The organism is Thermovenabulum sp. (assembly GCF_049723235.1).
Classification (GTDB): Bacteria; Bacillota; Thermosediminibacteria; order Thermosediminibacterales; family Thermosediminibacteraceae; genus Thermovenabulum.
In genome coordinates this window covers 1-57,671 of sequence record NZ_JBNARB010000012.1, presented here as the reverse complement: position 1 = coordinate 57,671, position 57,671 = coordinate 1, and the positions used below count along the sequence as shown (strand labels likewise).

At 38.8% G+C, this 57,671-nt stretch carries 57 protein-coding genes, 1 pseudogene, 1 riboswitch and 1 other annotated feature (1 of these 60 running past the window's edge); of the genes and pseudogenes, 53 read left to right on the top strand and 5 right to left on the bottom strand.

What is annotated here, in order from left to right; all coding sequences use genetic code 11:
* On the bottom strand, positions 1–311 hold the start of the coding sequence (locus ACPLOV_RS07460) for a response regulator transcription factor (RefSeq protein ID WP_424910934.1). 862 nt of this gene lie to the left of the window's left edge; the window shows 311 of its 1,173 coding nt (coding positions 1–311); the start codon lies at positions 309–311; its stop codon lies beyond the left edge, outside the window.
* Between the two features lie 391 nt (positions 312–702).
* Between ACPLOV_RS07460 and ACPLOV_RS07455 the strand changes: the two genes are divergently transcribed.
* The 21 genes and pseudogenes from ACPLOV_RS07455 to ACPLOV_RS07355 all read left to right on the top strand — a co-directional run bounded on the left by ACPLOV_RS07455 (position 703) and on the right by ACPLOV_RS07355 (position 26,890).
* Complete coding sequence (locus ACPLOV_RS07455; protein ID WP_424910933.1) at positions 703–4,125, top strand: stalk domain-containing protein; 3,423 nt, start codon at positions 703–705, stop codon at positions 4,123–4,125.
* A 20-nt stretch (positions 4,126–4,145) separates the two neighbouring features.
* Entirely contained in the window at positions 4,146–6,671 is a 2,526-nt protein-coding gene (locus ACPLOV_RS07450; RefSeq protein WP_424908171.1) for a DUF6055 domain-containing protein, read from the top strand.
* A gap of 33 nt (positions 6,672–6,704) precedes the next feature.
* A complete protein-coding gene (locus ACPLOV_RS07445) occupies positions 6,705–7,211 on the top strand; it encodes a hypothetical protein (protein WP_424908172.1) in 507 nt (168 codons plus the stop codon).
* A gap of 168 nt (positions 7,212–7,379) precedes the next feature.
* A pseudogene (locus ACPLOV_RS07440) lies at positions 7,380–7,634 on the top strand (ISLre2 family transposase); the annotation flags it as partial.
* A 289-nt stretch (positions 7,635–7,923) separates the two neighbouring features.
* Positions 7,924–9,429 (top strand): response regulator, encoded by a 1,506-nt coding sequence (locus ACPLOV_RS07435; RefSeq protein WP_424908173.1) that lies wholly within the window; start codon positions 7,924–7,926, stop codon positions 9,427–9,429.
* A gap of 12 nt (positions 9,430–9,441) precedes the next feature.
* The gene (locus ACPLOV_RS07430) at positions 9,442–10,611 is read left to right on the top strand and encodes a HEAT repeat domain-containing protein (protein ID WP_424908174.1); all 1,170 of its coding nucleotides are present in this window, start codon (positions 9,442–9,444) and stop codon (positions 10,609–10,611) included.
* The gene (locus ACPLOV_RS07425) at positions 10,593–12,008 is read left to right on the top strand and encodes a glycosyltransferase family 2 protein (protein WP_424908175.1); all 1,416 of its coding nucleotides are present in this window, start codon (positions 10,593–10,595) and stop codon (positions 12,006–12,008) included. Before ACPLOV_RS07430 ends, ACPLOV_RS07425 begins: the two co-directional genes overlap by 19 nt.
* Positions 12,009–12,029: 21 nt before the next feature.
* Positions 12,030–14,303, top strand: coding sequence for a hypothetical protein (locus ACPLOV_RS07420; RefSeq protein ID WP_424910932.1), 2,274 nt, complete (start codon positions 12,030–12,032; stop codon positions 14,301–14,303).
* 15 nt (positions 14,304–14,318) lie between these two features.
* The gene (locus ACPLOV_RS07415) at positions 14,319–15,896 is read left to right on the top strand and encodes a chloride channel protein (RefSeq protein ID WP_424908176.1); all 1,578 of its coding nucleotides are present in this window, start codon (positions 14,319–14,321) and stop codon (positions 15,894–15,896) included.
* A gap of 95 nt (positions 15,897–15,991) precedes the next feature.
* Positions 15,992–16,236: a binding site (T-box leader), on the top strand.
* 46 nt (positions 16,237–16,282) lie between these two features.
* The gene (gene pheA / locus ACPLOV_RS07410) at positions 16,283–17,155 is read left to right on the top strand and encodes a prephenate dehydratase (protein WP_424910931.1); all 873 of its coding nucleotides are present in this window, start codon (positions 16,283–16,285) and stop codon (positions 17,153–17,155) included.
* Positions 17,152–18,165, top strand: a complete 1,014-nt coding sequence (aroF, locus tag ACPLOV_RS07405) for a 3-deoxy-7-phosphoheptulonate synthase (RefSeq protein ID WP_424910930.1) — start codon at positions 17,152–17,154, stop codon at positions 18,163–18,165. Before pheA ends, aroF begins: the two co-directional genes overlap by 4 nt.
* 1 nt (position 18,166) lies before the next feature.
* Positions 18,167–19,054: a prephenate dehydrogenase gene (locus ACPLOV_RS07400; RefSeq protein ID WP_424910929.1), complete on the top strand. Its 888-nt coding sequence runs from the start codon at positions 18,167–18,169 to the stop codon at positions 19,052–19,054.
* Positions 19,038–20,348, top strand: a complete 1,311-nt coding sequence (aroA, locus tag ACPLOV_RS07395) for a 3-phosphoshikimate 1-carboxyvinyltransferase (RefSeq protein ID WP_424910928.1) — start codon at positions 19,038–19,040, stop codon at positions 20,346–20,348. The genes ACPLOV_RS07400 and aroA overlap by 17 nt, the downstream gene beginning before the upstream one ends.
* Positions 20,335–21,219, top strand: coding sequence for a shikimate dehydrogenase family protein (locus tag ACPLOV_RS07390; protein ID WP_424910927.1), 885 nt, complete (start codon positions 20,335–20,337; stop codon positions 21,217–21,219). Before aroA ends, ACPLOV_RS07390 begins: the two co-directional genes overlap by 14 nt.
* Entirely contained in the window at positions 21,219–22,307 is a 1,089-nt protein-coding gene (aroC, locus tag ACPLOV_RS07385) for a chorismate synthase (protein ID WP_424910926.1), read from the top strand. Before ACPLOV_RS07390 ends, aroC begins: the two co-directional genes overlap by 1 nt.
* Complete coding sequence (gene aroB / locus ACPLOV_RS07380; RefSeq protein WP_424910925.1) at positions 22,301–23,977, top strand: 3-dehydroquinate synthase; 1,677 nt, start codon at positions 22,301–22,303, stop codon at positions 23,975–23,977. Before aroC ends, aroB begins: the two co-directional genes overlap by 7 nt.
* Positions 23,949–24,398: a type II 3-dehydroquinate dehydratase gene (gene aroQ / locus ACPLOV_RS07375; protein ID WP_424910923.1), complete on the top strand. Its 450-nt coding sequence runs from the start codon at positions 23,949–23,951 to the stop codon at positions 24,396–24,398. The genes aroB and aroQ overlap by 29 nt, the downstream gene beginning before the upstream one ends.
* 117 nt (positions 24,399–24,515) lie before the next feature.
* Positions 24,516–25,007: a M20/M25/M40 family metallo-hydrolase gene (locus tag ACPLOV_RS07370; protein ID WP_424908184.1), complete on the top strand. Its 492-nt coding sequence runs from the start codon at positions 24,516–24,518 to the stop codon at positions 25,005–25,007.
* Positions 25,008–25,253: 246 nt separating this feature from the next.
* Positions 25,254–26,150 carry a glycerate kinase gene (locus ACPLOV_RS07365; RefSeq protein WP_424910922.1) on the top strand — a complete coding sequence of 299 codons (897 nt, stop codon included), beginning with the start codon at positions 25,254–25,256 and terminating at the stop codon, positions 26,148–26,150.
* A gap of 58 nt (positions 26,151–26,208) precedes the next feature.
* A complete protein-coding gene (locus ACPLOV_RS07360; protein ID WP_424908186.1) occupies positions 26,209–26,346 on the top strand; it encodes a hypothetical protein in 138 nt (45 codons plus the stop codon).
* Between the two features lie 79 nt (positions 26,347–26,425).
* The gene (locus tag ACPLOV_RS07355; protein WP_424908187.1) at positions 26,426–26,890 is read left to right on the top strand and encodes a YbaK/EbsC family protein; all 465 of its coding nucleotides are present in this window, start codon (positions 26,426–26,428) and stop codon (positions 26,888–26,890) included.
* Between the two features lies 1 nt (position 26,891).
* Here the strand turns inward: ACPLOV_RS07355 and ACPLOV_RS07350 are convergent, their stop codons facing one another.
* Positions 26,892–27,746, bottom strand: coding sequence for a DUF4438 domain-containing protein (locus ACPLOV_RS07350; protein WP_424908188.1), 855 nt, complete (start codon positions 27,744–27,746; stop codon positions 26,892–26,894).
* 52 nt (positions 27,747–27,798) lie between these two features.
* Between ACPLOV_RS07350 and ACPLOV_RS07345 the strand changes: the two genes are divergently transcribed.
* The 11 genes from ACPLOV_RS07345 to ACPLOV_RS07295 all read left to right on the top strand — a co-directional run bounded on the left by ACPLOV_RS07345 (position 27,799) and on the right by ACPLOV_RS07295 (position 36,643).
* Positions 27,799–28,140, top strand: a complete 342-nt coding sequence (locus ACPLOV_RS07345; RefSeq protein ID WP_424910937.1) for a methyltransferase domain-containing protein — start codon at positions 27,799–27,801, stop codon at positions 28,138–28,140.
* Between the two features lie 134 nt (positions 28,141–28,274).
* Positions 28,275–29,291 (top strand): hypothetical protein, encoded by a 1,017-nt coding sequence (locus ACPLOV_RS07340; protein WP_424910921.1) that lies wholly within the window; start codon positions 28,275–28,277, stop codon positions 29,289–29,291.
* Between the two features lie 3 nt (positions 29,292–29,294).
* A complete protein-coding gene (locus ACPLOV_RS07335; protein ID WP_424910920.1) occupies positions 29,295–31,463 on the top strand; it encodes a DUF3160 domain-containing protein in 2,169 nt (722 codons plus the stop codon).
* 5 nt (positions 31,464–31,468) lie between these two features.
* The gene (locus ACPLOV_RS07330) at positions 31,469–31,933 is read left to right on the top strand and encodes an N-acetyltransferase family protein (protein WP_424910919.1); all 465 of its coding nucleotides are present in this window, start codon (positions 31,469–31,471) and stop codon (positions 31,931–31,933) included.
* Positions 31,934–31,959: 26 nt separating this feature from the next.
* Positions 31,960–32,844, top strand: a complete 885-nt coding sequence (locus ACPLOV_RS07325) for a DUF4846 domain-containing protein (RefSeq protein WP_424910918.1) — start codon at positions 31,960–31,962, stop codon at positions 32,842–32,844.
* 225 nt (positions 32,845–33,069) lie between these two features.
* Positions 33,070–33,444 carry a GntR family transcriptional regulator gene (locus ACPLOV_RS07320; protein WP_424908192.1) on the top strand — a complete coding sequence of 125 codons (375 nt, stop codon included), beginning with the start codon at positions 33,070–33,072 and terminating at the stop codon, positions 33,442–33,444.
* 1 nt (position 33,445) lies between these two features.
* On the top strand, positions 33,446–34,318 hold the full coding sequence (locus ACPLOV_RS07315; protein WP_424910917.1) for an ABC transporter ATP-binding protein: 873 nt from the start codon (positions 33,446–33,448) through the stop codon (positions 34,316–34,318).
* On the top strand, positions 34,311–34,943 hold the full coding sequence (locus ACPLOV_RS07310; protein WP_424910916.1) for an ABC-2 transporter permease: 633 nt from the start codon (positions 34,311–34,313) through the stop codon (positions 34,941–34,943). Before ACPLOV_RS07315 ends, ACPLOV_RS07310 begins: the two co-directional genes overlap by 8 nt.
* Positions 34,944–35,078: 135 nt before the next feature.
* Positions 35,079–36,173: a YedE family putative selenium transporter gene (gene yedE, locus ACPLOV_RS07305; protein ID WP_424910915.1), complete on the top strand. Its 1,095-nt coding sequence runs from the start codon at positions 35,079–35,081 to the stop codon at positions 36,171–36,173.
* Entirely contained in the window at positions 36,152–36,364 is a 213-nt protein-coding gene (locus tag ACPLOV_RS07300; protein ID WP_424910914.1) for a sulfurtransferase TusA family protein, read from the top strand. Before yedE ends, ACPLOV_RS07300 begins: the two co-directional genes overlap by 22 nt.
* Positions 36,365–36,643, top strand: a complete 279-nt coding sequence (locus ACPLOV_RS07295) for a DUF3343 domain-containing protein (RefSeq protein WP_424910913.1) — start codon at positions 36,365–36,367, stop codon at positions 36,641–36,643.
* Positions 36,644–36,703: 60 nt separating this feature from the next.
* Here ACPLOV_RS07295 and ACPLOV_RS07290 read toward each other — a convergent pair whose 3' ends face one another.
* On the bottom strand, positions 36,704–37,102 hold the full coding sequence (locus ACPLOV_RS07290; protein WP_424910912.1) for a helix-turn-helix domain-containing protein: 399 nt from the start codon (positions 37,100–37,102) through the stop codon (positions 36,704–36,706).
* Between the two features lie 134 nt (positions 37,103–37,236).
* Here ACPLOV_RS07290 and ACPLOV_RS07285 point away from each other — a divergent pair, with 134 nt between their 5' ends.
* Complete coding sequence (locus tag ACPLOV_RS07285) at positions 37,237–37,419, top strand: Spo0E family sporulation regulatory protein-aspartic acid phosphatase (RefSeq protein ID WP_424908920.1); 183 nt, start codon at positions 37,237–37,239, stop codon at positions 37,417–37,419.
* A 97-nt stretch (positions 37,420–37,516) separates the two neighbouring features.
* A complete protein-coding gene (locus ACPLOV_RS07280) occupies positions 37,517–40,666 on the top strand; it encodes a PAS domain S-box protein (protein ID WP_424910911.1) in 3,150 nt (1,049 codons plus the stop codon).
* A 29-nt stretch (positions 40,667–40,695) separates the two neighbouring features.
* Here the strand turns inward: ACPLOV_RS07280 and ACPLOV_RS07275 are convergent, their stop codons facing one another.
* Positions 40,696–41,130: an Hsp20/alpha crystallin family protein gene (locus ACPLOV_RS07275; RefSeq protein WP_424908922.1), complete on the bottom strand. Its 435-nt coding sequence runs from the start codon at positions 41,128–41,130 to the stop codon at positions 40,696–40,698.
* 240 nt (positions 41,131–41,370) lie between these two features.
* Here ACPLOV_RS07275 and acpS point away from each other — a divergent pair, with 240 nt between their 5' ends.
* From acpS to rimI, 13 genes are all read left to right on the top strand, one after another.
* Entirely contained in the window at positions 41,371–41,781 is a 411-nt protein-coding gene (acpS, locus tag ACPLOV_RS07270; RefSeq protein ID WP_424908923.1) for a holo-ACP synthase, read from the top strand.
* Positions 41,741–43,300 (top strand): NAD(P)H-hydrate dehydratase, encoded by a 1,560-nt coding sequence (locus ACPLOV_RS07265; protein ID WP_424910910.1) that lies wholly within the window; start codon positions 41,741–41,743, stop codon positions 43,298–43,300. The genes acpS and ACPLOV_RS07265 overlap by 41 nt, the downstream gene beginning before the upstream one ends.
* A gap of 35 nt (positions 43,301–43,335) precedes the next feature.
* Entirely contained in the window at positions 43,336–44,505 is a 1,170-nt protein-coding gene (gene alr / locus ACPLOV_RS07260; protein ID WP_424910909.1) for an alanine racemase, read from the top strand.
* 71 nt (positions 44,506–44,576) lie between these two features.
* Entirely contained in the window at positions 44,577–44,852 is a 276-nt protein-coding gene (locus tag ACPLOV_RS07255; RefSeq protein WP_424908926.1) for a CopG family ribbon-helix-helix protein, read from the top strand.
* Between the two features lies 1 nt (position 44,853).
* Positions 44,854–45,204: a type II toxin-antitoxin system PemK/MazF family toxin gene (locus ACPLOV_RS07250; RefSeq protein ID WP_424907808.1), complete on the top strand. Its 351-nt coding sequence runs from the start codon at positions 44,854–44,856 to the stop codon at positions 45,202–45,204.
* 131 nt (positions 45,205–45,335) lie between these two features.
* Positions 45,336–46,550: an HD-GYP domain-containing protein gene (locus ACPLOV_RS07245; protein WP_424908927.1), complete on the top strand. Its 1,215-nt coding sequence runs from the start codon at positions 45,336–45,338 to the stop codon at positions 46,548–46,550.
* Positions 46,551–46,564: 14 nt separating this feature from the next.
* A complete protein-coding gene (locus ACPLOV_RS07240) occupies positions 46,565–47,275 on the top strand; it encodes a gamma-glutamyl-gamma-aminobutyrate hydrolase family protein (RefSeq protein ID WP_424908928.1) in 711 nt (236 codons plus the stop codon).
* The gene (locus tag ACPLOV_RS07235) at positions 47,272–48,093 is read left to right on the top strand and encodes a M55 family metallopeptidase (protein ID WP_424908929.1); all 822 of its coding nucleotides are present in this window, start codon (positions 47,272–47,274) and stop codon (positions 48,091–48,093) included. The genes ACPLOV_RS07240 and ACPLOV_RS07235 overlap by 4 nt, the downstream gene beginning before the upstream one ends.
* 14 nt (positions 48,094–48,107) lie before the next feature.
* Positions 48,108–49,262 carry an amidohydrolase gene (locus ACPLOV_RS07230; RefSeq protein ID WP_424910908.1) on the top strand — a complete coding sequence of 385 codons (1,155 nt, stop codon included), beginning with the start codon at positions 48,108–48,110 and terminating at the stop codon, positions 49,260–49,262.
* 99 nt (positions 49,263–49,361) lie between these two features.
* Positions 49,362–49,489, top strand: a riboswitch (FMN riboswitch).
* 94 nt (positions 49,490–49,583) lie between these two features.
* Positions 49,584–50,198, top strand: coding sequence for an ECF transporter S component (locus ACPLOV_RS07225; protein ID WP_424908931.1), 615 nt, complete (start codon positions 49,584–49,586; stop codon positions 50,196–50,198).
* 95 nt (positions 50,199–50,293) lie between these two features.
* On the top strand, positions 50,294–50,749 hold the full coding sequence (gene tsaE / locus ACPLOV_RS07220; protein WP_424908932.1) for a tRNA (adenosine(37)-N6)-threonylcarbamoyltransferase complex ATPase subunit type 1 TsaE: 456 nt from the start codon (positions 50,294–50,296) through the stop codon (positions 50,747–50,749).
* Positions 50,746–51,492, top strand: a complete 747-nt coding sequence (gene tsaB / locus ACPLOV_RS07215; protein WP_424908933.1) for a tRNA (adenosine(37)-N6)-threonylcarbamoyltransferase complex dimerization subunit type 1 TsaB — start codon at positions 50,746–50,748, stop codon at positions 51,490–51,492. Before tsaE ends, tsaB begins: the two co-directional genes overlap by 4 nt.
* Entirely contained in the window at positions 51,446–51,910 is a 465-nt protein-coding gene (gene rimI / locus ACPLOV_RS07210; RefSeq protein WP_424908934.1) for a ribosomal protein S18-alanine N-acetyltransferase, read from the top strand. Before tsaB ends, rimI begins: the two co-directional genes overlap by 47 nt.
* 107 nt (positions 51,911–52,017) lie before the next feature.
* On the opposite strand, the gene tsaD is transcribed toward rimI, so the two are convergent.
* Positions 52,018–53,028 (bottom strand): tRNA (adenosine(37)-N6)-threonylcarbamoyltransferase complex transferase subunit TsaD, encoded by a 1,011-nt coding sequence (gene tsaD / locus ACPLOV_RS07205; protein WP_424910907.1) that lies wholly within the window; start codon positions 53,026–53,028, stop codon positions 52,018–52,020.
* A 220-nt stretch (positions 53,029–53,248) separates the two neighbouring features.
* Between tsaD and ACPLOV_RS07200 the strand changes: the two genes are divergently transcribed.
* The 6 genes from ACPLOV_RS07200 (at position 53,249) to ACPLOV_RS07175 (ending at position 57,396) form a co-directional block, all read left to right on the top strand.
* Positions 53,249–53,947, top strand: coding sequence for a FadR/GntR family transcriptional regulator (locus tag ACPLOV_RS07200; protein WP_424910906.1), 699 nt, complete (start codon positions 53,249–53,251; stop codon positions 53,945–53,947).
* Between the two features lie 132 nt (positions 53,948–54,079).
* On the top strand, positions 54,080–54,385 hold the full coding sequence (locus ACPLOV_RS07195; RefSeq protein WP_068748054.1) for a (2Fe-2S)-binding protein: 306 nt from the start codon (positions 54,080–54,082) through the stop codon (positions 54,383–54,385).
* The gene (locus tag ACPLOV_RS07190; RefSeq protein ID WP_424908937.1) at positions 54,382–55,473 is read left to right on the top strand and encodes an NAD(P)/FAD-dependent oxidoreductase; all 1,092 of its coding nucleotides are present in this window, start codon (positions 54,382–54,384) and stop codon (positions 55,471–55,473) included. The genes ACPLOV_RS07195 and ACPLOV_RS07190 overlap by 4 nt, the downstream gene beginning before the upstream one ends.
* A 12-nt stretch (positions 55,474–55,485) precedes the next feature.
* Complete coding sequence (locus ACPLOV_RS07185) at positions 55,486–55,980, top strand: 4Fe-4S dicluster domain-containing protein (RefSeq protein WP_424908938.1); 495 nt, start codon at positions 55,486–55,488, stop codon at positions 55,978–55,980.
* A 2-nt stretch (positions 55,981–55,982) separates the two neighbouring features.
* Positions 55,983–56,267 (top strand): (2Fe-2S)-binding protein, encoded by a 285-nt coding sequence (locus tag ACPLOV_RS07180; RefSeq protein WP_424908939.1) that lies wholly within the window; start codon positions 55,983–55,985, stop codon positions 56,265–56,267.
* Positions 56,251–57,396, top strand: coding sequence for an NAD(P)/FAD-dependent oxidoreductase (locus ACPLOV_RS07175; protein ID WP_424910905.1), 1,146 nt, complete (start codon positions 56,251–56,253; stop codon positions 57,394–57,396). The genes ACPLOV_RS07180 and ACPLOV_RS07175 overlap by 17 nt, the downstream gene beginning before the upstream one ends.
* Positions 57,397–57,671 lie beyond the last annotated feature (275 nt).

Here is a 57,671-nt window from a genome sequence, read left to right as displayed (position 1 = left end):
ACTTTATCAAATAATAATAAAGCTGCAGAAATTAAAGGTAACAATGAAGTGAAAATAACAGCCCAGGGAAAATTTATAAACTGAATAATAGCGAAAACTAAAGAGCCTGTGGTAACGGAAAAAATATAAAAGAGGCCGATGTTTTGCATGGTATTTTTGCTGTACGCTTCAATCCAAAACCCTATTAAAATTGATGCTCCAATGCCGGCAGCGGAAGTGGTAATTGGAACTAAAAATTTTACCTGAAGAAGGATTTTACTTCCGACAAATAATGTACCAAGAAAGGCAAATAAAGCTGCCGAAATAATCATAATTTTCCTTTTTTTCTCGGTAAGAAATCTTTCTGATAATAACGATAATGCTAAGTAAGTTATGGAATGGGTTAAGAAAAAAATGGTATAAATCCTTTCTGGAGACATGTTTAAAAATTCAGCTAATTTAAAAAGTAAAGGTCCGTTGATAAATAAAAGCCAGAGCCACCCGAACATTAATCCCAGGCCGGAATATGAGTACTTTATATCTTTTCCCCCCTCAAGGGTGATTTATAGAATTGATTTTATCATACTATTTATTAAAAAAAAAGAAAAATATTGAATGTTTTTATAATAAATCACCCTTAAGGGGTGATTTTTTTTATCAAATTCTATCCTATAATTTTTTAACAGGTTATAAAAATTGTTCTGAAAGAAAGAGGGAAAGTTAATGGGTAATTATTCCATGATTAAAAAGATGTTTGCTTTTTTGCTTTTTCTCGTTTTTTTTATCACATGGGTAATACCGTGTTTTCCGGCTAATGCTATAACATTAAATCAACCATTGATTTTAAATCCTGTTGATTCTTTAACTTTAGAGAATATTGGCCAGAAAAGCCTTCCTCAAATTTCTGTCGAGGCAAGAGCAAAGGGCATTTTACCTGCATCTTTGAAAAACGTAACTTTGAAGTTAAAACCTAAAGTTAACTGGCTCACTGAAAGTCAGGTTAAAGCCATAAAAGAACATGCGGATGGCGGCAGGATAAATTCGTCTTTTTTGCCTTCTGTTGAGCCGGGTAAAATTTACGTAGACCCTTCTTCTTTAACAGCTTTAGAATTTGTTAAGGGAGAGAAAGGGGTTTTATACATTCTCCAGGCCGATGATGAAAAAATAGTGGAAGAAATATCTATTCCCGAACAAACTGTATTTCTCAATGAGGCAAATATTACCGGGCTTACATCGGGTATTAATGTAACCTCTTACAAAATGAAATCCGGCACTACGGAAAGGGCAGGGTTTAACTTTTATTTTGACGAAAGACAGACCCTGCCGGGGTACGACCAGGAGGGTAAACGAATTGAAGTGGCATTAAAGGGCAGTTTAAATGTGGATTCTCCTGCTGTTGAAGTAAAATACACTAAAGACAACGGTTATAAGTTTGTCTTTTTTGCTTCTCAAAAAACTGAGGTTCAGGCAGAGTTACTTGCTCAACTAAAAAAGGACATTAAAATCCCTCTTTATGACTTTACTATTCCTGCAGAAGGATGCAGGATAACTGTAGGATTTTTTTTAGTTTTGGGTGTTGATGGCAGAATCACCATGGAATACTCTGTAAAACAGAGTTCTTCTATCAGAGCGGGCCTTCAAGGTGGTACTTCTTATTATATGCCGACAAGCTTTGATACAATTAAAGAGGTTAATTTTTCTTTTACCCCTGAAAATTTATCCTTGACTGCAGATGTAAAAGGAGAAACAAGCATTCTTGCAGAGGTTGCCTTTGATATATTGGGTAAGGGTAAAATTGTTATAGATAATAAAATTGGTGTTTTCTTGGAAGCAAAAACAAATGTGCAGGGCAGCACCGGTAATTACTTGAGCATTAAAGGAGACGGATTTGTCAAAATAAGCGGCAAAGTAAAAGTAAAATCTTTTGATAAAAGCAAGACGATTTATGAGTATAAATACCCCATTTTCAATTATATTAAGGAACGTTTAGGAAATTATAATATTGACATTGCCGAGGCATGTGCTTATAGCGACCTAATAAAGGGGCGTATTGTAGAAAAAGCAACCGGTAACCCCTACTCTAACAAAGAAATCCAATTAAAGATTACAAATGCTGCAGGCATTGAAAAGTTATTAAGTGCATTAACAGATAAAGCAGGATACTTTACCGCATCCTATGATTTGAAAAAAGGAGATCTGGTAAGGGTAAAACTTCCAGGGACCACAAATACTTGGTCTTTTCCCCGGGAAGCAAGTTTCCCATTTAACTGCTTAGTTGTGGAAACTGCCGATTACCTTGCAAATGCTGTGAAAGGGTATGTCAATAGTTCGGATCAAAATGCATTAACCTATAATGGTCCTGTTATTTTGTATATAGAACGCTCTAATAATATTCCTTTGCACCCTGAAGAAAATATTTTTCTTCCTGTTGAATATAATGTTAAGTTCACGGTACAAAGCTCAAACGGCGTTTTTCAGTTGAATAATGTGGACATAAGGCCTTTTGACAAGGTTTATGCAGTTTTAGAAAAGGAAGGATTTAACGTTTACAGTGACAAAATAGAAGCAGAAGGTATAACTGTTTCTGTAGATGGAAACTACAGTCAAGAGCCCTACCTTTTGAGCTCTGCCAATAGTGTTGTAATAATTGGCAATAGCAGTACGGCTTCACCTTTTAGCGGAGAAATAGATTTTAAAGTGACCGCTATTTATCCCCACAGTACTTACCCGGAAAATACGCTTAAGTCGAAGGAATGGCGCTTAAATCCCACATATAATTCCGAAAAAAAACATTCAGTGGCTGCTACGGGTCCGTGGCAGATAGAACTTAACACCCTGTTAAACCAGATTACTTCACCTCTTGATAAATTCCGAAGTTCTCTTATGGGAGGGCGTTCTGTCAACTACCATGTCTTTGAAACGGTAAGTTTTTTTGTAGAAGGCAAAAAGTTAGAGTATTTTGATGAAGCTAAAACGTGTGAAGAGGAAAGAAGAAGCAATTTTTTAAGCAATATAATAGAAAAAAATATTCCCTTAATAGGTTCGGCTCCTGCAAATTACTACCTTAAAACCTTAAGTGCAGTGGTTTTGAACTTGGAAGGGCAAAAATCATCGCAAAATCAAGGAATTCTTTCACCTAAAAACTTTACTTCTAATATAACTGTTAAATACTATCCTTCTGCCTCAAGCTCTACTCCATCTTATAGTAAAGGTATAAAATTTTATTCATTAAATGAGCAGCAAAAGGTTGAGATGGGGGTAAATGATCCCGTCTTATTGTGGGATAAAAATAGTAAAACAAAAGTTATTGAATATAAGGAGTTTCCTGTTAAAGAAAATGTTCGGTATGACTTAGATGATTATATTCCCGAATTAAAAAATATACCCTTTGCTTTAAAAGGAACGGAACAGGTTAACGGTATATCATGTCAAGTTTGGGAAAAGAGTAAAAAAATCGATCCAGTAATGAATGTTTACGTTAAATTACAGCTTTTTATAGACCCAAAAAACAATCTGCCGGTGAAGGTAGTCTTTTTGGACGGTTATTATCAAAAGATTGAGCTTTTATTTACCAATTGGCAGCGGGCTAATGTAAGCGGATCAGGACTTTTTTCACCTCCTTTTGGTGAAATAAGGCTCCCAATGTTCCAACTGGAACTTCCTCCTTCGATAAATGAGGGAACGGAGCAGTCCGGAGTTAGCGGGCAAGATTTGAATAGCACCAATAATAATCAAGACAATACCGAGACTGAAGAAAAAAATGTAATTATCTACCTTAGCATAGGCAATGCTTTTATGACGGTAAACGGCAACAGTATGGAAATAGATCCGGGAAGGGGAACAGTGCCGCTTATAATGGGAGGAAGGACGATACTGCCTATAAGAGCTGTAGTAGAAGCCATAGGGGGCAGTATAAAATGGAATGATGCGGATAGAAAAATTACCATTATAAAGCAAAATACAACAATTGAAATGTGGATAGATAAAAAAGAAATGCTGGTAAATGGATTAACTGTCACAAATGATGTACCGCCTGTTATTATAGGAGCTCGGACTTACGTGCCTGTAAGGTTTGTAGGCGAAAATCTCAATTGCAACGTCGGATGGGACCAGGCAACGCAAACGGTAACAATTTCAACAAAATAAAAGGTTAGGAGGTTTAGGTATTGAATTTGTTTTATAAAAAATTATTTACGTTTATTCTTATTGTTATATTTATTTTTGCTTCTTTATTTATTCCTGGATGCTCTTTGGGAAATAAACAAAATGTTAAAAAAGAAATTAACACTATTTTATCGGATATGAGTATACCCCAACCTAAACCTATATACGGTTCTCAAAATGCAACATCGGGAAAATTGAAGGGGATTGATAAGGAACTGGCGGATTTATTTTCAGTACCCGATGATTATGAGGAATTGCCTCCGAATTCGACTGAACTTATAGAGAAAGCTCTAAATGAGGGTAAGATAACAAAAGAGAGAGCTGCTTTACTGGAGGTTTTTGCCGATTATGACCCGGAAAAACTTCCCGCGGAATATAAAACCGACCGAGCTGCGGATACCTCTGAATACGCTATAAAATATTTGGTTGATAACTGGGGAATCTTATCCGAAGAAACCCGCAATCTGGTTTTGCCTTACCTTCTTCCTTTAAATGATCCAAATAGTTTTTTTTATCCAGGCAATATAAAAATTAAAAAATCATCTTCGGGTTTTAAGATTTTAAAAGAAGTACTGGCAGCCGATGAAGATTTTCAAGTTCATGTGGATGAATTTACCCATGACGGACAAAAATTTGAAATTATGTATTATGAAGAAAAAAACTGGTCTAAAGAAAAAAAAGAATCTATTAAAGCTATGGCTCTATATGTAAAGGAAGCAGTTATCTATTCATGGGATAAATTTAAAAATTTAATGAAAATAAAACCTTCAAAGCCTTATATTATTGAATTGGTTGAATTGCCAAAAACAAAATTAGGGCTGGAGTTTTATTCCGATGGGAAGTATAGAATAAGACTCAATACCATGATTGCAGGATTAGAAAAATATATTAAATCGACAACAGCCCATGAACTTTTTCATACCTTCCAGGATGAGATGAAAATTGGCTACAGCACGGTGGAAGAAAAATGGCTTTGTGAAGCAACTGCTGTTTGGTCTGAAAACTATGTTTATCCTGATTATAATGTTGAGCATAGCAGGCACCCGGGATTTTTCAGGACTCTTGATCAAGAAAGAATTGGTATCGGGAAGCTTTTTGAATACGACAGCTATATGTTTTTCTATTACCTTACGGATTATGCAGGGGTAAATTTTATCCGTGAAATAATTAAGACTGCTGGACAAAGCGGTTCACAATCGATAAGGCCGTTTTTAGATAAAAACATACCAAAGCTTAAAGAAACTTATGCCACCTTTGCCCTTTACAATTGGAACTGGCCGCCCGTTGATAAATATTACGATTATGGCAGAATTACGGGAGGTCCCAGCGGAAAATGTTTTAAAAAGAAGATAATGAAGGTCGATGAGGAGGATGAAGTAAATGTTTCTCTAAATCCCGGTGCATTAATGTATTATTTATATATTTTTGACCAAAAGGATCCGACCCTTCAACATGTTACCATAACTTTTGAGAAATCCATAGCCGATGATAAATATTTAAAAAGACAGGCTATTTTAAGGATTAATGGGAATTGGGTTGTTGAAGACTGGTCTTCTGAAACCGTTAAGCAGTATTGCAAAGCAAAGACTGATAAAAACGAAGATATTCAGGCCCTTATATTGATTTATTCTAATGCAAATTTAAAGGATGAATTAAAAGAAGCAGATAAATTCAGGGTAGAAACCGGAAAATGCTATAAAGAAATGCAGCTAAATTTAACATTTGAGTACAATTACAGCGTGCAGGGCTTTGAATGGAAATCAAAGGGCAATATGACCGAAAATCTTGAAATTAAAGACCATTGCTATTATGTTGTAAAAAATTCTTCCTATGATTTCAGCGGTGAGGGATTTGTAGATGGGAAAAAGATGGTTGAAACATCGGGAAATGCTTCTGCATCAATTAATAACCCGGATATATATAATTCTTTGGTCAGGATATTAAAAAAACCTTCCGATAATACAGAAGAATTAAGAGATGCTTATGAAAAATACGGAATAAAAGAAAATATTCCTCCTCAGGGAATATTAATAACCGTTCCAGCATTACTGGAGGGTGTTGCGTTTAGAGGAAATACGGTTTTTTCTTTTCCTGAACCGATTGGAACCATAAATCTATCCGAACCGCTTCCTCTTGATGGTATAAGTCAAGTTATTGCAGTAACTCCCGATTTAAATGATTGGAACGCAAAAGGAATAAATATATCAATGGTGGTAGATGTTTTTAAACATAAGTGTCCTGTTCAGGGAGCTTTTACTGTAGATTATAATAAAATGGCAGAGCAATTGGATAATATAAAACTGCCTGACTCTCAAGAAATGAAAGATGCAATGAACTTTTTAAAGGAAAATAATATGGGGAATTTACTCAATTTAGGGAATCAAGGAAATAAAGAAGAATTATCATCTTTGAATGTTATTAATGCTATAAAAAATGCTATGATTCCAGGGAATAGGCCTGCAAAAGGTTCTGCAACACTCAAAATAAGGGTAAACGGCGTATATACAAAATATTACGGCGAGAAATAATTTTGTTTTATAAAATAAAAGGAGGTTATCATTGTGAGAAAGAAGATTTTTATTATGGTGGTTATTTTAGCATTGTTGTTAATAGCGGCGTGTGGTGGTGAAAAAACCGGGCAAAAACCAGCAGAGAACACAAACCAAGCTCAGAAAAATGAAGAAGGTGAAAAAGAGCAACCTGCCGCTCAAACGCAGAATTCAGAAATGACAATGAAAACGGGTACGGAAGGTAAAAGTGCAGAACTTCCAGCAAAATATCCGTCGGAGATTTTTCCCTTATATAAAGATAGTTTTATACTTACTGCCATAGAACTGGACGGAGGGTATACTATTACTGCTTATTCAAAGGAAGATGTTAAAGTCGTAATGGAATTTTACAAGAAGGTTCTGGAAGGAGCAAAAGTAACCAATGAAACCTTAACCGAAGAAAGCTTAACCTCTTTTGGAAGCAAAAGCGGATATACCTATCAACTGGATGTGGCGAAAAACAATGAAATGAAAGGATATAATACCTCTATTGCTATTATGCTTATACCAGGAAAATAATTTAAAATAGCTATACTTTGCTCTCTGAAAGGAGAGCTTTTTTTATAGTGTAAAATATTTTTAGGTCAAAAAGGAGGAAAAAGCAGAAAAAATGTAGAAAAAAGACCTCACCATCCTCCCACAGGATGAGTTTAAAAAAACTCAACAGGAAGGTGAGGTCTTTAAGGACCATTATCGTTGAGTAAAATAGGGGCTCATAAGATGGCACAATTAAGGGCGGTGAAAGCAAGTGGCATATCGGTTAAAGAAATGATAATAAAGCAGCGATTTGAGGATTTAAAGCCTGTAGAATTACCAAAGACTACTTTATGCAAGGCAAAACAAAGAATAAAAAATATAAATGAAAAATATGCAATTTTGCTAAACAAGAAGACATTTACAAGTATGGTAATAAAGTCATTATTACAGCAAATAACACTATAACTATATATAACTAAAAAGGTTGATAGATGAAAAAGGGAGGATAATTGCAACCATATAATGGAAATATTTGGCAATTACTTTAAAAACGATATCAATGCATATAAAAAATTTTTAATTCCTCATCTTGTGGTGAGATGGTGAGTTTTAAAAAAACCTAAAAATACTTGACGCGATCCTTCAAAGGAAAATTTAATATATTAAAAGGAGAATATGTGATAATTATAGAAAATAAAATATAAATATTTTTTGGAGAAAAAATTGTTTGCAGTTAGGGAGGAGGGTGAAATATATGGGGAATAAAGATGCAGTTTTTCAAGAAATATTAAATACAATAAATGCACTTCTTGAGATTGAGAAAAAAGATGATACATATTTTAAAATTTTAAGGAGTGTGCTGAAAAACCTTTATAAAATTTCTAAAGATAACGATATAAAAGAGGTTTTTATTGAAATTGGAGGCATAGAAGATGTTTTGAATGACGAAAGAAACGATCAAAAGATGGAGCAATACTTAGAAAAATTGATAAAGTTGAAGGAAATGTTAGAACAAAATTTATTAGAAAAAAATAAAGTATTATTATTGTTATCTGAAGAATATAAAAACTTAACAGAACTTGTTAATATGCTTAATAGAGACAATATTGAAGTTATATTTACGAAGGAGAATACAATAGAAACAATTTTATTTTATAATCCCAACGTGATTATAATTCAAAATGATAATAATTTAAATTTAATTACTATTTTAAAAAGTATAAGGGATGAAAAGCTGTTAGACCAAATTCCTGTACTGGTTATATCTAAAGAGGATTATAAAACTAAGATTGAATGTTTGAAGTTAGGAGCAATTGATTATTTCGATAATAATTTTGATATAAAGGAAATATACCTAAAGGTATTAAATTTAATAAATGTCATTACAAAATGCAACAAAGATAATATTTATGATATTAATACAGGGCTCTATACCAGAAAACATGGAGAAACCTTAGCCGTTTCCCTTATTGATAAAATAAAAGTTGAGGGGAAACAAGCTGTTTTTCTTTTAATTGACTTCGATTTTATGGCAGAAATCAACAAAAAAATGGGCATATTGCTTGGTAATAAAATTATAAATAAAGTGATTTCAGAGTTTAAAAAAAATATAACTAGAAAAGATATTGCCTACAGGGTTGCGGGTGATGAATTTGCATTTTTATTTTATGATAGGGACATATTGTGGGTTAAAAAATTAGCTGAGGATATTCTTGAATTTACAGTTAAATATGGCGATGAGATAGGGTTAAAAATCAGTTATTCGGCAGGTGCCTTGCCAATTACCAGAGATTATAAAGAATATAGCGATGTAGTTTTAAAAGCTAGGGAAGCAGTAGCCACGGCTAAAATGGAAGGGAGAGGGAAGGTAGTTATACCTTTGGAATCTTTCAGGCCTGAAAATCAAAAAAATATACTATTTGTAGATGATGATAAGATTATTCTTTCTATTTTAAAGTCCCGGTATAAAAGCAAAGGTTTTAATGTATTTACTGCAAGTGATGGTACTGAAGCCCTCGATATTATAGAAAATAATAATATTGATTTAGTCGTCACTGATTATTATCTTAAACTAATGAATGGAGATGAATTAATAAAAAGGATTAAAGAAAAATATAGTAAATTACCTGTAATTGTATTATCTTCACAAAAAAATGAAGATTATATAAAAAGAACTCTTGACTTAGGGGCCGATGATTATGTTGTGAAGCCTTTTTCACCGGTTGAGCTGGACAGCCGTATTAAAAAATTATTGAATTAGTGGTGATTTAGAATGGAATTAATTGTGGTATATTCAATAATTATATTTTCAATAATCATAATATTATTATATTTATACTTAATTATAGAAAGGCTTTATGAGAATTATAAAAAAAGAAAAAAGCAGTTGTTTTATCAAGAGATTTCAGAATATCTTGATAATATTATTTCTCAGCTCGATGAAAATGACATCACCGAAATCCAGCTTAATGTTATTAAGGGTTTTATGAAAAATAAGTATAAAAAGGAGTTAGTTGAAGAAAGGTTTATATTTTACTTTGAAAATTTAAAAGGGAATATCATTAAAAAACTTACCAAAATTGTAGAAGATATAGGATTGGTAGATTACGAAATAGAAAAATTAAAAAGCAAAGATATGCAGAAAATAGCTTTAACTTGCAAGAAATTAGGAGAAATGAGAAGTAAAAAAGCCATTAATTACTTATTAGAGTTAACAAATATTCAGATAGTGGATGTAAAGTACAATACATTAATGGCATTAGCAAAAATAGGTGATGAAGAAGCTTTTATTGAGGCTTTTAATAGATTTTCCCAAACGGTTCCTCTTAGTGAAAGGAGCTTAATAGAAATTGCTGATAGTTTTGAGGGCGATAAAATATATATTTACAGAAAACTCATGTATATTGATAATGATTTTATATCATCAATTTTTATAAAATCTGCGGGTAATTACAAGGATATAACACTTGCTGATGAAATTGCACAGTTTTTAGATTCGGAAAATAAAGAGAAAAGGATTTCAGCAGCGAAAGCATTAGGGAATATGGGTGATAGCAGATATATAGATAAAATTATTGAACTTTTAAATGATGAGTCCTGGGAAGTTAGAGCGATAGCTGCAAAGGTTTTGGGGCAAATTCAGGATAAAAGAGCAATTGTTCCTCTTACAAAGGCTTTATCTGATAAAGAATGGTATGTAAGGTACAATGCAGCAAATTCACTTGTCTCAATAGATGGGGGTATAGAGTTAATATATAATATTTTTGAAGGGGAAGATAGGTTTGCGAAAGATATAATTATTTCAGTGCTGGAAACAAATTATGGATGGGATAAAGTAATTGAATATGATAAGTATAATTCCAGAACACCTAAATTAAGCGAGATAATAAAGAAATATTTAGAAGAAAAGACGGGTGATAATATATGGAGGCAGAATTTTTAAAAAAGGTAGTAATCAATTTTAACCATATAATTATTTATTATGTTATTATTATCAATTTAATATATTTTATACAGCTTATAATTGCAGCCATTAATTTAGGTGATTATGTTAGGAAAATAAGATATTCTGACTATAAAAAATATATCAGTTCTGAAAATATGCTACCTATATCAATCCTGGTTCCAGCATATAATGAAGAAAAAACCATTGTTGAAAATATTAAATCACTTATTTCTCTTAACTACCCCAAATTTGAAGTAATAGTAATAAATGACGGTTCAAAGGATAGTACGCTGAATAAGGTGATTAATGAGTTCGGCTTAAAGAAGATTAACCAACCTGTTAGGTATAGACTTTCAACCAAAAAAGTGAATGCAATTTATAGAAATATAGATATCCCTAATTTGATTTTAGTTGATAAAGAAAACGGAGGAAAGGCAGATGCATTAAATGCAGGGATAAATGTATCAAATTACCCGATAATTACTTCTATAGACGCAGATTCTATACTTGAGAGCGATTCCTTAGTAAGGGTTGTAATGCCATTTATAGAAAATAAAAATACAGTTGCAGTAGGAGGAATTGTAAGAATTGCAAATGGCTCGACCATAAAAAATGGAAGGTTGATAGAATTAGGGCTTCCTAAAAGTAAAATTGCAATGTTTCAAATTGTAGAATATCTTAGAGCTTTTTTAACTGGAAGGATAGCATGGGATGCCATTAATTCTCTGCTTATAGTATCAGGGGCATTCGGCGCTTTTAAAAAAGAAGCAGTAATTGAAGTGGGAGGATATGCAAGAGATACTATAGGTGAGGATATGGAACTGGTGGTTAAACTTCATGAACATTTTCTGAGGAATAAAAAGAATTACAGGATTAAATTTATACCCGATCCAGTATGTTGGACCCAGGCGCCGGAAACATTAAAGGATTTAAGATCCCAGAGAAGAAGGTGGCAAATAGGTTTAATGGATAGCCTTTTCAGGTACAAACATATGATGATGAATCCCAGATATAAACAGATAGGGTTAATAGCCTTCCCGTATTTTTTCTTTTTTGAAATGTTGGGACCAATAATCGAAATTATGGGTTATATTTTGATACCTATTGCATATTTTATTGGGCTGTTAAATAAGAAATATTTTATTTTGTTTTTAGCGGCATCTATACTTTATGGGGTATTATTATCCCTTGGGGCTATATTACTTGAAGAATACACTTTTAATAAATACCCGGGATTTGGACAGCTTTTAAAACTTAGTTTTTATGGCATATTAGAAAACTTTGGATATAGGCAACTTACTGCACTTTATAGAATAGATGGATTGATGAATTATAAAAGGAAGAGACGCAGTTGGGGTAGCATAAAAAGGTATGTGTATAAAGAAAATGCCTGAAAATTTTAAAAGGGTGATTATATGAGAAGAAAAATTGTAAAATTATTCTTTTATGGGATAATTGTTTTAATGATATTTCTTACATTATCTATGATTCTTTTATCTTTTATTTATCAAGGAAGTTTTTCTTTAAGTCCTCTAAATATATGGCATCAGGGGAATATTTTTGAAAGGTTCGAAAAAATTAAGGAAATGGGGTATAATGGAATTATTAATGATATTTCAGGAGAATTAAAGTATAAATTTCGAAATTACAACATTATACCTAACAAAAATAGAAAAATATTCTTATTTAAAACCTCAAACAAAGCTTTTATGATTTACAAAAATGGTAATTGGCAGGAAATATTTATTAAAGGAGTAAATATCAGTGCTGCTCTGCCGGGAAAGTGGTTTACAGAGTTTCCAAGGGATGAAAAGGTTTATATTGATTGGTTTGAGAAAATTGGAAATATGAATACTAATTCTGTCAGGGTATATACTTTAATGCCTCCCGAATTTTACAGAGCACTTCTAAATTATAATTTAAAACACCCAAATAATCCTCTTTTGCTTTTTCAGGAAATTTGGCCTGATGAAAACCCTGAAGGAAATAATTATTTAGAACCGAAATATATTGAGCATTATTTTGATGAAATAAAGTTGACAGTAGATGCAATTCATGGGAGAGCCAATATTCCGGAGAGAAAGGGAAGAGCTTTTGGTAATTACAATAGCGATGTTTCAAACTATTTAATTGGATATTTGGTAGGGAGGGAATTAGAGCCTGATGAAGTAATAGAGACTAATGAAAAAAATAAGGGATTTTATTATAAAGGGGAATATCTGTATACATCTGAAAAGGCAAGTCCGACAGAAGGTTGGCTTGCGATGAATTGCGACTATCTTCTTAAATATGAAGAAACAATTTACGGCACCCAGCATCCTGTTGGTATAGTAAGTTGGCCCACCCTTGATGTAACAGAACATGATTCAGAATGGAATCAATCAGAATTAAAATCCCTGGAATACAATGATAAAGTTTCTATTGATATAAATAATATTTTGACAGGAGGAAAAATGCAGGCAGGTTTTTTTGGTGCTTACCATATATATCCTAATTATCCTGATTTTATGAATAATGAAGAGAAATATAAAAATTACTATGATGAAGAAGGACGTTTAATGTATGGTGGTTATTTAAAAGAGTTTATTAACACCCATAAAAAATATCCGGCTTTAGTAGCGGAATTTGGATTGGCCACAGGAATGGGGAATGCACATGCAAATCCGGATGGCTATAATCATGGGGGATTGACAGAAGAGGAACAGGGTCGTGGAATTGTCAGGATGATGAAAGCAATTAAAAGAGAGGGATATGCAGGGGGAATAATTTTTGAATGGATGGATGAATGGGCAAAGAAAACATGGATCACAGAACCTTTCATGATTCCATATGAGCGGCATATTCTTTGGCATAATGTTTTAGATCCTGAACAGAATTATGGAATTTACGCTATAGAATCGCTAAGAGAACAAACAAAAAAGTATATACAAAAAGGGAATGGAATAATAAAACAAATTGAATTAAGCAATGATTCTTCATTTTTGTATTTGGATATTAATTTAAGCAGGTTGCCGGAGTTTGGCAGAGAGAAAATTTTTATAGGATTGGATACTTATTACAGGGATAGAGGAGAATTTTATTTTTCTCCAGAATTGAAAATAAAGTCGCCATTTGGAATGGAATTTTTATTAGAATTGAATGGAATGCAGGATTCGAAGATTTTGGTAAATCCCGGGTATAATATTTCAAAAGGAAAATATTCCTCTGAAACGTCTTTTAATGGTTTGTTCGAGGAAATAAGGATACTTATAAACAAAGAAAGAATAACAAAAGATGGGCGGAAAATAGAAGCTGTATTCCAGGATGGAAGTAAATTGAATTATGGCGATTTTAATGAAAACTCTTATAATCACTGGTATATAGATAATAATACAATACATATCCGTATTCCCTGGGGAAGGATAAACGTTACAGATCCTTCAAGTTGTAGAGTATTGGATGAGAAAAGACAATTTCCCACATTATTTAGAGATCAATTATCTACTGTGGAAACTGACGGAATAATGATATCAGTGGTTTTTGTTGAAGTAGAAAAAAATGTGTTAGATATGCTTACTGTGGATAATCCTTATAGATGGGAAAAGTGGGAAGAGCCAAGCTTTAAAGAAAGGTTCAAGAAGAGTTATTTTATTATTAAAGATTATTTTAGCAAATTAAATAACGAAAAGCCTATCAGAAAAGATTTTTAGTAATAGGAGGCCAAAATGCATTATCACAACAGTCCGATATATCATACTATGGTAAATAAAAATATATTTAAACTTAAAATACTTTTTATGAGCATTCTTACAGGCATACTTTCAGGTTTATTGGTGATTTTGTATAGAGTTGCAATAGAAATGGCAGATAAAATGAGGGGAAAATTTTATTTTAATCTTCTTAAAAGCAATATTTTTTCAGGAATATTCTTAATGATTTTCATAGCCATTCTGATCAGCCTTTTTCTGAAAATTGAGCCTTTGATAAGCGGTAGTGGAATTCCTCAAGTCAGAGGTTTAATATTAAGGCAGATTGATCAAAATTGGTTAAAGATAATTTTTTTGAAATTTATAGGTGGTGTGATAAGTATATTTGCAGGACTTTCTCTGGGAAGAGAAGGCCCTTCAATACATCTGGGTGCATCGATAGGGCAGGGGATAAGCTCAATATACAAAAATAAAAGCAATAAAATAGAAGAAAAGTATTTAATTACTGCAGGAGCCAGTGCAGGACTTGCAGCGGCTTTTAATGCCCCTCTTGCTGGTGTTATATTTTCCCTTGAAGAAATTCATAAAAATTTCTCCCCTGTAGTCCTTTTGTCTTCAATGGCTTCGGCTATTGCTGCAGATTTTATCTCAAAAAAATTTTTTGGTTTAAAACCCGTTTTTCATTTCAATGATATAACTCCATTGCAATTAAATTATTACTTTTTACTAATTATATTTGGTATAATTTTAGGATTTTTTGGGTTTTTGTTTAATATTTCTCTTATAAAATCTTTAAATTCTTATTCAAATTTAAAAAAATTACCTCCCTTTATTAAATTATTAATTCCGATAACCTGTTCAGCCCTATTGTTATTTATTATACCTCAGGTCCTTGGAGGAGGGCATCTTCTTATTGAATCGATTATCGAGGATAATATTTCATTGAATTTTTTAGTGCTTTTACTGATCAGCAAATTCCTTTTTACGATGATAAGTTACGGGTCCGGAGCTCCCGGAGGTATATTTTTGCCATTACTGGCTATAGGGTCGATTGCAGGAGCAATTTATGCAAAAATATTAATTTTATATTTTGGATTGAATGAAATATATCTGAAAAATTTCGTTATTTTGGGAATGGCCGGATATTTTACCGCAATTGTAAGAGCACCTATAACAGGGAGTATTCTGATTACTGAGATGACAGGCTCATTTTCACATCTTTTAGCGTTGATTATTGTTTCGATTACATCGTATGTGACAGCTGAATTACTGGGTAGTAAACCCATATATGAGCAGCTACTGGAAAGATTAATAGTAAATAAAAAAGACATGTCACATTTTGAAAATAATGAAAAAACATTGATAGAAATTTGTGTTTCTACGGGTTCGGAACTTGAAAGAAAAATGGTAAGAGAAATAAAATGGCCTCCGAATTGTCTGCTTGTGGCGATAAGGAGGGGAGATAAAGAGATAATACCAAAAGGCAGTACGATTGTATATGAAGGAGACTATCTTATACTATTAACAGATGAAGCTAATGCTCCTTATGTAAAACAATATCTTTTGAAACTGGCTTCAAGTATATCAGCCTGGTAATATTTTAGCAAGTAAAAATTTACTCAAAAAATTTAATAATTTTTATTGACAAATATAGAAAATCTTTATATAATATTTCCCAATAAAATAAAAAGAAAAAAGCTGTGATGGAGGAAAGTAAGTTGACTCTCGATTTACAGCGAGCCGGGCGGGTGAGAGCCGGCATGAAGGAGTCCTCCGAAGTTCCCTCCGGAGCTGTGGGCTGAAATTAAGTAGGCTTCAACGGTACCTCAGCCGTTAAAATGAGGCGGGTATAAAAGCTTTCTGCTTCGTACCCGAAAAACGAGCGGGCCTTTTAAGGCCAATTAGGGTGGTACCGCGGGAAAAACTCGCCCCTTTTGTGGGCGGGTTTTTTTTTTACACTTTTTTCGAAAGAAGGGGATATAATGATAAAAGTTGGATACCTTGGACCAGCAGGCAGTTTTTCGGAAGAAGCGGCAAATATATACATTGAAAACGCGGAGGAATATAAAAAAATTGAATATCCCAATATACAATCTCTGATAACCGATATAGGGATTAATATAGATGAAGCCATCGTTCCTTTAGAGAATTCTATCGAAGGTTCGGTAAATATTACGATTGATTTGCTGATAAAGGAAAAAAAAGATATAAAAATAAAGGGAGAAATAGTACTGCCCGTAAAGCACTGCCTTTTTGCTAAGAAAATGTATCCTCTTGAAAATATAAAAATAGTTTACTCTCATCCTCAAGCCCTTTACCAGTGCAGGGAATTTTTATATAGTAGAATGCCGGGTGCAGTGATCAAAGAGAGCGGGAGCACGTCCCGGGCGGCTAAAAAAGTGCTTCAATCCCAAATTCCCTGCGCAGCCATAGGCAGCAGGAGGTTATCTGAAATTTACAATCTCTTGATGCTGGCTGAGGATATTCAGGATTGCGCGGAAAACTATACAAGGTTTATTGTTCTTTCGAAGGAGGATGAATCGCCCACGGGAAGCGATAAAACTTCCTTGGTGTTTTCCACGGAAAATAAACCGGGGAGGCTTTACAGAGTCCTCGGATTTTTCGCAGAAGAAAATATTAATCTTACAAAAATAGAGTCAAGGCCTTCAAAGAGGATTCTTGGAGAATATATCTTTTTTCTTGAAGTAGAAGGGCACAGGGAGGACAAAATATTAAAGAAAGTTCTCGAAAAGGTAAAGGAAAACTCTACTTTTTATAAACTGCTCGGTTCATACCCGAAAGGTAAAGAATATTATCCCCCTTCGGGGGGAGATCAAAAGGAGGTAAAGGGATGATTATAGTAATGCAGAAAAATGCTACCGAAGAACAGATAAAAAAGGTTTGCGAGGTGGTTGAAAATGCCGGACTTGGGGTTCATGTATCAAAAGGAATGGATGTCACGGTTATAGGCGTAATAGGTGACAGGAGAAAGCTGCAGGATAAACCGATAGAACTTTTGGAGGGAGTTGAAAAAACCGTACCTATAATGGAGCCGTATAAACTTGCCAGCAGAAGCTTTAAACCCGAATCCACGGTGGTAAAGGTAGGAGATGTGGAAATAGGAAGCAACAACTTTGTTATAATAGCAGGGCCCTGTGCCGTAGAAAGCGAAGAACAGCTTATAGAAACGGCTCAAATTGTAAAAAGGTGCGGGGCAAAAATCTTAAGGGGCGGGGCATATAAGCCCAGGACATCCCCTTACTCCTTTCAGGGCATCGGCGAAGAAGGATTAAAAATCCTGGCAAAAGCTAAGGAAATAACCGGGCTTCCGGTGGTAACGGAAGTGATGAGCCAAGATGCGGTGAAACTGGTTTCCCAGTACGCCGATATACTTCAAATAGGAGCGCGCAACATGCAGAACTTCCAGCTTTTAAAGGAAGTGGGCAAAACAGGGAAACCCGTTCTTTTAAAAAGAGGCATAGCTGCCACCATTGAAGAATGGCTTAATGCTGCCGAATACATCATGAACGAGGGTAACTTTAATGTAATTTTATGCGAAAGGGGAATAAGAACTTACGAACCCATGACGAGAAATACCCTGGATATAAGCGCTGTGCCTATTATAAAGCATATTAGCCATTTACCCGTAATAGTTGATCCGAGCCACGGCACCGGCAGCTGGCGCTGGGTAGCCCCCATGAGCAGGGCGGCAATGGCTGCAGGAGCCGATGGGCTTATGATAGAAGTGCACCCCAACCCCAAAGAAGCCCTTTCGGATGGACCTCAATCGCTGAATCCCGAAAAATTTGAGAATTTATGCCAAGAATTAAAAACCCTTGCTCCTATTATGGGAAGGACGCTTTAATATGAACATAAAGGAAATAGCTGTAGTAGGATTGGGCTTAATAGGGGGGTCCATCGCAAAGGCTTTTAAATCACTGGGTTATGATGTAATAGGTGTGGATAAGGATGATGAGACATTACAGCAGGCCTTAAAAGATAATGTTATCTCTAAGGACAGTTTTAATATAAATACCGGTGATGAAGAGCTCTTTGAAGCGTTAAGGAGAGCCGATGCAGTATTCGTCTGCACGCCGGTTTTCAGGATAGTATCGACAATAGAAAAAATCCAGCCCTTTTTAAAAGAAGGCTGTATAATTACCGACACAGGGAGCACAAAAAGGCAAATAGTGGAATCGGCTCAAAAGGTAGTAAATGAGAAAATTCATTTTATCGGAGGGCATCCCATGGCGGGTTCCCACGAAAGCGGGTATGGATGGAGCGACGAAAATTTATTCAAAGGATGTTCCTGGATATTGACTCCCCATAACGATACACCGGATAAAATCCTGGAAGAATTAATATCCCTTATTGAAGCGCTGGGGGCTATGGTATATATTCTTTCTCCAGTGGAACACGATAAAGTTGTGGCAGCGGTGAGCCATCTTCCACAGGTTGCTGCTACCTGCCTTGGGAACACCTTGAGCGAAATAGACGAAAACGGTAAAATTCTAAGATTTGCCGGAAGGGGATTAAAGGATACCACGAGAATTGCCCGTTCATCGCCGGAAATATGGGTGGATATTTTGCTCAGCAACCGGGACGAATTAATTAAGTCAATTTCAATTTTTATTGACAAACTCGAATATATAAGAAATTATTTAGAAAAAGAAGACGATAAAAGGATTAAAAACTTTCTTTTTAAAGCCCGGGAATATCTAAAAAGGGGTGAACAGGGTGGATGTGCTGATTGAAGGGGAAAAGGTAATAAAAGGGACCATTACCCCTCCTCCGGACAAATCCATTTCCCACAGAGGCGTGATTCTGGGGGCGATTTCCGAAGGAAGTACGAGGATTGAAAGGTTTTTGCCCGCCGATGACTGTAAAAGGACAGTAGATTGTTTCAGGAAAATGGGCGTTGATATAAAATTTGTCGATGAAACGACTTTGATAATAAAGGGTGCAGGGCTAAAAGAGCTGAAAAAACCGGAAACTATTTTGGATGCCGGAAATTCGGGGACCACCATGAGGCTCCTTTCAGGGATTTTAGCAGGGCAGGATTTTGAAGTGATTATTACAGGGGATGAATCCTTAAAGAAAAGGCCCATGGAAAGGGTGGCATTACCCCTTCGGCTAATGGGAGCGAAGGTAGAATGCACGGTGGATGGTAAGTTTGCACCGCTTAAAATACGGGGCGGCCGGCTTAAAGGCATAAGTTATGAAATGCCGGTGGCCAGCGCCCAGGTAAAATCGGCGGTATTGCTGGCAGGTTTATACGCCGATGGAGAAACTACCGTCGTAGAAAAACACAAAACCCGGGACCATACGGAAAGGATGCTGTCTTACTTTGGTGGAAACGTAACCGTTAAAGGTAATCAAGTTACGGTAGCACCGGTAGAAAAACTTACCGGAAGCGATGTGGTGGTGCCCGGTGATATATCTTCCGCAGCCTTTTTCATGGTGGCTGCGGCGATAAACGAAGGCTCAAAGCTTTTAATAAAGGATGTGGGGGTAAACCCTACGCGGACGGGTATAATTGATGTGCTTTTAAATATGGGATGCAGCCTTAAAGTATTAAATGAAAGGGAACTAAACGGCGAAAAAATAGCCGATATATTAATTGAAGGCGGCGGCTTGAAGGGCACCCGGGTGGAAGGCGATATAATCCCAAGGCTTATCGATGAAATACCTGTCATTGCGGTGGCAGCCTGCTTTGCGGAAGGAGAGACGGTGATAAAAAACGCATCGGAGCTCAGGGTAAAGGAAAGCGACAGGATAAAGGCTATGGTGCAAAATCTTCGGCGTTTTGGGGCAAAAATCGAAGAACTGGAAGACGGCATGGTAATTGAGGGCAGCAAAAACCTTAAACCTGCCGAAGTGGAAAGCTTCAAAGACCACCGCATAGCCATGGCTATGGCGGTCACGGCAATTTCGGTAAAAGGCATATCAAAAATAAAAGATGCCTACTGCGTAGCCATATCCTTTCCGGGCTTTTTTGATATACTCAATAATGTGGTAAAAGGGGGCGAAATCGATGGGCAAATTTGATATAAAAAACCTTCCCGAACTTGCAGTAATCGGGTGGCCGCTTTTGAAAACTTTTTCTCCTCCTATGCAAAATGCAGCGTTGAAGGAATTGAACATACCCTGGAGGTACGAAGCCATCCCGGTGCCGCAGGAAGAATTAAAGGAATTTTTTCATTTGGCTTCTCAAAAAATGGTGGGGTTTAACGTCACCATGCCCCATAAAGGGGATGTGTATTTAATGTGCGATGAAGTTGATGATTTTGCTCAAAAAAGCTCATCGGTAAACACCGTAGTTTTCGAGAGAAAGGATGGTAAAACCGTTATTAAAGGATATAACACCGATGCCCCGGGGCTTTTAAAATCCCTTTCGGAAAGGGCGAAGGGTGAATTTAAAAAAGATATAGCGGTAATATTCGGCGCCGGTGGAGCAGCCGCCGGCTGTGCCGCAGCTTTGGCTTCCTGGAAAATGAAAAAAATAGCGGTGGTGAACCGCAATGTAGAAAAAGCGAAAAAAATGGTGGACGATTTGAAAACAAAGTTTGATGGAATTGAGTTTTCAGCTCTCTATGTCAAAGATAAAAAGGAAGTTTTCGACATTGTAAAAGAATCAAACATTGTAGTTAGCTGTATTCCGGAAGAAGGGGCGGCATTATACCAGGAATTTCTCGAAGGTAACGAAAACAAAGAAAAAATTTTCTGCGACCTGAGCTACGGCGAAAGACCCGGCAGGCTTTTTAAAAGGGCCGCCGAAAAAGGTTTCATTGGGGTTAGCGGCATTGAAGTGCTTCTCTGGCAGGGGGTCTTTGCCTTCGAAATTTTTACGGGGGAAAAAGCACCTGCTGATGTCATGAGAAAAGTACTGGAAAGCATAGCGGGAAGCTGGTGGTTTTAATGCTGAGATTTTTAACGGCCGGAGAGTCCCACGGTAAAGGATTGGTGGCGATCCTGGAAGGTATGCCTGCCGGAATTGATGTGGATGAAAAAGAGCTTTTATCGGAGCTTTCCAGGAGAAGGAAGGGTTACGGAAGGGGCAAAAGGGCAAATATAGAGGACGACGAGTTTGAAATAATATCTGGGGTCTTAAACGGTAAAACAACGGGAGCTCCCATAGCTGTGGTATTGAAAAATAAAGATTACGAAAACTGGAAGGGAAAATACGTGCCCATATTTTCACCTCGTCCCGGTCATGCGGATTATCCCGGAGCTTTAAAATACGAATTTAACGACTGCAGGCCCGTAGCCGAAAGAGCAAGCGCCAGGGAGACTGCGGCAAGGGTTGCCTGCGGGTATTTTGCAAAAAAACTTTTAGAAAAAGCCGGGGTAAGGGTAGTAAGCTGGGTTATCAGCATCGGAGAAATTTTTGCAGATCTTCCTCCCGAAGAAGAAAGGATGAAGGAAAAAAGAACAGCCCTTAACCTTTTTGAACTCGCGGAAAAGTCCGAGGTGCGGTGTCCCGACCTTATAGCTTCTCAAAAAATGAAGGAAATAATAGATGAAGCAAGAGAAAAAGGGGATACCCTGGGCGGGGTTTTTGAAGTGGCTGCGGTAAATGTGCCCGCAGGGCTCGGCAGTTTCGTCCACTGGGATAGGAGGCTCGACTCAAGGCTTACAGCGGCGGTTATGAGCATTCCGGGGATAAAGGGAGTGGAAATAGGCCTGGGATTTAAAGTGGCAAACCTTTTTGGAAGCAAAGCCCACGATATAATAGGCGGTGAAAAAAGGCTTACAAATAACGCGGGGGGAATAGAAGGCGGAATGAGCAACGGAGAAATAATTTTTATAAGGGCAGCCATGAAGCCAATACCCACCCTTCAAAACCCCCTGCCGTCAGTAGATTTAAGGACGATGGAAAAAACCTTAGCCCATTTCGAAAGGTCCGATGTATGCGCGGTAGGATCGGCTGCGGTGGTGGCCGAATCCATGGTAGCTCTGGTTTTAGCCGATGCTTTGCTGGAGGAAAAGGGGGGCAGCCGATGGTAGAAAAAAACGTTGTATTAAGCGGCCTTTCGGGGAGTGGAAAAACCACCGTCGGGAGGATGTTAGCAAAAAAGCTCAACCGGCCTTTTTTGGATCTTGATATATTAATTGAAGAAACCGAAAGGATGACCATTCCGGAGATATTTCAAAAATTTGGTGAAGAAAAATTCAGGGAAATAGAATCGAAGCTCACAATAAAAGTCGCAGAACTTAAAAATTCGGTTATCGCGCTCGGAGGTGGGACGCTGATGCGCCCTCAAAACAGAGAAAGCCTAAAGAAATGCGGCACCGTTGTATTTTTAAATCCACCTTTGGATACCCTGTTAAAGCGCCTGCAGGGGGATGACACGAGGCCTCTTTTAAAAGCCGAAGATATTAAAGAGAAAAAAGAAAAATTAATAAGGCTCTATTATGAAAGAATTAATACTTATCTTGGTGGTGCGGACTTAGTGGTGGATGGGGATGAAAACCCGGAAAAAATTGCAGAAAAAATAATATCTAAATTATCCTTACCGAAAGAAAAGAGGACTTCTTCCATCAAAAAAGAAATCGCAGTAAAATCCGAGTCTAAAATTTACAGGGTAGTAGTGGGATTTAAAATCCTGCAGGAAGCTTTAGCGGATTATTTAAAAGAAAATCGATTTTCCGGTATTGTATTAGTAACAAGCCCGGTTATAAATCAGCTTTTCGGCTCTCCGTTGAGGGAGGTCTTCATAGAAAAAGGATTTGATATAAAAACCGTTTTTATAGAAGATGAGGAAGAAAAAAAGGATATAAATACCCTTTCAAAAATCTACGATGAATTTATAAAGCTCGGGGTTGATAGAAGCTCCTTAGTAATTGCCCTGGGAGGCGGAATAACGGGGGATGTAGCAGGCTTTGCCGCAGCTACCTATATGCGGGGGATAAAGTGGGTCTATGTTCCTACCACCCTTTTAGCCCAGGTGGATGCCAGCGTTGGCGGCAAGGTGGCGGTAAACCACAGGGAAGGGAAAAACCTAATAGGAGCGTTTTACCAGCCGGATTTGGTGATTACCGATATAAATCACCTTTTTACCCTTCCCGACAAAATATTCGGCGACGGTATGGCAGAGGTAATAAAAACGGCTATTTTACAGGGGGAGCTTTTTAAATACATCGAAGAAAATGCCATAAAAATAAAGGAAAGAGATCCCGAAACCCTCTTTAATATCGTTTATGAATGTATTAAGTTCAAGAAGGAAATAGTGGAAAAAGATGAGAGGGATGAAGGGAAGAGGATGATATTAAACCTTGGCCACACCTTCGGGCACGCATTGGAAGCGGCCTCGGGATATAAAGTAAGCCACGGTCAGGCAGTATCGGCAGGGACGGTCATGGCTTTTAAGCTCTCAATTTTATTGGGTAATAACCTTCAAAAGGATTTAGAGAGGGTAAAAGAACTTTTTACTTTTTTCAACCTGCCGGTTTCAATAAAGGAGCTTCCCGTTCAAATAAATGAAGAAGAAATCCTAAACTTTCTTTTGAGGGATAAAAAAGCGGTAGCAGGAAGGCCAAGATTTATAGTCCCTTATAACATTGGGGATGTAAGGGTTGTCGAGAAACTGTCGGGGGATCTGAAAATCCTGCTGAAAAATGTCATAGATGAAAAGGAGGGAAAAAGAGATGAAAATCCTGGTGATTCACGGACCTAATCTGAATTTGCTCGGTTCGAGGGAACCCCATATCTACGGTATTATGACCCTGGATGAAATCAACGATATGATAATAAAGAAGGCTAAGGAGATAGGTGTACAAGTGCGCATAGTACACCACAACTCCGAAGGGGGAATAATAGATGAGATTCAGAACGCAAGGCACTGGGCTAACGGCATAGTGATAAACGCCGGGGCATACACCCACTACAGCATAGCCATAAGGGATGCCCTCTGCTCGGTGGACCTTCCCGCGGTGGAAGTGCATGTGTCAAACACCTTCTCCCGGGAAAAATTCAGGCATAAATCGGTAATAAGCCCGGTTGTAAACGGCGTCATTGTAGGGCTCGGGCCTTACGGCTACCTCTACGCCCTGGATTACTTAGTAAACACTGCCAAGGTTAATACGGCGAAAAGATAAGGAGGATGGGTAAAATTTACCCGTCCTTTTTATTTTGCCGAAAAATTTATCGAACGGCGCAATATTTCCCGGGAAATTTGAAATAATTTGCGAGAATTTGGAAGATGGAATAATACAATGATACATCCACGGCTCGGAAGTGGCTCCTGGTGCATACGCCATATTAACGGAGGTATAAAAACTACATTGAACGTCCCCGATAAATGCGAATTATTTATAGATAGGTTTGTAGTCCCAGGAGAGGATTATGAATTTTGCTCAAGGCAAATAATGGAATTAGCAAATGAACTGGGTATAGAGAAAAAAGTGAAAGTATTTCTAATACCCAGAGAAACTCCTTATATGGAACCTTTTGTAATACCTGAGGATCATATATTGGTGAAAATTATAAGGGAGAAATATAAAGAGGTGGTTGGAAAGGATTTACCCATTGGGTATGATAAATCGGTTTGCGATTCCAATTATCTTTATAGATTAGGCAATATCCCTACAGTTACTTTCGGCCCTGGCGGAGAAAATATGCATTCACCCAATGAATGCGGCTATATAAGCCAGATAATAGCGTGCACGCAAATCTATCTGGAGACTATAAATGAATTGATGTTTTGAAAAAAGTGAATATAAATTTATTAAAGCGGGTTTTCCCCGCTTTTTTGTACTATTAATATTATATAGAAGAAAAGCTACAAGCGAGGGAACCCGCTTTTTACTATAGACAATGATTTAAATTGTGTAATATTTACACTTTGTTAAAAAAAGATATTAAATTGCTATTTAAATTTGCGCATTTTGTAAATAACAATTTCATAAATATTGAGATAAAATTATATAACAAAAATATACTCGGAGGTATTTATGAGAAAAGTTAATATACTAATCGCACCTGATTCATTTAAAGGAAGTCTAACTTCTCTACAAGCTGCTAATGCAATCGAAAGGGGGATAGTGAAGGCAGCTTCTTATGTTGGAGTAAATCTTGAAGTAGCTAAGGTTCCCATTGCAGATGGCGGAGAGGGCACTGTAGAGGCCATAATCTATGCTACTGGGGGCAAATTGATAAGGACAAAGGTCTTGGATCCTTTGGGTAGAGAAACCGATTCTTTTTTTGGTTTGCTACCGGATGGGACTGCAGTAATCGAAATGGCTGCGGCATCTGGTTTAAATTTTTTAAAACCAGAAGAGCGTAACCCAATGGAAACAACTACTTACGGTACCGGCCAGCTGATAAAGGCGGCTTTAGATTATGGTATTAAAAAGCTCATAATAGGTATAGGCGGAAGCGCTACTAATGACGGTGGGGTTGGGATGGCTCAGGCGCTTGGAATAAAATTTTTAGACGCTGAAGGAAAAGAAATAGGTTTTGGCGGCGAGAGGTCACCTCTGGCGATGAGCATTATTGGCTATATTACCAGTATACCGGTTTTTTGTGATTCAGGGTATGTTATTCTAACGCCTCTTAATAAAGCTCTTGCTAAAAGAGCTAATATTCCAATCGCAGTGATGGCTGTTACCCTTTCAACTGGATTATATGCTACTCATACTTTAGTGCCGCCCACTCCTGGACCTATAGCAGCTGCTGGAAATGTCAGAGCTGACCTTGGGCTTGTAATTCTCATAGGAATGGTAGTGTCTATACCGGCTGCTCTTATTGGGCTGTGGTGGGCTCATAGAATAGGGAAAGATATTAAGTCTGAAATAGATCAGGATGGAATGAGCTATGAAGAATTGAAAGATAAAATCTGGTTTTTATAACGAATTTGAAAACTCCTTGGAGCTTTTAAATCTTATTGAAAATGATGAAGTGCTGATTTTGCTTGCAAAGTTATATTTTGAAAATAATGCTTTTTCCCTTGCTTTAGATGAATTTAAAAGAAGTATAAAAGTGTTTGACAAAATTGATTTAGAATCCTTGGATATGATGAGGAAAAGCTTGTTAGCATTATGTTAGACTTTAACATAATAAAGATTTTATGCTAAGATGAAGAAAAAAATTAATTTAATAACATGCATTGAAAGGGGCTTTTATAATGGGAATATTGGAAGCAAAGGAATACCTGAAAAAATGGGGAAAGGACAGGGACGTTTTGGAATTTAATCAATCCAGCGCAACGGTCCAGGAGGCGGCAAAAGCCGCCAATGTGGAACCTGCAAGGATAGCTAAAACCCTTGCCTTCAGGGATAAAGAAAATGTGGCAATGCTAATAGTTACCGCCGGGGATGTAAAAATTGACAACGCAAAGTTTAAAAGGGAATTCGGATTTAAAGCCAGGATGCTTTCCCATGAGGAAACCTTTGAGATTACCGGCCATCCGGTAGGTGGAGTATGCCCTTTTGGGCTAAAAAGCGATATACCGGTTTACCTTGATGTGTCTTTAAAAAGGTTTGAAACGGTGTTTCCTGCCTGCGGAAGCGGAAATTCGGCTATTGAACTCACCTGTGAAGAGCTGGAACTTTATGCAAAAAGTAAAAGATGGGTGGATGTATGCAGGTGATTTATTTTAAATAATTTTTTATATTTGCATTTTCGTCTATTATTCCTTCAATTTTTGGGTGTTTGCAGGTCATAATTGTGGTGATCCCGGGGCCATGTCCCATTTTTATGCAATCACTATGAATTACCACTCCGACGGTCACGGCTCCTTTCAAGTATCCCCTACCGTAAGTGTTGTCACAATCCTTCAATAGCACGAGGTCACCAAACCTTAATCGCTCAAGCCCGAGCATTTTAACCGTTTCCATGTCGGCGGTCATGATATCGTAATCACCGCTGAAAGCAGTAGAGCTCCCTATACCGGAACCCATTAAGTATGCGGGGACTTCGGCAACTACGGGAACTTTTAGTACTCCTTCATGTTCCAATATTGGTATGTTTAAAAATAGGCGGGGATCTATGTTCATCACGAATACATCGGGGTAATCGAGAAGTTTTAAACCCTGTCCCCACGCCTTTATCAGTATTTTGTCGTCTACCGCCATTTTTTCCATATCTTCTTTTTCGAACTGGACCAGGACGTGTTCTATACCGCCGTGCTTTCCGATTACTACACCTTTTGCTCCCTTTGCATCACCCGTAATTACCCTGGCTTCATTTCCGATACATGCGAGTACCATAAGGGCGTTGTTTTCATAGGTATCCTCATTTTTTATCGACACGCCGGGCTCTACATGATCTCCTGTCCATCCAAATGCGGGATCCCCAAGGTTTACATTATAAGTGATGGCTCCTGTTGCAGGAAGGATATTTACGCTTCCATCATGTCCTATCCTGAATGGAGAAGAAGCGATGGGGTGATGAATTTTTCCTTGAACTGATTGAATAACGGTTTTTTCTATATTTGTCCTTAACATATAAAATGCCTCCTTTCGCATTAATTAGATTATATCATAAAAAGAAAATGTAATCCTTTCCAACTGCGTCATTAACCTCTGCGAGGATAAAGAAAAGGCTCTGAAAGAGGCTTACAGGGTTCTTAAAAGGGGCGGAAGGCTTGCGATCGCCGATATAGTTGCTCTAAAGGATATACCCGAAAGCATTATAAAGCGGGCAAAGCTCTGGGCAGGATGTGTTGCGGGGGCTATAAAGGTAGAAGAATATAAAGACATCCTAAAGAGGGTTGGCTTTAAGGATGTAGAAATCATTCCGGCTCACGTTTATACAAAGGATTTGATCGAAGAGATTTTGGCGGATAAAAATAAGATCGACGGAGCCTTTGCAGGAGCGTATATTAAAGCAGTAAAATGATTAAAATACCGGTATTTACCGGGCTTTTTATTTTTGCCCAAATTCCTTGCAGGAATTTTAACAATAAAGAAAGAATTAATAAGTAATGTGATGTAAAATTTAAAAAAATCAAAAGAATAAAGGATTTAAGTAATATGGATTTAAGAAATATAAATAATTCCTTAAAAAAGATCCTGCGAAAACGGTTAATATTTTTAGTAGCTTTTTTATTCTTATTAATAGTTTTTATGAATTCTGTATCTCCTGTCGGGATAGTAGATGTGAAAAACGAAAAAGGCAGGGTCACTTTTTTTACATATAAAATTTTGGGATTTTACCTGCAGGGCTTATTGAAAAGTGAGGATATTTTCGGTATTAAATTAATTAATTTTTCCGTTAAAAAATCAACATCCCCATTATTAATTAAATATAGAGGAGAAAACCTTATTTCATTTATCGGTGAGGATTCAGTAAAGGTTTTTTCAAAAGAAGGGAATGAGATATGGCAGTATAATTTGGGTAATAATGATTACATACTAAGCAGCTGTGCGGGAGATGTGGATAAAGACCTTACCGACGAAATTTTTTTGATAACGGGTAAGAGGAATGAAAACTACGGGGAAAATTTTATTATTTTAACCTTAGAGGACGGCATTAAATTGAAGCTATTTGAGGAAATGAAGGTCTTTAATCCCTGGAAGGTTCAAATAGCCGATGTGGATGAAGACGAAAATTTGGAAATTTCCATAGGGGTATATAAAAAAGCAGAACTGCATCCTGTTATGGCAAAAAGGCCCTTTATATACGGATTAAACGAAGGGGGATTGTTCCCAAAGTGGAGGGGGTCCAGGCTTTCTAAGCCTTTTGATGATTACGTATTTTTTGATATTGACGAAGATGGCAAGGATGAACTCTTATCCGTTGAAACCGTAAAGGACGGTAAAAAAATTACAAGCGCATATAAATGGAAGGGATTTGGGTTTGAGCTTTTTTCCGAGAGCAGTGCATACGATGAAATAGATTCAATTGTAAAGGAAGAAAAAAGGGTTTTGGTACGGGTAAGGCAAGGAAAGGTTTTTAGCTGGGGGGTAGTGGAATACGAAGGGGGGAAATTGAGTATAAGGGATATAGGAAGAAAGTATTATTTTAAGCTTTTGATAGAGGGGGAATAAAAAATGAGTAAGAAACTAATTATTTTATTGATTTCTTTAATGCTGGTATTTAACGGATGTGCGTATAAAAATACAGGGAATAATGCGGATGCAGATAAAAAAACCGTCGAGTACGAGGTGAATTTTACGGAGGAGTCGGATAGAAAAACCGTAGAAGTGCCTTTTGAACCGACAAAATTTGAAGCAAAGGTAAAGCCATACAAAATAAAGGAAGATTTACCTAATGTGGTAAATTTAAAGCAGTTCGGGGGATTTTCAAAAGAGCAAAAGGAACTGCTTTATAAAAACGCATTTTTCGTAAGCCCTTGCGAGGAAGAGCAGCTTTTTTATATCTACGAAAAAAACGAGTATAAAAACATCCCTTCTTTTATTACAACGGATTCGGTATTGCACGTTTATCACATTTTTTACGATTACTCCCTGAGGGTGCTGGAAAACGAAAAGCTATTGCCGGTTTTAGAGGAACTCACGGAAAATATGCTAAAAAAATCCATATACCTTTACAATACGTTGAAAAATGAAAACCTTAGAAATATCCAGCTGAAAAACATTGCCTTTTTTGGGGTTGCCCAGCTTGCCCTTGAAAAGGAGCTTCCGGAAGGTTTTCCTGAAAAGGCAAAGGAATTGGCTTATAAGGAATACGAGCTAATAAAAAAGCAGGAAGGCTTTGCAAAATCCTTTATTTTCCCCTTTGAATTGGATTACAGCCAGTATGTACCCAGGGGACACTATACGAGAAGCGATGATTTAAAAAGGTATTTCAAGGCTTTGATGTGGTACGGCCAGGCACCTTTTCCCTTATACGATAATGAAGGCAAGAGGACTGTGGAGCAAACCCTTCAGGCCCTTTTGATAACCTACAGCGTGTTTTTGGAAAAGGAAGGAGAAAAGGATATTAAGCTCTGGGAAAGCCTGTATACCCCCACTTATTTTTACGTAGGCTTAGCCGATGATCTGAATATTTACCATTATAGGGATTTGCTTTTAAAGGTTTACGGGGAAAATCCGGACATAGAAAAAATGGACGATAACGACAAAATAGAAAGGGTGTACAAGGAAGCAGAAAAATTACCCGAACCCATAATAAAGCCAAAATATACTTCGGTAAGCACTCCCGTCGGTAAACAGTTTAGATTTTTGGGGCAAAGGTACGTTCCCGATGCCGAAATTATCCAGGAACTGGTGGAACCAATAGTAAGGCCCGTTCCTTCCGGGCTTGATGTGATGGCGGTATTTGGCTCAAACAGGGCTTACGACATACAGGTTAATATAAATAAAGAACAGGAAAAGTGGCCGAAATATATTGAACAATTAAATAAAATGAAGGAAAAATTCCAAAACATGAAGGAGGAAAGGTGGAAGTCCAACTTTTATTTCGGGTGGCTATGGACCCTGAAGGGTTTACTGAAGGAATACGGGGAAGGTTACCCTTCTTTTATGAGAAATACCGCCTGGCTTGATAAATCCCTTTCTACTGCTCTTGGAAGCTGGGCACAGCTCAAGCACGATACCATACTTTACGGTAAACAGAGCGGTGCCGAAATGGGCGGGGGCGAAGAACTGGCGGATATAAAAGCTTATGTCGAACCGAATATCGAGGTTTACGATAAGCTTTTGTGGCTTACTAAGTTTTCCAGGGTAAATCTTAAGGAAAGAGGCATGCTGGATGCGGCGGTAGAAAGCAAGATGGAGATCTTTGAAGAGCTGCTTCAATTTTTAATAAACTGCTCGGTGAAGGAATTAAGGGATGAAGAGCTTACGGAAGATGAATACTACCGGCTTCAGCTTTTCGGGGGCACATTAGAAAGCCTCACAGCATCCTTTGCGGGAGATGGATTGAGGTGGTTTGAGATTACCTCGGAAACGGACAAAAACATGGCGACAATAGCGGATATTCATACAATTGCGCCGAACCAGTTCGGCAGCGGCGGATACTTTGAAGTGGGTGTGGGACCCGCTTACGAAATATATGTGGTAGTGCCTATAAGCGGAAGGTTTTACCTCACAAGAGGTGCGATATTTAGCTACTATGAATTTGTTTCGGGAAAGAGATTAACCGATGAAGAATGGCAGAAAATGATAAAAGAAGGAAAAGCTCCCGAAAGGCTTTTCTGGATGAAATCGTATTTCAGCAAGGATAAAATGGAAATACCGGATAACAACAGGCTTTAAAAGAGGTGAAGATTTTGGCTTTTATACGACCTGCAAAGGAAAATGAGGCATTGATATTATCCGAGCTTGCCGAGAAGTCGGAAGGTCACTGGGGATACGATGAAAAATATATGGTAAAATTTAAAGAAAAATATCGGTTGACTGAAGAATATATAAAAAATTTCCCCGTATTTGTACTGGAGGATAAGGAAAAGATTTTGGGTTTTTTCGGCCTTTTATTTGAAAAAGATGAGGTGAATTTAGAGTTTTTCTACATTGACACCGATTATATAGGCAAAGGATACGGGAGGATGCTGTGGAGTCATTTAGCGGATTATTGTAAGGAAAAAGGTATAAAAAGCTTTACCTTTGTAACCAGTCCCGAAGCAAAGGGTTTTTATATAAAAATGGGTGCAGAATATTTAGGGGAAGTGGAGTCCTCGGTTAAAAAGGGGCGAATTATTCCCCGGCTTATTTATTATGTAAAATGAAAAAATTTTAATAAGGGAGCAAAAGGATGCAAAAGAGAAGAATAATTTTAATTATTATGCTTACGGTTTTACTTTTAACCGCATGCGAAAAAATGATTAACGAAGAGAAAAATTTTATAAAAAATCAAGAAATTCCTTTTGAAAGAAAAACCAATAATTTAATAAACGAAGAAGGAAAGACGATAAAAGAAAGGATTGAGGTACCCGAAGGATTTGAGAGGATAAAACTCCCGGAAGATTCCTTCGGGGAGTATTTGAGGAATTTACCCTTAAAACCCCACGGTTCAAAGGTAAGATATTACAACGGTTTTGTAAAACCAAGGGATGTGCACGCAGCCGTAATTGATATGGACGTAGGGCAAAGGGATTTAATGCAGTGTGCCGATTCGGTGATTAGACTGAGGGCTGAGTATCTTTATAAAAGGGGCTATTACGATAAAATTCACTTTAATTTTACCAACGGTTTTCGGGCAGATTATAAAAAGTGGCGGGAAGGTTACAGGATAAGGGTGGAGGGAAATAATACCAGCTGGGTTAAACAGGCCGGCTATAACGGTGATTACGCAACTTTCAGGAAATACCTGGACATGGTCTTTGCCTATGCTGGGACTCTCTCTCTGTCAAAGGAGATGAAAAGGGTCTCTTTGGAGGATTTAAGCATCGGCGACGTATTCCTCGAAGGGGGAAGCCCCGGCCACTGCGTAATTGTAGTTGACATGGCGGTAAATAAAAATACCGGAGAGAAAATATTTCTTTTGGCCCAGGGGTATATGCCCGCCCAGGAAATACATGTGCTGAAAAATCCAGGGAATAATGATGGCAATCCGTGGTATTCTATAAATTTCAAAGAAAAGCTTATTACCCCTGACTATGTATTTACCAAAGACCAGCTTTACCGTTTTGAGGAATAGTGCAATCGTTATAACGTGAAAATAAGGGCATAAAAAAGTAAAAATTGAGGATGGGTAAATTTTAAAAAAGTTTTATACCCATCCCTTTTATATTTTTAGGATGGAATCCATGAAAATATTTGGTGACCGTAAATAAAATTGTTGACAAAATTTATCATAGATAATATACTGTATATATACAGTATATACAGTAGTGCAGCTGAAGAAAGGAGTGAGCGGGGATAGATGAATATAATCCTTTCGAATTCCTCGCAGGAGCCTATATACGAACAAATCGTGAGGCAGATTAAAAACATGATAATGAGGGGAGAAATTGCGGAGGGAGAGATGCTGCCTTCCATCAGGAATTTGGCAAAGGAACTGCAGATAAGTGTAATTACGGTAAAAAGGGCATACCAGGAGTTGGAAAACGACGGGTATATAGTAACCGTTCACGGCAAGGGCTCTTTTATAGCGGTAAAGAACAAAGAGCTTTTAAGGGAAATGAGGTTAAAAATAGTAGAGGAAAAATTGGAAGAAGCGGTAATGGCCGGAAAATCCATCGAGCTTTCTTTGGAAGAAATGCAGGAAATGTTAAAAATTCTTTACGAGGAGGGATAATATGGCTCCTATCTTGGAGGTTAAAAACCTGAGGAAAAATTTTAAAGATTTTTCTTTAAAGGATATAAGTTTTACTTTGGATAGAGGGTATATAATGGGGTTTATCGGTCCTAACGGAGCGGGCAAGACCACGACGATTAAGCTTATTATGAATTTACTCAAGAGGGATGCAGGACAAATAAAAATTTTTGGGTACAACAATGATGATGCGGATAAGGAAATAGAAATAAAAAACAAAATAGGTTTTGTTTTTGGGGAAAATATTTTTTACGAAGAACTCACCATTGAAGAAATGAAAGGGATAATAGCCCCCTTTTATAAATATTGGGAAGAAAGGGTTTTTAATGATTTGATACGAGATTTTTCTCTGCCCAGAAGAAAAAAGATAAAGGAATTGTCCAAGGGCATGAAAATTAAGTTATCCCTTGCGGTAGCTTTATCCCACAATGCAGAACTTTTAATAATGGATGAACCCACCTCCGGGCTTGATTCCATTGTTAGAAGCGAATTGCTGGATTTCCTGTCCGAATACATTCAGGATGAAAATAAATCGGTTTTTATTTCTACCCATATCACTTCGGATTTGGATAAAATTGCGGATTATATAACTTTTATAAATGATGGAAGTATAGTATTTTCAAGCCCCAAGGATGATATTTTTGAATATTATTCGATTGTAAAAGGACCAAAAGATTTTATGAATGAAGATATAAAAAAACATTTCGTTGGTATAAAAGAGAATAAGTTTGGTTTTGAGGGGCTTATTAAGGAAAAGGAGACTGCGAAAAAACTTTTCCAGGATAAGGTTATTTTTGAAAGGCCCTGCCTTGAGGATATAATGTTTTATTTTACAAGGGGGAAGATTAATGTTTAATCTTATTAAAAAGGATATATTGGTTCAAAAATTTACCCTAATATATGGTATAGTGAATACTTTGATAATAATATTAGCCTTTCAGCAGATGGGAGAGGCTATGTTCCCTGCTTGCGTGGTAGCGTTATCCTATGTAATGCTGCAATCCGCCTGCGCTTATGATGATAAATGCAATGCGGATATTTTATTGAACATTCTTCCCTGTAAAAGAAGTACCGTAGTTCTTGCAAGATATTTATCGGTTTTTGCTTTTGCTGTTATTTCAATATTTTATTATGCGGTAATTAGCAGTATAATAAGAATTCTTTTATTGCCTTTGAAAGTATATTCCATAACATTGGAGGGGATTGTAGGGGCTATGTTTTCCCTTATCTTCATAAACAGCATTTATCTTCCTGTATTTTTTAAAATGGGATATTACAGGTCAAAAATGTTAAATATTTTTTTATTTTTCGCGATGTTCTTCAGCATAGGGTGGATTCTTCCTATGTTTAGAAATGACTTCAGGTTTTTAGATAGTTTCAATAATACTTATATAATTACAGCTTTAATGATTTTAGCAGTAATTATCTACGGGATTTCTTTTCTTGTATCAGTTAAAATTTACGAACGAAGGGAATTTTGAATTTTTATTGAGCACCTCTATTGATTTTATCTATATGAAATAAGAAACGTATAAATAATACAAATTAATTACCTTAAATAAATCGTATAAAATTAATAGTGAAATATTTTACAAAAAACTTAGGAGGTGCTCTCTTTGGATCAAAAGAAACTCGTCGTTTTGTCCGGAATTGTTATAGGTGCTATAGCTGTAATTTTGACAAAACTGGGTAACCCTGCTAATATGGGGATGTGTGTGGCGTGTTTTATAAGGGATATTGCAGGGGGATTGGGGCTTCACAGGGCTGAAGTGGTGCAGTATATAAGACCCGAAGTGCCCGGTTTTATTTTAGGGTCATTTCTTATTTCCTTAGCCTTTGGGGAATTTAATGCCCGCGGAGGATCGGCTACCTTAACCCGATTTATAATCGGCTTTTTCGTGATGGTGGGTGCTATGGTATTTTTGGGCTGTCCTTTAAGGATGGTTTTAAGGTTATCTGCGGGAGACCTCAATGCACTTTTTGCTTTTTTCGGGTTTGCATCGGGAATATACTACGGTTTGATTTTTATAAAGAAGGGTTTTTCCCTTGGCAGAAGTTATAAGTTATCAAAAGGTAACGGTTATATAATGCCGCTTGTAGCCGTTGTACTCCTCATCCTGGTATTGGTTGCTCCATCCTTTATATTTTTCAGCGCAAAAGGACCCGGTTCTATGAGAGCCCCCTTTATAATATCCCTTGCTGCAGGTTTAATTGTCGGGGCATTGGCTCAAAGGTCCCGCCTTTGTATGGCAGGAGGTATAAGGGATATATTCCTTTTAAAGGATTTTCACCTCTTTTCTGGTTTTGCAGGGATTTTTACTGCAGCGTTGATTTTAAACATAGTCTTTGGTAATTTTAAATTGGGCTTTGAAAAGCAGCCCATAGCTCATACAATGGAGCTGTGGAACTTTTTAGGGATGTTCCTGGCAGGTTTTGGTTCAATACTTTTAGGAGGATGCCCGTTAAGGCAGTGCATACTGGCGGGCGAGGGTGATACCGATGCAGGAGCCGCGTTTTTTGGGATGCTGGTAGGAGCTGCCTTCTCTCACAATTTTGGAATTTCAGCTTCGGTTCAGGGAGTGGGGACTAACGGTAAAATAGCTGTTATATTAGGAATTATATTTTTAACAGCAATTGCTCTTTTAAATATCCCTACGGTAATGAATATAAAGAAGGAGAGTGAAGGCGCATGGCAACCAAAATCGATGTAAGAGGCCTTTCCTGCCCAATGCCCGTGGTTATGACTAAAAAAGCCCTTGAAGATTTAAAGGAGGATGTTCTTGAGGTACTGGTGGATAATCCCACCGCCAAGGAAAATGTAACCCGATTTGCCAAAAGTTCAGGTTTCAAGGTGGATATAATAAATTTGGAAGGCGAATATATTCTAAAAATAACGAGGTAGATGAAATTGACTGAAAAATATCCTTTTTTTATGATAACTTTCCCTTCGGTGCACCATGCCCTGAAATTCGAATCAAAATTAAAAGGCACGGGAATTAATTTTCAATTGGTGCCCGTGCCCAGGGAGATAAGCTCGAGCTGCGGCGTAGCGGCGAAGGTAGAAGGGATGATTGAAAGCGAAATTTGCGATTTTATTGAAAAAAATAGAATTGAATACGATGCGGTTTACGTATACAATGCACCAAAACAAAAACCAAGGCTTGTAAAAACGATTGAGTAAAATGCTGGGCTGCTTTACGGCAGCCCTTTTTTTATGGTGCATTCATCAGCATTAATGTAATTATGGCATTGAATCTAATTTATTTAAATAGGGCAAAATAACTTTTAACAATTTCTTTATCAGTTCCAATTCTTTTTTCGAACATCTGTGGAGAAGTCCCACAATTTCTTCCATAGGGTCGCCCTTTTGTTTATTTAAGCAGGATTCTCTGAGATATTCAGCATAATAATAATCTTCTCCGAAAATGATATAATCCAGGGAAAGATGAAGTAAACCTGCCATTTTAACTAAAACGGGGAGGCTCATCTGGCGTTCTCCTCGCTCTATCTGGCCGATATAGTAGTCCGAAAGACCCACAATTTCCGCGAATTCTTCCCGGGAAAGTCCAAACTTTTCTCTCTCTTCCCGGATTCTTTTTCCTATGGACTTTAAATCAAATTTATTAGAATAGTTTTCCATTCTTTTCACTCCTCAGTTCTACTTTAGCCGACAAAATTCTCTATTGGAATTTGCTCACAGCATATAAATATTATTTGCAAAAAGAAGGGAGATGATGTAAAATGTTGTAAAAAGGATATTAAAGAGGTGGAATAATGGATGATAACCTGAGAAAAATAGAGCAATTTAAACATTTATTGAACAATGCTTTAAATATGCATTTTGACAAAGAGATACTTTTGAAAATAAGCCGTAAATTAGATAAGACCATATTAGATTATTATAAAAAAGGGAAGGTTTGGGATAAGAAAAAAGATGATGAGGTGAAAAAAAGTTAACAAAAAAAATATTGATTGCTTTAAAAATGTATTATAATTAAAATATCCGAAAGATTTACAAATGTTCCGGTTTCATAAATTTTTTGAGGTGATTTCTTTGTTAAATAGTAAGAAAATAACTTCTGCCCTTAAAAAAATAATTTTGGTCTTATTCCTTTTTATTTTATTTTTTTCCGGTGCTTCTGCCAGCCAAAATAAAAAAATCACGGTGGCCGGTGATAGAAATTTTCCGCCCTATGAATTTGTTGATTCGTCGGGGAACTTTCAGGGATTTAACATAGATATCATGAGCACAATATCTATATACACGGGGCTGGAAGTGGAATACATACCCATGGAGTGGGCGGATGCTTTAAAAGCCCTGGAAGACGGAAAGGTGGATGCTCTCCTGGGGATGTCCAAAAGTGAAGAAAGGGATAAAAAATACGATTTTTCCCGCCCAATCCTCGTAAGTTCCCGGGTTATCCTTGTGCGCCGGGAAGATAACGAAATTAGCTCATTGAAGGAACTGAAAGGGAAAAAGGTGGCGATTCAGGAGGGAGACATTGCTGAAGAAATAGTAAGGAATATAGAAGGGATAAATATTTTACGGGGGTCATCTCAGGAAGAAGCCTTGTTTTTTTTGATGGATGGTCAGGCGGATGCATTTATAGGGAATAAATATACAGCCCGCTATTTTTTGAAAAAATATAATTTGGAAGACAGGGTTAAAATTGTCGGCGATCCCATAAGCGAGACGTTTTACTGCATTGCGGTTAAAGAAGGGAATACGGAACTTTTAAATGTTTTTAACTACGGTCTTACTAAGATGGCGGAAGACGGGATTTACGATAAGATTATAAAAAAATGGTTTGGCGACGAGCCCTATGATGTGAAAGCAGCCATAAAAAAACATTTCTACACAATGGTCGTTATATCGATTTTTTTGCTGTCCATAATTTTTCTTTTAATTTATTTAAACAAGAGGTTAAAAGATATCATCGATAGGAAAACCAGCGAGATAAAAAAGGCAAATGAAGAGCTTTCGGCAGCCTATGAGGAAATATATGCTCAAAATGAGGAGTTGACGGCAAGTTTCGAAGAGCTTCGAATGACCGGACAAAGGATAAAAGAGCTTCAGGAAAGGCTCATGCTTGCTCTTGAAGCCAGCGAAACCTGCGTCTGGGAATACGACATTGAAAGTAGAAGATTTTACATAACGGAAAATGCCGCAAAATTGATTAAAGGCTGTGAAGTCGTCTGCGGATACAGGACTGTTTTAAAGGGTTTGGAGAAAAAAGACAGAAGGATGCTCTTAGATGCAATTAGAAAAGCCTATACCGGTAAAACAAAGGAGATTGAAGTAAAGGTAAGGGCAAGGGATTTAGAAGGTAAAAGGAAGTATTTGTTAATACAGGGAAAGTACGTAGACGAAAAGTTTACAGGGGTTATCAGCGATATTACGGAGCTGGAAAACTACAGGAGATTGCTGGAATTTGAGTTGGAGCGGTATAAAGCCCTGTTTATAAACTCCCGGGATGGAATTGTGTTTTACGACAGCGATATGGTATTCAGGGATGTGAACCCTGCCTTTGAACGAATCTTCGGCTACAGCAGGGAAGAAATAATAGGAAAGAGTATTTTTGATGAGACGGTAATTAAAAGATTTATGTTCGATACAAACAGGGCTCAAAAAATATTAAAAGGTGAGGAATACTTCCTCTCCTATGAGGGCGTAAGGTATAAAAAGGATGGAACTCCCGTAATAGCAAAAATGAAGGATATTTTAGTAAGCGATAAAAATGGAGAAATCCTGGGAGCCTTCTCGTTCTATGAGGATATAACGGAAGAAAAGAGATACTTGGAGCAGCTCAGGGCACTTTTCAACCATTCTCCCGATGCGATAGTTCTTCTGGATAAAGATCACCGGATCGTCGACGTCAATCCGGCCTTTGAAAAGCTGTTTGAATACAGCAAAGAGGAATGCCTGGGAAAAGATGTGGATGAATTAATTAACAAAGAAGAAGAACTGGAAAACGCGAAAAAACTTACCCAAATGGTATTTGATGATGAAAAACTCTCCGTGGAAGGAGTAAGATACACAAAGAACGGTAAGCCGATTTATGTTAATATTAGGGGCATTTTGATAAAGGTTAATGAAGAAATCTTAGGGATTTACGGGATTTACACTGACATAACAGAGGTTCACGAATACAGGACAAAATTAGAGTATATAAGCCTGCACGATAATTTGACGGGGCTTTACAACAGGGCGTTTTTTGAAGAAGAACTTTTAAGGTATACGGGAAGCAGGGAATACCCTATTTCAATTATTATGATGGACCTGAACGGATTAAAACTGATTAACGATTCCTTAGGGCACGATAAGGGAGATAAGCTGCTTATCAAATTATCTGAGGTTCTGCTTCGCTCTATAAGGTCTTCGGATATTCTTGCAAGAATTGGAGGAGACGAATTTGCATTACTGCTTCCTAAGACTTCCAATTCGGATGCGGAAAAAATAGTAAGCAGAATAAAAGATAATATCGAGAAGTTCAATGAGCGGGAAGCTGAGGAAGGGCTTTACCTCAGCCTGTCCATAGGATATGCTACCGCGGAATATGAAGGAGAAAATCTAAAGGATGTGTTAAAAAGAGCCGACGAACTCATGTACCGGGATAAACTTTTAAACAGCAACAGTATAAGGAAACAGACGTTAAATGTCCTGATGTCCATACTGGCGGAAAAGGATTATATTAACGAAGGCCATGCGCAAAGGGTAAAAGATCTGAGCCTTAAAATAGGCAAAAAACTGGGTCTTTCTCCCAAGGAACTTTCGGACCTTGCCCTACTGGCGGAAGTGCACGATATCGGGAAGGTTGCCATTTCCGACAGCATCTTAAATAAAAAAGGGCCCCTTACCGAGGAAGAATGGGAAGTATTAAAACAGCACTCTCAGAAAGGTTATAGAATAGCCCTTTCGTCTCCAGATCTTGCAGGGATAGCAGAGTTTATATTAAAGCATCACGAAAGGTGGGACGGCAAAGGGTATCCCCTTGGGTTGAAGGAAAAGGAAATTCCTCTTTTATGCCGTATTTTATCGGTAGCAGAGGCCTTTGACGCCATGACATCAAGAAGGCCATACAGTGAACAAAAGAGTGTGGAAGAAGCCCTCCTCGAGATAAAAAGAAATGCAGGAACCCAGTTTGACCTGGAAATAGTTGAGATATTTTTGAGCTTATTTGATGAAGAACTTGGTGAAGAATAAATAATAGGAACCCCAATTTAACGGGGTTCCTATTCTATATCGATTTTTCTTCCCTTTGGTTTTGATGGATTTATCTTGGGAAGAATGAGGCGCAGTACACCGTTTGTATAGCTTGCCTTTATGTTGTCCGCATCCACGTTGTCCGGTAAGGGAATTGTCCTGGAAAAACTTCCCCTTCTTCTTTCTTTATGGATATAATTTTCCCTTTTTTCTTCAACTATTTCATCCTGTTTGCCGGAGATGGTAAGCATATTTTCTTCATGATGTATTTCTATATTATTTTTATCGAATCCGGGCAAGTCCGCTTCCAGAATATATTCTTTTTCGGTTTCTTTCATATCTATTCTAATAGCCGAGGGATTTAAAAAGTCGTAGAAATTGTCGAAGAAGTTTTCAATATCCAGGTCGAAGAAAGCTGGCAGTAAACCCCTTCTCCTCCACGGTATTAGATGCCTTTCATGCATAGCAAGCACCTCCTCTGGTAAATTTTTCATAAATTCTAATTAAATTATACAACGAAGGTCAAAGAAGGTCAAGAAAATATTTTTTAAATTTTGTCAAAAAGAAGGTATTTTAAAGAGAAAAATCGAAAGTTTATATAAGTTTAATTTAATAATTTATCCTATTTTATTTTTTTCAACTGTAAGTATTTTATTATTGTATTTATATGGAAAAAATAATGTAAAACACCGGGGATGGTAATAATGGGTGTAGGAATTGACATTGTGGAAGTAGAAAGGGTAAAAAGAGCCTGCAAAAATAAAAGATTTTTAAAAAAAATTTTTACCGATAAAGAAATTAATAGTTTTAATGAAAATAAATTTTTCTTTCAAAGTGTTGCCGCAAGATTTGCCGCAAAAGAGGCGGTGGCAAAGGCCCTCGGGACGGGGATAGGAGAGGTAAGCTGGAGGGATATAGAAATACTGAAGGATGAGAAAGGAAAACCCCGGGTTTTTCTTTATGGAAAAGCAAAGGATAGATTTTTAAAAAAAGGCTTTAAACTCATAGATATTTCTTTAAGCCACACAAAGGAGTACGCCTGTGCGGTAGCCTGTATTATGGGAGGTCTTTTTGATGAAAGTGGTAATGCCGGAAACCATGAGGAAAATGGATAAACTGGCGATGGAAGACTTCCAGGTCCCGGGAATCGTGCTGATGGAAAATGCAGGTAAAGCTGTAGCTGATGTGGTAGAGAAAGCATATCAAAGGAAATGTTTTGCGTCAAAAAAAGTTTATATTTTTTGCGGCAAGGGCAATAACGGAGGAGACGGTTTTGTAGCGGCAAGGCATCTGAAAAATAAAGGTTTTTCGGTAGAGATTTTTATCCCGGAAAAAAAGGAAAGCATAGCGGGAGATGCCCTCATTAATTTGACAATCCTCGAGAAAATGAACGTTTCTTTGAATTATATTTTTTCAAACGAGCAGTTAAACAGGGCGTATGACCTCTTAAATAAGGACGATGGAAATTTTGCACTTATTGATGCTCTCTTTGGAACGGGCTTAAAGGGAGATATTGAAGGAAGGTATAAAGATGTAATAAATTTAATAAATAAGATGAAGGGTTACAAGGTGGCGGTAGATATACCTTCAGGCATCTGCGGAAGAACCGGTAAAGTGCTGGGAGAGGCGGTAAAAGCAGATGAAACGGTAACAATGGGTCTTTTAAAACCGGGACTGCTTTTATATCCCGGTGCGGTTTACGCCGGCAGGGTTACAGTTGCCGATATCGGTATGCCGGTGGATTTAATAGAAGAAATTGAACCGGAAGGTATTCTTTTAAACGAAGATTTTATAAAAAATCTTTTTATACCCTATCCTCCCAATGTCCACAAGGGTTTTTTCGGCAAAGTTTTTATTCTGGCCGGCTCAAAGGGTCTGACGGGGGCTGCAGCTTTATGCGCCCTTACTGCCCAGCGTTCGGGAGCAGGGCTTGTTACCCTTGGGGTGCCGGAAAGTTTGACTGCGGTTTTTGAGGTAAAGCTGACCGAAGTGATGAAAAAGCCGCTCCCCGATCAGGGAGGATGTATATCCTTGGATGCGCTGGACAAGGCTTTGGAGTTTTCACAAAAGGTCGATGTGGTCGCTGTCGGGCCCGGTTTATCTACCAATGAAAACACAAAAAAGTTCATCAGGGAATTTGTAAAAAACTGCAAAAAGCCTCTGGTTTTGGATGCGGACGGAATTAACGCATTTCAAAAACATCCCGAACTTTTAAGGGAAAAAGAGGGACAAATTATTTTAACTCCCCATTCCGGGGAACTGGCAAGGCTATTAAATACCTCACCGCAGGAGATAGAGGAAAACCGATGGCAAAAGGTGGTGGAGGCGGCGGATGAATTTAATTGCACGGTGGTTCTGAAAGGAGCAAGGACCCTTGTAAAATCACCGGATTCTCCGGTGTACATCAATCCCACCGGGAATCCCGGTATGGCCACCGGCGGTAGCGGGGATGTCCTTACGGGCATGATTGCGGCCTTTTTTGCCAGAAACCCGGACCCTTTAAAGGCTGCCTGTGCGGGCGTGTATATTCACGGTTTAGCAGGAGATATCGCAAGGGAGAAAAAAGGGGAAATTCCTCTGATTGCCGGTGATATATTGGATAATATACCGGAAGCTTTTTTGAAGATTTTTTAAGATAAATATAAATCTTTTTAAAAGAGGTGAGATAAATGAAAGAGTCCCTAAGGCCTACTAGAGCCGAGATTCTTTTGGACAATTTAAAACACAACATTAATGAAGTCCTGAGAGTGAAAAACAAAAATTCAAAGTTTTGTGCAGTGGTAAAAGCGGATGCGTACGGGCACGGAGCCTTTGAGGTATCCCGGGTAGCCCTTTCTATGGGAGCGGAATACCTTGCCGTCGCTTTTCTGGACGAGGCCCTCGCTTTGAGAAGAGAGGGTGTCAGGGCTCCCATCCTTATTTTGGGTTTTACACCGGAGGATCAGTTTGATAAAATAATAGAGAACAATATAACTCAGACCGTGTTCAGCGTAGAAATGGCCGAAAAGCTTTCCCTTAAAGCAGCACAAATGGGAAAGACTGTTAAGATTCATATTAAACTGGATACGGGCATGGGGAGAATAGGTTTTTTAGCGGATTCCCCTATTATTTCGGAAATAGAAAGGGTATTTGAACTCCCCGGTATCGAAGTGGAAGGCATTTTTACCCATTTTGCCAGGGCGGATGAAAAGGATAAGGGTTTTACCTTTGAACAGTTTTATAAGTTTATGGATGTCGTTGGCAGATTGGAAAATAAGGGATACAGGATTCCCATAAAACATGCCGCTAACAGCGCGGCGATTATCGACCTGCCCGAAACCCATCTGGATATGGTAAGGGCGGGAATAATGCTTTACGGATGCTATCCTTCCGATGAGGTGGATAAGGAAAAGGTAAAGTTAAAACCCGTAATGAGCTTTAAGACAAAGATTGCCCATTTAAAGGAGCTGGAAAAAGGAAAACCTGTAAGCTACGGTGGGACTTTTATAACTCAAAGAAGGAGCAGAATTGCTACACTTCCTGCCGGGTATGCGGATGGTTACTTCCGGCTGCTTTCTTCAAAAGGAGAGGTTTTTGTAAAAGACAAAAGGGCAAAAGTAGTGGGAAGGGTATGCATGGACCAGTGTATGGTAGATGTGACGGGGATCGAAGGACTGAAAGTGGGAGACGATGTAGAGCTTTTTGGCGATGGTAAAAATAACGGTGTAACGGCGGATGAAGTAGCAAAAATCATAGGTACGATTTCCTATGAGGTGCTGTGTGCCGTTTCTAAAAGGGTTCCAAGGGTTTATATAGAAGATGGTAAAATAATAAAGGTTAAAAATTATTTAACATCTTAGGTATATTTTTCTATTTTTATTCAAATAATTATAGTGATTTGTTTTTATAGATGCTCATAGGGGGTGCCGCTGTGGCCGGACTTGTAAAAATTACGGTGAGTTTGCCGGAAAACCTTTTGCGACAATTGGATGGAATTCTATCTTTGGAAAATAAAGATAGAAGCGAATTGATTCGGGATGCCATGATGCTTTATATAAAAGAAAGGGAAAGGCTCAGGATGAGAGAGCAGCTTAAATCGGGCTATATGGAAATGGCAGACATAAATTTAAAAATTGCGGAAATGGGAATCTGTCAGGACATTCAGGATTTCTTTTCCTATGAGTTAAGACTGTCGGAGCGTGAATGACGTGCTTGTCCGACGGGGAGATGTATTTTATGCGGATTTAAATCCCGTGGTAGGATCGGAACAGGGTGGAGTGCGCCCTGTCCTGGTGGTGCAGAACGATGTGGGAAATAAATACAGCCCGACGGTAATAGTTGCGGCAATTACTTCCCAGATCGACAAAGCCAAACTTCCTACCCACGTGGAACTTAAAAAAGAGGATTACGGATTGGAAAAGGATTCGGTGGTATTACTGGAACAGTTAAGGACAATCGATAAAAGGCGGTTAAAGGAGAAAATAACCTTTTTAGACAGTGAAATAATGGCAAAAGTGGATGAGGCCTTAAAAATAAGTCTGGGACTCGTAGACTTTTAATTTTTGGTAATTTAAAAAAAGCAGGAACACCTGCTTTTTTATTTTTTTCATAGGGAAAAAGTGTATTTATAAAAAATGTCAGTTTTGCTATAATTTTTTATGAGTCAAAAATAAAATATTTTGGAGGATTTATGAATATCGGACAGGAAAAAAAAGAACAATTTTTTTCCGAACTCATCGCGGCACTTTCGCTGATGATGGACCTGGATGAAAGCAAAAAAATTTACCATGCGTGGCGGGTAGCTCTTTTATGCGAAAAAATGGCAGAACATATTTTACCCGAATATAAAGCCCATATTTTTTATGCCGGCCTTTTACACGATATTGGGGCTATTTCCTTACCCGAGCATGTGGTGCACTATACAAACATAAAAGATCATTTTCGAAATCCAATTATTTTTAACCATCCCGTTAAAGGAGCGGAAATTGTAAGAGAAATTAAGCCTTTAAAGATTGCCGCCGGTATGATAGAGCACCACCATGAAAACTGGGATGGAAGCGGATACCCCAGGGGCACAGCCGGGGATGATATCAATATAGGCGGGCAGATTATTCATGCGGCGGACATTGTGGATATTTTGCTTAGGGAAACGAATTACAAGGAAGATGCGAAGGTTATTATAAAAAAACTTGAAGAAAGGCGGAATAAAGAAATATCCAGTTTAATTTTTGAGCTGACCGCCTTTATCCTGGAGGACAGGGACTTTTTTTTAATGCTTTCCGATGAGGAAAAGCTTTCAAAAATTTTTTATGAAACCCTCCAGAAACAAAGGCTTATAGATGCTGATGAATGCGGCGGAGATGCCCGGGATATTATAAGGGTATTCAGCCGGGTAATTGACGCAAAACACAACTATACGGCGGGGCATTCAGAACGGGTAGCCCTTTATTCGGTTAAAATTGCAAAGGGCCTGGGGCTACCTCATAAGGATTTATCGGATATAAAAATTGCCGCTTATCTGCACGACGCGGGCAAGGTAGCAATTCCCCGGTTCATCCTGGATAAACCGGGCAGACTAACGGATGAAGAGTTTAAGATTATGAAAATGCATCCGGTTTACACCGGGGATATAATGAGCATAGTTACGGAACTGCAAAGGATTATTCCAATATCTATTAACCATCATGAAAAATACGACGGTTCGGGTTACCCCCACGGGTATTACAGGGAGGAAATCCCTTTAGGAGCAAGGATTATGGCCATCGCCGATGCCTTCGACGCGATGACCTCTGAAAGACCCTATCAGAGGATCAAAAATGTCCATGAAGCCAGGGAAGAGATATTGAAAAATGCGGGAAAACAATTTGACCCGCATATAGCAAAGGAAGCGGTTAAGCTTCTTTAAAATGGGGGGTTTTTATGAGACCAAAGATAGCGCTTACTTCTTCTTATATCGAAGAAAAAGCCGTTCTCAATGAAGGATATTATTTAGCAGTGGAGAAAGCGGGAGGCATTCCTTTTATCACACCTCCTTTAGAGGAATTTACCCTGCAGGAAATTCTGGGATTTGTGGACGGGGTTTTAATTACAGGGGGGCCGGACGTGGATCCGCTCCTTTTTGGAGAGGATCCGGTAAAGGAACTGGGTGAGGTCAGCCCGGCCAGGGATAAGGCGGAAATTTTTCTCGTAAAGGAAGCGTTTAATAGAAATTTGCCCGTTATGGGCATCTGCAGGGGAATTCAGGTGATAAACGTGGCACTCGGGGGGAGCCTTTATCAGGATTTACCCTCCCAGCTTAAAGGCTCTATAAAACATTCGCAGAGTGCACCCAGATGGTACGCTACACACACGGTAAAGGTTCAGAAAGGGACGATCCTTTTTGAAATCTTTAATTCCGAAGAGGTAAAGGTAAACAGCTTCCACCACCAGGCTATAAAAAATATTTCTCCCCATCTTAAAGCGGTAGCCTATGCTCCTGACGGTGTGGTGGAAGCGGTGGAAGCGGTATCTCAGGACAAATTTATCCTGGGACTTCAGTGGCATCCCGAAGGCATGTGGCAAAAAGACCCGGTTCAATTAAAACCCTTTGAGAGGTTCATTGAGGAAATAAAAAGGAGGAAAGGTAGATGAAGATATTCATTTCTGCCGATATGGAGGGTATTTCGGGTGTGGTTTCTTCAAGCCATACGGAGCCCGGAAATAAAGAGTACGACAGGATGAGGCTTTTAATGACAAAAGAGGTAAATGCGGTTATTCAGGCGGCCTTTGACTTCGGGGCAACGGAAGTGGTTGTAAACGATTCCCATAATAATATGGACAATATCCTGATAGAAGAACTGGATAAAAGAGCGGTTCTTATTAGCGGAAGCCCCAAACCTCTAAGCATGATGGAAGGGATAGATGAAAGTTATAAGGCGGTTTTCTTTGTGGGATACCATGCGAGGGCGGGAACGGATAATGCAATTATGGATCATACCTATACATCAAAGGTGATGTACGCCAAAATAAACGGGAGGGAAATGAGCGAGGCGGGCCTCAATGGAAGGCTTGCGGGATATTACGGTGTTCCGGTAGCCCTTATCACCGGAGATCAAAATGCCGTCCTCTGTGCAAAGGAAGAGCTGCACCGGGATATCGTAGGCGTGGTTGTAAAGGAAGCGGTGGGAAGGTATGCAGCCAGGGTATTTCCCTTCGATATAGTTAAAAGGAAGATAGAAGAAGGGGTTAAGGAGGCATTGCTTAAGATTGATTCCTTTAAACCGGTAAAAGAAGAGGGCCCCGTAGAGCTTGAAGTTTCCTTTTTCAGGACGGTTATGGCGGATATGACCCTATTAATCCCCGGGACCAAAAAGAAGGACCCGAGGACGGTAATTTACACCGCAAAGGATTACTTAGAAGCCTATAAAGTTTTCCGGGCAATGCTCGCCATATCACCGGGTATTAATTAGGAAGGAGTGGTAAAATGCTTGCGGTAAAGGGTGGAAAAATTTATACAATGGCCAATAAAAGGGTAATAGAAGAAGGAGTAATTTTTATCGACGGCGGTAAAATTGTTGATGTGGCGGAAAGGGCTGAAATACCGGAGGGTGTTGAAGCAATTGACGCGAAAGGTAAGTACATATTTCCCGGTTTCATCGATGCCCACTGCCATATAGGGCTTTTTGAGGAAGGTGTGGGTGCCATAGGAGAGGACGGAAATGAGTGGACGGATCCGATAACTCCGCACCTACGGGCTATAGATGCCGTAAACCCTGCAGATGTGGCTTTTAAAGATGCCGTAAAGGGAGGCGTCACCGCGGTATTTACCGGCCCGGGCAGTGCCAACGTAATCGGGGGACAATCCGCCGCATTAAAAACCCATGGCAGGGTTGTAGATGAAATGATAATAAAATCTCCTGCGGGATTAAAGATCGCCTTTGGAGAAAACCCCAAAAGGGTTTACGGAGAGCAAAAAAAATCCCCTGCAACAAGAATGGCTACAGCCGCACTTTTAAGGGAGACCCTTTATAAGGCGAGAAATTACAAGCTCAAAAAGGAAAGGACAAAAGAGGGCGAAGTATTTGAAACGGATTTAAAAATGGAAATCCTTTGCGAAGTCCTTGACAAAAAGCTTCCCCTCAGGGCTCACGCTCACAGGGCAGATGATATAATTACCGCTATCAGGATAGCAAAGGAGTTTGATGTGGATCTGGTCATTGAACACTGCACCGAAGGGCACCTGATAGCCGATAAAATAGCAAAAGAAAATGTGCCTGCGGTGGTAGGGCCTTCCCTCACCTCCAAATCAAAGTATGAATTAAAAGACCTTACTTTTAAAACTCCGGGAGTTCTTGCGGAAAAGGGAGTAAAAGTCGCTATAATGACCGACCATCCCGTTATCCCCATTCAGTACCTTCCGCTTCTTGCCGCTCTTGCGGTGAAGGAAGGGATGAAAGAAGAAGATGCGTTACTTGCAATTACGAAAAATGCCGCTGAAATAATAGGTATTGCCGACAGGGTGGGCAGCATAGAAAAAGGAAAGGATGCGGACATCGTAATATGGGATAAATTCCCCTTTGACTTAATGGCAAGACCGGATATTGTGATTATAAATGGTGAGGTTGTGTATAAGAGATAATATTTTAAAAAAATTTAAAAATATTATATTTAATAATTCTTATATTGTGTAATTTTTAATTCTATGGTAATATATAAATGAAAATTTAAAAAAGGACCGAAAAACCTTCGGGGCAGGGTGAAATTCCCGACCGGCGGTGAGCCGAAAGGCGAGCCCGCGAGCCCTTCAGGGGCTGATCCGGTGAAATTCCGGAGCCGACGGTATAGTCCGGATGGGAGAAGGTTGATTTTATTTTGCGTAAATTTTTAAGCCCCGAAGATTCGGGGCTTAAATTTTTCTTAAAATCAATCTAACTAAATTAACTTAAAGGAGGAGTTTTCTATGTCATCCGTAAACGAAAAAAGCGTACAGAGCCTGAAGGATGTAAAAAATCTTACAAAAGTTGCGGTCCTCGGAGTTTTAGCCTTTTTCATAATGTCTTTTGAATTTCCACTGCCCTTTTTTGCGTCCTTCTTAAAAATTGATTTTGGCGATATACCCGCTCTGCTGGCGGGCTTTGCCCTTGGACCCTGGGCGGGTGCAGGAGTAGAGGTGCTGAAAAATATCCTTCACGCAATCTTTAAAAACCAGACGGCTTTTATAGGTGAAGCGGCAAACCTCTTGACGGGTATACTTTTTGTGGTCCCCGCATCCTACGTATACTGGATAAATAAAAACAGGAATACTGCTGTCATAGGAATGCTCCTGGGCACCGCCGCAATGGCTATCGGAATGTCTGTCGCCAATTACTATATTTTCATTCCGCTATATCAGAAGGTATTAAATATTCCCATGGATGTAATAGTATCGCTGGGGACAAAAGCCAATCCGAGGATAGTAGACCTTAAAACCCTTATAGTTTACAGCATTCTTCCCTTTAACATCCTGAAAGGTCTTTTGCTATCGCTGGTAACGCTGCTCATCTACAAGAGATTGTCCTTTTTACTGCACAGGTAAAAACAAAAGCCCCAATTTTGCGGGGCTTTATTTTTTTTATATTTTTTTTTGATATAATAAATGTAGAAAAAATAAAGAGATGGGGAAGGTAGTATATGGTTGTAGTCAGGACAAAAAGCGTGGAGGAAACCGAGAAACTGGGTTCGATTATTGGAAAGTTTTTGAGACCGAAAGATGTGGTAGCTCTGGTGGGCGAATTAGGTGCTGGCAAGACTGCTCTAACCCGTGGAATAGCGAAGGGAATGGGTATAAAGGAGTATGTGGTAAGCCCTACGTTTACAATAATAAATTTTTACAAAGGAGTTGTTCCCTTTGTACATGTGGATGCTTACAGGGTAGAAAGTGAAGAAGAACTGGAAGAGGCAGGATTTTCAGATTTTTTGGATGAGTGCGCCGTAGTTGTCGAGTGGGCGGACAAAGTAAAAAATCTTCTACCCGAATCTTCCCTCTGGATTGAGATTTATTACGTGGATACTATAGAAAGGGAATTCAGGATATACGGCAAAACACCGCTGGTATCCATTATTCAAAAGGAGTTGATGCAAAGTTGAAGATTCTCGGAATTGAAACTACTTCTAAGGGAGTGGGAGTTGCGGTTATTGAAAGAGGAAGGCTGATTGCGGAGTATTATTTAGAAACGGACAAATACACCCACTTGGAAAAACTGATCCCGATGGTGGATAAAGTTTTAAAAGACCTGAGGGTAAATCTTGAGGACATAAATGGGATTGCCGTTTCCGTAGGTCCCGGTTCCTTTACCGGGATAAGAATTGGAATTGCATGTGCTCAGGGTATATCCCAGGCTTTGAAAATACCCATAATACCGGTAAATACCTTGGACAGCTTAGCATACAATGTTAGAAGTGAAAGCCTGATATGTCCTGTAATAGATGCCCAGAGAAAGGATGTGTATGCTGCTCTTTTCCGGTGGGAAGGGGAGGAATTAGTAAAGGTTTGGGATTATGTGATCTTAAATTCGAAAGTATTATTGAAAAATTTAAGAGATTTAGAAAAGGAAGTAATTCTTGTGGGCGATGGTGCCCAAAAGGTTTTTGCGGTAGAAAATAATGACAATAATGTTAATTTATTACTTATCAAACAGGAATTATTGTATACCATGCCAAGGGCTTCTTCGGTGGCAATGATCGGATTCAATAAATTCTTGAGAGGGGAAAAATGCGACGGTTTTTCGGTAAAACCCTTTTACATGAGAAAATCTCATGCGGAAGAGAAATGGGAGGAAAGGCATGGAAAAGAAATACTTACCCGAGATTCAAATAGATTTGATGACTGAGGAGGATTTAAAAGAGGTTATAGAGATAGAAAAAAGGAGCTTTACAAATCCCTGGTCAAAGTATGCCTTTTTATCCGAGCTGAAGGAAAACCGCTTTTCCACCTATATAGTGATTCGGGCCGAGGGCAGGGTGGTAGGCTACGGGGGCATGTGGATAATCTTTGATGAGGCTCATGTAACAAATATCGCTGTGCTTCCGGAGTACAGAGGGCTGGGAATCGGAGAGCTTATCATGAGGACGCTTATCGACTTAGCAAAAAAAAGAAGCGTCATGAAGATGACCCTGGAGGTTAGAAAAAGTAATTTTGTTGCCCAGAATTTATATCAAAAGCTTGGCTTTAAACCTACGGGCATTAGAAGAGGATATTATACGGACAACAATGAAGATGCAATTATCATGTGGAAAGACATTGAATAAATGTTTGTTATCCACATATTCACATAGTTATCCACAGGTTGAGCTTTGAATTTTTCTTTTTTGCAAAACTTATCCACATTATCCCCATAAAAAGTTTCCACAGCTCATCAAAAATCGGATACGGCATAGGCATCCAAGGAAAAATCCGATATTTTGCCATCAAGAAAATAATAATACCCGGCGCAGGCTATCATAGCAGCATTGTCGGTGCAGAATTCCACGGGTGGAAAGTGAACTTTTATCCCCAGATCCTGGCTTAATTTCAAAAATTCCTGCCTCAGCCTTTTATTTGCCGCTACCCCTCCGGCTAAGGCCAGGGTATCCGCTTTTATTTGCATAACCGCCTGCCTTGTATTTTCTGCCAGGGCTTTTACTACAGCCTTCTGGAAACTTGCCGCTACGTCCTCGGTTTTTACCATTATTCCCTTTTGCCTTTGCTGGTTTAAATAATTTAATACCGCGGTTTTTAACCCGCTGAAGCTGAAATCCAGCTCTGAACCCTTTATTTGAGCTACCGGGAAGGTAATTGAATCCTCATTTCCAGCCTCAGCCGCCTTTTGAATGGCAGGGCCTCCGGGATATCCCAGGCCTAAGGCTCTTGCTACCTTGTCAAAAGCCTCTCCTGCGGCGTCATCTATGGTTTTTCCGAGGATTTTAAACTTACCGTAGTCGTCTACCCGGAAAAGGTGAGAGTGACCCCCGGATACCACCAAACATAAAAAAGGCGGAGAAAAGTTTGTTTCCAAAAAATTGGCGTAAATATGTCCGGCAATGTGATTTACCCCTATAAGGGGTTTTTTTGCTGCATAGGAAAGGCCTTTTGCATAAGAAACACCCACCAGAAGGGCGCCGATGAGACCCGGTCTGTTGGTAACGGCTATTACATTTATTTCTTTAATGCTGAGGTTTGCTTTTTTTAATGCCTCCTCTACGACATAGCAAATTTTTTCAAGATGCGCCCGGGAGGCCAGCTCGGGAACAACGCCTCCAAACTTTTTATGAGCTTCAATTTGGCTAAAGATAATATTTGATAGAACCTTCCTGCCGTTTAAAACCACCGCTGCGGAGGTTTCATCGCAGGAAGTTTCTATACCGAGGGTTAATACATCCTTAGACAAGATTTTTCCTCCTTTTGAAAATTTCAGGAATAATGATAACACAGGGTAATAAGAAAAGCAATTGTGATAATATTAACAAAAATAAAAACAAATTAAAAAAATTATATTATTCATGCAGGAATTTTATTTTCCATATCGAATATATTAATTAAAACTGGGCTACCAAGTAACCCTGAAAAAGATTATAAATATAGATTATAAATATAAAGAAGGTGAGGTATTGAATTTCAAAAAAGTAAGAAATGTAAGATTGTATGAAACTATTATTCAACAGATCAGGCAAATGATCGATGAGGGGAAACTTCAGCCCGGTGATAAGTTTCCTTCGGAAAGGGAATTGATGGTGCAGATGGGGGTAAGCCGATCTATATTGAGGGAGGCTTTCAGGGTTCTTGAATCCCGCGGGCTGGTAGAGTCGAAACCGGGGGGTGGAAGGTATTTAAGAAATGTTTCGGGGTTTCAACTTATCACCTGCTCCGCAGAGGATATAGAAAGGGACGCACTGCTGGAAGTCGTAGAAGCCAGGGAAATAATTGAGGTAAAAATTGTAAGGCTTGCGGCAAAAAGGGCTACCGAAGAGGAAATAGAAAGATTGGTGGAACTGGATAAAGAATTTCACGGGAACGATATGTCGATTAGAGAATACATGGATAAAGACAGGGATTTATTTTTCCACTTAGCCATTGCGGAAAGTGCTCATAATTTTATCTTAAAAGAAGTAATAAGCCATATTCTCAACATAAGCAAGGAACTGAGAGAAAAAACCATCCTTGACTACGACGATTGGCTGAATTTGTGCAAACAGCACGGAGATATCGTTAGGGCGATTGTGAAGAGGGACGAAGAAGAAGCAGCGAAGAAAATGGCCCTTCATTTGAGCGAGCTGAGGAGAGACCTCTTAAAAAGGTGTTTTAGCTAAGGGGCAAGAAGTAGATTGAGGTTAAAATGCGAGCAAAATTGTCTAAACATTAACAAAACCGCAAAATCAATAAAAAGTTAAAAACCTTTATAAATATATAAAAACAATGAATTATATGAAGGAGGTATAATGATGAGAATAGAAAAGCACCCCATTTTAACCTTTGAAAGGGGGCGTGAAGTGGAATTCACCTTCAACGGCAAAAAGATGAAGGGATATGAAGGTGAACCCATTGCTGCAGCTCTTCATGCGAATGGAGTAAGGGTGTTGAGCCACAGTAAAAAACTTCACAGGCCCCGCGGATTTTACTGCGCAATTGGGAACTGTTCCTCCTGTCTGATGACGGTTAATGGAGAACCCAATGTAAGGGTATGCGTGGAAAAGCTGAGAGAAGGAATGGTAGTGGAAACCCAGGAAGGAAGAGGTGATTTAAAATGATTAGAACTGAGGTAGCGGTAGTTGGTGGAGGGCCTGCAGGATTAATGGCATCCCTTGCAGCAGCAAAAATGGGTGCAAACGTTACACTCATAGACAGAAATTCCAGGCTTGGCGGACAGCTGGTAAAACAAACCCACATGTTCTTTGGTTCGGAAAAACAGTACGCCTCCATCAGAGGTGTGGATATAGGAAAATTTTTAGCCTCCGAGGTAGAAAAAAATCCTAAGATTAAAACAATGCTCGATTCTACGGTGGTAGCCTATTATCCCGATGACGGGGTTTTAGGAGTCGAAGTGGAAGAGAAAAAATGGGTAAAAATGAAGGCGGACAGAATAATAATCGCCACCGGTGCTTCGGAAAGATTTTTACCCTTTGAAAATAACGACCTACCCGGGATATACGGTGCTGGTGCCGTGCAGACTCTAATGAACGAACACGGGGTACTTCCCGGTAAAAATGTGCTTATGGTAGGTGCAGGAAACATCGGACTTATAGTCAGTTATCAGCTTATGCAGGCGGGTGTAAATGTAAAAGCCATTATCGATGCGGCGCCCCGTATTGGCGGATACTGGGTACATGCTTCAAAAGTCGCAAGACTCGGCATTCCTATACTTACCTCCTATACTGTAAAAGCAGCTTATCCCAACGAAATGACCGGTGCCCTCGAAAGGGCTGTCATCTGGAAGGTGGATGATAAATGGCAGCCCGTTCCCGGAACGGAAAAGGTCTTCAATGTGGATGTCATGTGCATTGCCGTAGGACTTTCACCTTTGGCGGAGCTTTTGTGGCAGGCAGGGTGCCAGATGGTATATGTTCCGGAACTGGGTGGTCACGTTCCTCTAAGGAATGAAAATATGGAAACTACGGTACCCGGAATATATGTAGCCGGCGATGTAGCGGGTGTGGAAGAAGCGTCCAGCGCCATGATGGAAGGTGAGCTGGCCGGACTCTCGGCAGCAAAAAGCCTGGGCTACGACGACGGTACCTATGAGGACAAAAAGAATGCGGTACTGAGAGAACTTGATACACTGCGTTCTGGACCTGTAGGAGAGAAAATAAGAAAAGGCCTATCAAGGGTTATTATATAGGAGGTGCTTAATATGCTTGCTAAAAACGGAATCCCGGAAATGGAAGAATTAAGCTTTAGGATTCCACCAAAAGAAAGGCTGGCAAAAGGGCCGGTAGTAATGGTGGAATGTTTCCAAAGAATTCCCTGCAATCCCTGTGCTAAAGCGTGTAAATCCGGAGCCATAACCCTTGGGGATGACATAAACAACTTGCCCGAGGTGGATTACGAAAAATGCACGGGGTGCGCTCTCTGCGTAAGCAAATGCCCCGGACTCGCTATATTTATAATAGATGAAACCTACTCGGAAAAGGAAGCGACAGTTTCTTTACCTTTCGAATTCCTTCCCCTTCCTGCCGAAGGAGATGAAGTGGACGTGCTCGACAGGTCGGGTAAAGTAGTCGGGAAAGGAAGGGTTTTGAAGGTAAGGAATGGGAAATACGAGGATAAAACACCCGTGATCACGGTGGCTGTACCGAAGGAACTCTCCATGGTGGTCAGGAACATAAGGGTTGGAGGTGGAAAATAATTATGAAGAGCAAGACCATAATCTGCCGTTGTGAGGATGTCACCCTTGAGGAAATCGAGGCATTAATAGAAAAGGGTTATACTACTATGGATGAAATAAAAAGGATTACCCGGTGCGGAATGGGACAGTGTCAGGGGAGAACCTGCAGGTCGCTGCTTTTAGCAGAACTTGCTAAGGCCACAAAGACCAATCCTGCCGATATAAAGATAACCACCTTTAGGCCCCCGGCAAAAAATATAAAGATGGCTGCAATTTTAGGAGGTGTCGAGAATGAAGAAAACAGCTGAAATTGTAATCATCGGCGGAGGTATGGCGGGGCTTGCAACTGCCTATAATCTTGCGGCTATGGGGATGAAAGACATAGTCGTATGCGAGAAGAGCTACCTTATGAGCGGCTCTACGGGAAGATGCGGAGCTGGAGTTAGAGCTCAGTGGGGAACGGAGATGAACTGCCTTCTCGGTAAGGCTTCCATAGAGATTTTTGAAAACTTAAACGAAATACTGGACTATGAAGGGGATATAGAATTCAAGCAGGGCGGATACCTTTTGATGGCAATTACCGAAAAGGAAGTGGAGCAATTTAAAAAGAATATAGCATTGCAGAACAGCCTGGGAATAAATTCGGTATTGTTAACACCTCAGGAAGCCCTTGATATAGTACCCGAATTGAATATAGAGGGAATTCTGGCATGTGCTTTTCATCAGAAGGATGGACATGCGAATCCCTTCCATACAATGATAGCTTATGCGGAAGCGGCAAAGAGGCTCGGCGTAGAGATAAACACCTTTACCGAAGTTACCGGAATTATAGTTGAAAACAACCGGGTTAAAGGAGTAAGGACCAATAAAGGAGATATAATGACGGAAAAAATCCTTATAGCTGCCGGTGCATGGTCGAGAGATATAGGAGCTATGGCGGGAGTAGATATACCGGTAAGACCGGAAAGGCACCAGATACTGGTTACCGAACCGGTAAACCCCAAACTCGGCCCCATGATAATGTCCTTTGCCGGAAACATATATTTGCAACAGGAACCCGGAGGAGAATTCATTATGGGATTCGGCCCTGCTGAACACGAAACCTACAGCGTAACCTCCACCTGGGACTTTATCGAGACCATGTGCAAAAAGGCGGTAAGGTATCTTCCCTATATGAAAAACATAAGGATAGTCCGCCAGTGGTCCGGGCTTTACGAAATGTCCCCCGATGCTCAGCCAATTCTTGGCAAGGCGGACAGCGTAGAAGGAGTATATATTGCGACAGGTTATTCCGGCCACGGCTTCATGTTTGGACCGATAACCGGTGTTTTAATGGCCCAGTATATTCTCGGTATGCCCACTTCAATTCCTATTGATAAATTAGACCTGGGCAGGTTTGAAAGAGGAGAGCTCATATTCGAGCCTTCGGTAGTATAATAAAATATATAATAAAATATAAATGAATAGTCGTATAAAATAGCAGGAGGCCCGCCCGCAACAGGGCGGGCTTTTTGGTGATAATCTTGCTGAATATATTAAAAAGCAAGCATAACAGAGCAAAAAGGAATAAAAAGAAGGATAGAATAAAAAGATGGGAATAAAATCAGGATAATTGTCGAATATGGAAGAATTATGGTATTGAAATAAGTGATGAAGATATGATATATTACAAAAGCGCGCCGTTGAGGCGCAAGAGACGAAGGAAAAGACGA

Coding starts and splice junctions, on each gene's coding strand:
- aroQ (WP_424910923.1), top strand. CDS start 23,949: ATGAAAATCCTGGTGATTCACGGACCTAATCTGAATTTGCTCGGTTCG.
- ACPLOV_RS07185 (WP_424908938.1), top strand. CDS start 55,486: ATGCTTGCTAAAAACGGAATCCCGGAAATGGAAGAATTAAGCTTTAGG.
- aroB (WP_424910925.1), top strand. CDS start 22,301: ATGGTAGAAAAAAACGTTGTATTAAGCGGCCTTTCGGGGAGTGGAAAA.
- ACPLOV_RS07295 (WP_424910913.1), top strand. CDS start 36,365: ATGAAATTGACTGAAAAATATCCTTTTTTTATGATAACTTTCCCTTCG.
- ACPLOV_RS07390 (WP_424910927.1), top strand. CDS start 20,335: ATGGGCAAATTTGATATAAAAAACCTTCCCGAACTTGCAGTAATCGGG.
- ACPLOV_RS07235 (WP_424908929.1), top strand. CDS start 47,272: ATGAAGATATTCATTTCTGCCGATATGGAGGGTATTTCGGGTGTGGTT.
- ACPLOV_RS07195 (WP_068748054.1), top strand. CDS start 54,080: ATGAGAATAGAAAAGCACCCCATTTTAACCTTTGAAAGGGGGCGTGAA.
- ACPLOV_RS07340 (WP_424910921.1), top strand. CDS start 28,275: ATGGATTTAAGAAATATAAATAATTCCTTAAAAAAGATCCTGCGAAAA.
- ACPLOV_RS07320 (WP_424908192.1), top strand. CDS start 33,070: ATGAATATAATCCTTTCGAATTCCTCGCAGGAGCCTATATACGAACAA.
- ACPLOV_RS07190 (WP_424908937.1), top strand. CDS start 54,382: ATGATTAGAACTGAGGTAGCGGTAGTTGGTGGAGGGCCTGCAGGATTA.
- ACPLOV_RS07300 (WP_424910914.1), top strand. CDS start 36,152: ATGGCAACCAAAATCGATGTAAGAGGCCTTTCCTGCCCAATGCCCGTG.
- ACPLOV_RS07290 (WP_424910912.1), bottom strand. CDS start 37,102: ATGGAAAACTATTCTAATAAATTTGATTTAAAGTCCATAGGAAAAAGA.
- ACPLOV_RS07400 (WP_424910929.1), top strand. CDS start 18,167: ATGAACATAAAGGAAATAGCTGTAGTAGGATTGGGCTTAATAGGGGGG.
- ACPLOV_RS07435 (WP_424908173.1), top strand. CDS start 7,924: ATGGGGAATAAAGATGCAGTTTTTCAAGAAATATTAAATACAATAAAT.
- rimI (WP_424908934.1), top strand. CDS start 51,446: ATGGAAAAGAAATACTTACCCGAGATTCAAATAGATTTGATGACTGAG.
- ACPLOV_RS07355 (WP_424908187.1), top strand. CDS start 26,426: ATGGGAATATTGGAAGCAAAGGAATACCTGAAAAAATGGGGAAAGGAC.
- ACPLOV_RS07350 (WP_424908188.1), bottom strand. CDS start 27,746: ATGTTAAGGACAAATATAGAAAAAACCGTTATTCAATCAGTTCAAGGA.
- ACPLOV_RS07315 (WP_424910917.1), top strand. CDS start 33,446: ATGGCTCCTATCTTGGAGGTTAAAAACCTGAGGAAAAATTTTAAAGAT.
- ACPLOV_RS07430 (WP_424908174.1), top strand. CDS start 9,442: ATGGAATTAATTGTGGTATATTCAATAATTATATTTTCAATAATCATA.
- ACPLOV_RS07265 (WP_424910910.1), top strand. CDS start 41,741: ATGAAAGTGGTAATGCCGGAAACCATGAGGAAAATGGATAAACTGGCG.
- ACPLOV_RS07335 (WP_424910920.1), top strand. CDS start 29,295: ATGAGTAAGAAACTAATTATTTTATTGATTTCTTTAATGCTGGTATTT.
- ACPLOV_RS07275 (WP_424908922.1), bottom strand. CDS start 41,130: ATGCATGAAAGGCATCTAATACCGTGGAGGAGAAGGGGTTTACTGCCA.
- tsaE (WP_424908932.1), top strand. CDS start 50,294: ATGGTTGTAGTCAGGACAAAAAGCGTGGAGGAAACCGAGAAACTGGGT.
- ACPLOV_RS07370 (WP_424908184.1), top strand. CDS start 24,516: ATGATACATCCACGGCTCGGAAGTGGCTCCTGGTGCATACGCCATATT.
- acpS (WP_424908923.1), top strand. CDS start 41,371: ATGGGTGTAGGAATTGACATTGTGGAAGTAGAAAGGGTAAAAAGAGCC.
- ACPLOV_RS07415 (WP_424908176.1), top strand. CDS start 14,319: ATGCATTATCACAACAGTCCGATATATCATACTATGGTAAATAAAAAT.
- ACPLOV_RS07455 (WP_424910933.1), top strand. CDS start 703: ATGGGTAATTATTCCATGATTAAAAAGATGTTTGCTTTTTTGCTTTTT.
- ACPLOV_RS07285 (WP_424908920.1), top strand. CDS start 37,237: ATGGATGATAACCTGAGAAAAATAGAGCAATTTAAACATTTATTGAAC.
- ACPLOV_RS07310 (WP_424910916.1), top strand. CDS start 34,311: ATGTTTAATCTTATTAAAAAGGATATATTGGTTCAAAAATTTACCCTA.
- ACPLOV_RS07420 (WP_424910932.1), top strand. CDS start 12,030: ATGAGAAGAAAAATTGTAAAATTATTCTTTTATGGGATAATTGTTTTA.
- ACPLOV_RS07175 (WP_424910905.1), top strand. CDS start 56,251: ATGAAGAAAACAGCTGAAATTGTAATCATCGGCGGAGGTATGGCGGGG.
- aroC (WP_424910926.1), top strand. CDS start 21,219: ATGCTGAGATTTTTAACGGCCGGAGAGTCCCACGGTAAAGGATTGGTG.
- ACPLOV_RS07180 (WP_424908939.1), top strand. CDS start 55,983: ATGAAGAGCAAGACCATAATCTGCCGTTGTGAGGATGTCACCCTTGAG.
- ACPLOV_RS07365 (WP_424910922.1), top strand. CDS start 25,254: ATGAGAAAAGTTAATATACTAATCGCACCTGATTCATTTAAAGGAAGT.
- aroF (WP_424910930.1), top strand. CDS start 17,152: ATGATTATAGTAATGCAGAAAAATGCTACCGAAGAACAGATAAAAAAG.
- ACPLOV_RS07325 (WP_424910918.1), top strand. CDS start 31,960: ATGCAAAAGAGAAGAATAATTTTAATTATTATGCTTACGGTTTTACTT.
- alr (WP_424910909.1), top strand. CDS start 43,336: ATGAAAGAGTCCCTAAGGCCTACTAGAGCCGAGATTCTTTTGGACAAT.
- ACPLOV_RS07240 (WP_424908928.1), top strand. CDS start 46,565: ATGAGACCAAAGATAGCGCTTACTTCTTCTTATATCGAAGAAAAAGCC.
- ACPLOV_RS07230 (WP_424910908.1), top strand. CDS start 48,108: ATGCTTGCGGTAAAGGGTGGAAAAATTTATACAATGGCCAATAAAAGG.
- ACPLOV_RS07425 (WP_424908175.1), top strand. CDS start 10,593: ATGGAGGCAGAATTTTTAAAAAAGGTAGTAATCAATTTTAACCATATA.
- ACPLOV_RS07245 (WP_424908927.1), top strand. CDS start 45,336: ATGAATATCGGACAGGAAAAAAAAGAACAATTTTTTTCCGAACTCATC.
- pheA (WP_424910931.1), top strand. CDS start 16,283: ATGATAAAAGTTGGATACCTTGGACCAGCAGGCAGTTTTTCGGAAGAA.
- ACPLOV_RS07225 (WP_424908931.1), top strand. CDS start 49,584: ATGTCATCCGTAAACGAAAAAAGCGTACAGAGCCTGAAGGATGTAAAA.